The organism is Cupriavidus sp. IDO (assembly GCF_000812465.1).
Taxonomy (GTDB): Bacteria; Pseudomonadota; Gammaproteobacteria; order Burkholderiales; family Burkholderiaceae; genus Cupriavidus.
In genome coordinates, this window is sequence record NZ_JWMA01000021.1 from 1 (window position 1) to 49,491 (window position 49,491).

At 62.8% G+C, this 49,491-nt stretch carries 48 protein-coding genes and 5 pseudogenes; 40 read left to right on the top strand and 13 right to left on the bottom strand.

Annotated features, from left to right (window positions below):
* Positions 1-264 precede the first annotated feature (264 nt).
* Positions 265-417 (top strand): annotated as a pseudogene (locus RM96_RS36820) (ISKra4-like element ISBte1 family transposase); the annotation flags it as partial.
* Positions 418-430: 13 nt separating this feature from the next.
* Positions 431-625: pseudogene (locus tag RM96_RS39840) on the top strand (PLP-dependent aminotransferase family protein); the annotation flags it as partial.
* 64 nt (positions 626-689) lie between these two features.
* On the opposite strand, the gene RM96_RS07135 reads toward RM96_RS39840, so the two are convergent.
* Together RM96_RS07135 and RM96_RS07140 are read right to left on the bottom strand one after the other, a co-directional pair.
* Positions 690-1,568: an FAD synthetase family protein gene (locus RM96_RS07135; RefSeq protein WP_052279358.1), complete on the bottom strand. Its 879-nt coding sequence runs from the start codon at positions 1,566-1,568 to the stop codon at positions 690-692.
* Between the two features lie 91 nt (positions 1,569-1,659).
* The gene (locus RM96_RS07140; RefSeq protein ID WP_039009251.1) at positions 1,660-2,631 is read right to left on the bottom strand and encodes a LysR family transcriptional regulator; all 972 of its coding nucleotides are present in this window, start codon (positions 2,629-2,631) and stop codon (positions 1,660-1,662) included.
* Positions 2,632-2,781: 150 nt separating this feature from the next.
* On the opposite strand from RM96_RS07140, the gene RM96_RS07145 reads away from it, so the two are divergent.
* The 7 genes from RM96_RS07145 (at position 2,782) to RM96_RS07170 (ending at position 8,681) form a co-directional block, all read left to right on the top strand.
* Positions 2,782-3,330 (top strand): flavin reductase, encoded by a 549-nt coding sequence (locus tag RM96_RS07145; protein ID WP_039009253.1) that lies wholly within the window; start codon positions 2,782-2,784, stop codon positions 3,328-3,330.
* A gap of 101 nt (positions 3,331-3,431) precedes the next feature.
* Positions 3,432-4,985, top strand: a complete 1,554-nt coding sequence (gene tcpA, locus RM96_RS07150; protein WP_039009255.1) for a 3,5,6-trichloro-2-pyridinol monooxygenase TcpA — start codon at positions 3,432-3,434, stop codon at positions 4,983-4,985.
* 62 nt (positions 4,986-5,047) lie between these two features.
* Positions 5,048-5,638 carry a malonic semialdehyde reductase gene (locus RM96_RS07155; protein WP_039009257.1) on the top strand — a complete coding sequence of 197 codons (591 nt, stop codon included), beginning with the start codon at positions 5,048-5,050 and terminating at the stop codon, positions 5,636-5,638.
* 17 nt (positions 5,639-5,655) lie between these two features.
* Positions 5,656-6,486: an intradiol ring-cleavage dioxygenase gene (locus tag RM96_RS07160; RefSeq protein ID WP_039009259.1), complete on the top strand. Its 831-nt coding sequence runs from the start codon at positions 5,656-5,658 to the stop codon at positions 6,484-6,486.
* Positions 6,487-6,583: 97 nt separating this feature from the next.
* Complete coding sequence (locus RM96_RS40495; protein WP_274520152.1) at positions 6,584-7,300, top strand: SphA family protein; 717 nt, start codon at positions 6,584-6,586, stop codon at positions 7,298-7,300.
* A complete protein-coding gene (locus tag RM96_RS40500; RefSeq protein WP_274520153.1) occupies positions 7,215-7,577 on the top strand; it encodes a SphA family protein in 363 nt (120 codons plus the stop codon). The genes RM96_RS40495 and RM96_RS40500 overlap by 86 nt, the downstream gene beginning before the upstream one ends.
* Positions 7,578-7,613: 36 nt before the next feature.
* Positions 7,614-8,681, top strand: a complete 1,068-nt coding sequence (locus RM96_RS07170) for a maleylacetate reductase (RefSeq protein ID WP_039009260.1) — start codon at positions 7,614-7,616, stop codon at positions 8,679-8,681.
* A gap of 25 nt (positions 8,682-8,706) precedes the next feature.
* On the opposite strand, the gene RM96_RS39845 is transcribed toward RM96_RS07170, so the two are convergent.
* Positions 8,707-8,928, bottom strand: coding sequence for a hypothetical protein (locus RM96_RS39845; protein WP_238587134.1), 222 nt, complete (start codon positions 8,926-8,928; stop codon positions 8,707-8,709).
* Here RM96_RS39845 and RM96_RS39850 point away from each other — a divergent pair.
* Complete coding sequence (locus RM96_RS39850) at positions 8,880-9,014, top strand: DUF2798 domain-containing protein (RefSeq protein WP_238587133.1); 135 nt, start codon at positions 8,880-8,882, stop codon at positions 9,012-9,014. The genes RM96_RS39845 and RM96_RS39850 overlap by 49 nt on opposite strands.
* An 89-nt stretch (positions 9,015-9,103) precedes the next feature.
* Positions 9,104-9,406, top strand: a complete 303-nt coding sequence (locus RM96_RS07175) for a Dabb family protein (protein WP_039009262.1) — start codon at positions 9,104-9,106, stop codon at positions 9,404-9,406.
* A gap of 122 nt (positions 9,407-9,528) precedes the next feature.
* On the opposite strand, the gene RM96_RS40805 is transcribed toward RM96_RS07175, so the two are convergent.
* Positions 9,529-9,789, bottom strand: a complete 261-nt coding sequence (locus tag RM96_RS40805; RefSeq protein ID WP_052279359.1) for a hypothetical protein — start codon at positions 9,787-9,789, stop codon at positions 9,529-9,531.
* A gap of 27 nt (positions 9,790-9,816) precedes the next feature.
* Between RM96_RS40805 and RM96_RS07180 the strand changes: the two genes are divergently transcribed.
* Entirely contained in the window at positions 9,817-10,140 is a 324-nt protein-coding gene (locus tag RM96_RS07180; protein ID WP_193752407.1) for a M20/M25/M40 family metallo-hydrolase, read from the top strand.
* A gap of 10 nt (positions 10,141-10,150) precedes the next feature.
* Here the strand turns inward: RM96_RS07180 and RM96_RS07185 are convergent, their stop codons facing one another.
* Complete coding sequence (locus tag RM96_RS07185) at positions 10,151-10,732, bottom strand: hypothetical protein (protein ID WP_039009264.1); 582 nt, start codon at positions 10,730-10,732, stop codon at positions 10,151-10,153.
* Positions 10,733-10,835: 103 nt separating this feature from the next.
* Here RM96_RS07185 and RM96_RS07190 point away from each other — a divergent pair, with 103 nt between their 5' ends.
* Entirely contained in the window at positions 10,836-11,378 is a 543-nt protein-coding gene (locus RM96_RS07190; RefSeq protein WP_039009266.1) for a MarR family winged helix-turn-helix transcriptional regulator, read from the top strand.
* 25 nt (positions 11,379-11,403) lie between these two features.
* On the opposite strand, the gene RM96_RS07195 is transcribed toward RM96_RS07190, so the two are convergent.
* A complete protein-coding gene (locus RM96_RS07195; RefSeq protein WP_039009268.1) occupies positions 11,404-12,627 on the bottom strand; it encodes an IscS subfamily cysteine desulfurase in 1,224 nt (407 codons plus the stop codon).
* 369 nt (positions 12,628-12,996) lie between these two features.
* Between RM96_RS07195 and RM96_RS07200 the strand changes: the two genes are divergently transcribed.
* The 11 genes and pseudogenes from RM96_RS07200 to RM96_RS38495 all read left to right on the top strand — a co-directional run.
* Entirely contained in the window at positions 12,997-13,530 is a 534-nt protein-coding gene (locus RM96_RS07200; RefSeq protein WP_039009271.1) for a flavin reductase family protein, read from the top strand.
* 36 nt (positions 13,531-13,566) lie between these two features.
* On the top strand, positions 13,567-15,051 hold the full coding sequence (locus tag RM96_RS07205; protein ID WP_039009273.1) for a 4-hydroxyphenylacetate 3-hydroxylase family protein: 1,485 nt from the start codon (positions 13,567-13,569) through the stop codon (positions 15,049-15,051).
* Between the two features lie 45 nt (positions 15,052-15,096).
* Complete coding sequence (locus tag RM96_RS07210; RefSeq protein ID WP_039009275.1) at positions 15,097-15,477, top strand: cupin domain-containing protein; 381 nt, start codon at positions 15,097-15,099, stop codon at positions 15,475-15,477.
* A gap of 2 nt (positions 15,478-15,479) precedes the next feature.
* Complete coding sequence (locus RM96_RS07215; protein ID WP_039009277.1) at positions 15,480-16,823, top strand: amidase; 1,344 nt, start codon at positions 15,480-15,482, stop codon at positions 16,821-16,823.
* Positions 16,824-16,870: 47 nt separating this feature from the next.
* Positions 16,871-18,097, top strand: coding sequence for an ABC transporter substrate-binding protein (locus RM96_RS07220; protein WP_039009278.1), 1,227 nt, complete (start codon positions 16,871-16,873; stop codon positions 18,095-18,097).
* 67 nt (positions 18,098-18,164) lie between these two features.
* Positions 18,165-18,854 (top strand): DUF2848 domain-containing protein, encoded by a 690-nt coding sequence (locus tag RM96_RS07225; protein ID WP_039009281.1) that lies wholly within the window; start codon positions 18,165-18,167, stop codon positions 18,852-18,854.
* Positions 18,855-18,903: 49 nt separating this feature from the next.
* The gene (locus RM96_RS07230; RefSeq protein ID WP_039009283.1) at positions 18,904-19,677 is read left to right on the top strand and encodes an ABC transporter ATP-binding protein; all 774 of its coding nucleotides are present in this window, start codon (positions 18,904-18,906) and stop codon (positions 19,675-19,677) included.
* 17 nt (positions 19,678-19,694) lie between these two features.
* Entirely contained in the window at positions 19,695-20,420 is a 726-nt protein-coding gene (locus RM96_RS07235; RefSeq protein ID WP_039009284.1) for an ABC transporter ATP-binding protein, read from the top strand.
* A 9-nt stretch (positions 20,421-20,429) separates the two neighbouring features.
* Positions 20,430-21,314, top strand: a complete 885-nt coding sequence (locus RM96_RS07240; protein WP_039009286.1) for a branched-chain amino acid ABC transporter permease — start codon at positions 20,430-20,432, stop codon at positions 21,312-21,314.
* Positions 21,314-22,324 (top strand): branched-chain amino acid ABC transporter permease, encoded by a 1,011-nt coding sequence (locus RM96_RS07245; protein WP_039009288.1) that lies wholly within the window; start codon positions 21,314-21,316, stop codon positions 22,322-22,324. Before RM96_RS07240 ends, RM96_RS07245 begins: the two co-directional genes overlap by 1 nt.
* A gap of 413 nt (positions 22,325-22,737) precedes the next feature.
* Positions 22,738-23,133: pseudogene (locus RM96_RS38495) on the top strand (hypothetical protein); the annotation flags it as partial.
* Between the two features lie 130 nt (positions 23,134-23,263).
* Here RM96_RS38495 and RM96_RS07250 read toward each other — a convergent pair.
* Complete coding sequence (locus RM96_RS07250) at positions 23,264-24,121, bottom strand: LysR family transcriptional regulator (protein WP_238587126.1); 858 nt, start codon at positions 24,119-24,121, stop codon at positions 23,264-23,266.
* Between the two features lie 148 nt (positions 24,122-24,269).
* Between RM96_RS07250 and RM96_RS39285 the strand changes: the two genes are divergently transcribed.
* Positions 24,270-24,485 carry a DUF4148 domain-containing protein gene (locus tag RM96_RS39285; protein WP_039009290.1) on the top strand — a complete coding sequence of 72 codons (216 nt, stop codon included), beginning with the start codon at positions 24,270-24,272 and terminating at the stop codon, positions 24,483-24,485.
* A 101-nt stretch (positions 24,486-24,586) separates the two neighbouring features.
* On the opposite strand, the gene RM96_RS07260 is transcribed toward RM96_RS39285, so the two are convergent.
* Positions 24,587-25,795 carry an alpha/beta hydrolase family protein gene (locus RM96_RS07260; RefSeq protein ID WP_039009292.1) on the bottom strand — a complete coding sequence of 403 codons (1,209 nt, stop codon included), beginning with the start codon at positions 25,793-25,795 and terminating at the stop codon, positions 24,587-24,589.
* A gap of 263 nt (positions 25,796-26,058) precedes the next feature.
* Here RM96_RS07260 and RM96_RS07265 point away from each other — a divergent pair, with 263 nt between their 5' ends.
* From RM96_RS07265 to RM96_RS07290, 6 genes are all read left to right on the top strand, one after another.
* Positions 26,059-27,279: an ABC transporter substrate-binding protein gene (locus RM96_RS07265; protein WP_238587127.1), complete on the top strand. Its 1,221-nt coding sequence runs from the start codon at positions 26,059-26,061 to the stop codon at positions 27,277-27,279.
* Positions 27,279-28,157 (top strand): branched-chain amino acid ABC transporter permease, encoded by an 879-nt coding sequence (locus RM96_RS07270; RefSeq protein ID WP_238587128.1) that lies wholly within the window; start codon positions 27,279-27,281, stop codon positions 28,155-28,157. Before RM96_RS07265 ends, RM96_RS07270 begins: the two co-directional genes overlap by 1 nt.
* Positions 28,154-29,098 (top strand): branched-chain amino acid ABC transporter permease, encoded by a 945-nt coding sequence (locus tag RM96_RS07275; protein ID WP_039009296.1) that lies wholly within the window; start codon positions 28,154-28,156, stop codon positions 29,096-29,098. Before RM96_RS07270 ends, RM96_RS07275 begins: the two co-directional genes overlap by 4 nt.
* Positions 29,095-29,910, top strand: a complete 816-nt coding sequence (locus RM96_RS07280) for an ABC transporter ATP-binding protein (RefSeq protein ID WP_082016447.1) — start codon at positions 29,095-29,097, stop codon at positions 29,908-29,910. The genes RM96_RS07275 and RM96_RS07280 overlap by 4 nt, the downstream gene beginning before the upstream one ends.
* Positions 29,900-30,667 carry an ABC transporter ATP-binding protein gene (locus RM96_RS07285; RefSeq protein WP_052279362.1) on the top strand — a complete coding sequence of 256 codons (768 nt, stop codon included), beginning with the start codon at positions 29,900-29,902 and terminating at the stop codon, positions 30,665-30,667. Before RM96_RS07280 ends, RM96_RS07285 begins: the two co-directional genes overlap by 11 nt.
* Positions 30,668-30,737: 70 nt before the next feature.
* Positions 30,738-31,961 carry a porin gene (locus RM96_RS07290; RefSeq protein ID WP_039009298.1) on the top strand — a complete coding sequence of 408 codons (1,224 nt, stop codon included), beginning with the start codon at positions 30,738-30,740 and terminating at the stop codon, positions 31,959-31,961.
* Positions 31,962-32,049: 88 nt separating this feature from the next.
* Here RM96_RS07290 and RM96_RS07295 read toward each other — a convergent pair whose 3' ends face one another.
* Positions 32,050-32,526, bottom strand: a complete 477-nt coding sequence (locus RM96_RS07295) for an Lrp/AsnC family transcriptional regulator (protein ID WP_039009300.1) — start codon at positions 32,524-32,526, stop codon at positions 32,050-32,052.
* Positions 32,527-32,669: 143 nt separating this feature from the next.
* Here RM96_RS07295 and RM96_RS07300 point away from each other — a divergent pair, with 143 nt between their 5' ends.
* The 3 genes from RM96_RS07300 to RM96_RS07310 all read left to right on the top strand — a co-directional run bounded on the left by RM96_RS07300 (position 32,670) and on the right by RM96_RS07310 (position 38,288).
* Complete coding sequence (locus RM96_RS07300) at positions 32,670-36,194, top strand: indolepyruvate ferredoxin oxidoreductase family protein (protein ID WP_039009302.1); 3,525 nt, start codon at positions 32,670-32,672, stop codon at positions 36,192-36,194.
* Between the two features lie 67 nt (positions 36,195-36,261).
* The gene (locus RM96_RS07305) at positions 36,262-37,347 is read left to right on the top strand and encodes a Leu/Phe/Val dehydrogenase (RefSeq protein WP_082016448.1); all 1,086 of its coding nucleotides are present in this window, start codon (positions 36,262-36,264) and stop codon (positions 37,345-37,347) included.
* Positions 37,348-37,487: 140 nt separating this feature from the next.
* A complete protein-coding gene (locus RM96_RS07310; protein ID WP_039009304.1) occupies positions 37,488-38,288 on the top strand; it encodes a GntR family transcriptional regulator in 801 nt (266 codons plus the stop codon).
* 60 nt (positions 38,289-38,348) lie between these two features.
* Here the strand turns inward: RM96_RS07310 and RM96_RS07315 are convergent, their stop codons facing one another.
* The 3 genes from RM96_RS07315 to RM96_RS07325 are packed head-to-tail and all read right to left on the bottom strand — an operon-like array spanning position 38,349 to position 42,752.
* Positions 38,349-38,870, bottom strand: a complete 522-nt coding sequence (locus RM96_RS07315; protein ID WP_052279363.1) for a gamma carbonic anhydrase family protein — start codon at positions 38,868-38,870, stop codon at positions 38,349-38,351.
* A complete protein-coding gene (locus RM96_RS07320; RefSeq protein ID WP_039009306.1) occupies positions 38,870-40,666 on the bottom strand; it encodes a hydantoinase B/oxoprolinase family protein in 1,797 nt (598 codons plus the stop codon). Before RM96_RS07320 ends, RM96_RS07315 begins: the two co-directional genes overlap by 1 nt.
* A gap of 13 nt (positions 40,667-40,679) precedes the next feature.
* A complete protein-coding gene (locus tag RM96_RS07325) occupies positions 40,680-42,752 on the bottom strand; it encodes a hydantoinase/oxoprolinase family protein (protein WP_039009308.1) in 2,073 nt (690 codons plus the stop codon).
* 269 nt (positions 42,753-43,021) lie between these two features.
* On the opposite strand from RM96_RS07325, the gene RM96_RS07330 reads away from it, so the two are divergent.
* The 3 genes from RM96_RS07330 (at position 43,022) to RM96_RS07340 (ending at position 45,493) form a co-directional block, all read left to right on the top strand.
* Positions 43,022-43,789, top strand: a complete 768-nt coding sequence (locus RM96_RS07330; RefSeq protein ID WP_039009310.1) for an SDR family NAD(P)-dependent oxidoreductase — start codon at positions 43,022-43,024, stop codon at positions 43,787-43,789.
* A gap of 64 nt (positions 43,790-43,853) precedes the next feature.
* Positions 43,854-44,597 (top strand): SDR family oxidoreductase, encoded by a 744-nt coding sequence (locus tag RM96_RS07335; protein WP_238587130.1) that lies wholly within the window; start codon positions 43,854-43,856, stop codon positions 44,595-44,597.
* A gap of 2 nt (positions 44,598-44,599) precedes the next feature.
* Positions 44,600-45,493, top strand: coding sequence for a 3-keto-5-aminohexanoate cleavage protein (locus RM96_RS07340; RefSeq protein ID WP_039009314.1), 894 nt, complete (start codon positions 44,600-44,602; stop codon positions 45,491-45,493).
* Between the two features lie 91 nt (positions 45,494-45,584).
* Here the strand turns inward: RM96_RS07340 and hisN are convergent, their stop codons facing one another.
* Positions 45,585-46,376, bottom strand: a complete 792-nt coding sequence (gene hisN, locus RM96_RS07345; protein ID WP_039009315.1) for a histidinol-phosphatase — start codon at positions 46,374-46,376, stop codon at positions 45,585-45,587.
* Positions 46,377-46,837: 461 nt separating this feature from the next.
* On the opposite strand from hisN, the gene RM96_RS07355 reads away from it, so the two are divergent.
* The 3 genes and pseudogenes from RM96_RS07355 to RM96_RS07365 form a co-directional block, all read left to right on the top strand.
* Positions 46,838-48,118 (top strand): hypothetical protein, encoded by a 1,281-nt coding sequence (locus tag RM96_RS07355; RefSeq protein WP_039009318.1) that lies wholly within the window; start codon positions 46,838-46,840, stop codon positions 48,116-48,118.
* 182 nt (positions 48,119-48,300) lie between these two features.
* A pseudogene (locus RM96_RS07360) lies at positions 48,301-48,753 on the top strand (DNA-binding protein); the annotation flags it as partial.
* A 489-nt stretch (positions 48,754-49,242) separates the two neighbouring features.
* Positions 49,243-49,491, top strand: a pseudogene (locus RM96_RS07365) (D-2-hydroxyacid dehydrogenase family protein); the annotation flags it as partial.

The window sequence follows — 49,491 nt, forward strand, 5'->3', positions numbered from 1 at the left end:
CTCCTTGGATAACTCGTACTAGAACCTGTACAAGTATAGCAAATCTGCGCGCAGGAGGGTGGTTTGCGGACGCCCGTGAGTGTGCAGCCGCAGCTGGCCAGCAGTTCGTCTTAGCGCACGGCGTAGCGTAATGCGCCGGCTTCGCCGCAAGATGTGCAGACGGGCGTCAAGCGGGCATGATGATAATCATGGAGCACATCTATGTTACATAGCCGCGCCCCTTCGGCGAGCGTCCGCTCTCCCGAGATCCCGGAGCTCAGTCCGACCCGCGCGGTCGGCATTGACGGCGGCTACCTTCGGCGGGCCGGCCACCGGCGCCGCCAAGACGGTTGGTTTGAAGTGATCGTCGGGAAGTCCCTGCGGGATCAGGATGCCGGCCATAGTTTTGCCTACGTGCACAAGCTGGAGCGCCGACCCAATTTACGGAGGGGGCCCGGTCGATGACGTTGCCGTTGCCTCGCGCGCCCGCGACGCGGGGCTTGCAGTGCTGCCACTTTTGATCTGGTACGCGAACGGCCGCATGCGGCACACGCCACGCGGCCTGGTAATCGGCTTCGCGAACATCACGGATGCGGGGGAAGCGTCTCGCCTGGCGCAAACGTTGTACGCGTGCCTCGACGGTTGACGGGCGTGGCCATATGACCCGAAACCCTGGCCCGGCGACGTCGGCCTCCCGATTTTTGTTCGCTTTACATGAGAAGTTGCGAATCTTTGTCCGCCCACAGCCTCTCCGGTGCCGGGCTGAAGAAACGCACTGACACTGCGCTGCCGGGCTTCGGCGCGAACTGCGCGTCGCTGAACACGTGCGCCATGCCGGTGGCGCTCGCCAGATGCACTAGCGCCCGGCGCCAGCGCTGCGTGCCAATCTGGGCGCGGACTGCGCCGGCATATTGCCCCACAGGCGGCAGGCAGATGCCTTCCGGAAGACGAATCTCCGCTGCGCCGCCGGCGCTGGTGCGCGCGGGCGTCCTGCCCACCACCATGGCGCGGATCTCGTGCGGACGCGTCAGCAGTGCCGCGGCCGCGCGCACGTCGCCACTCTGGATCAGGCGGCGGGCCTCAGTGGATGAACAACGGACGCCGGTCCCGGCGACATCGGTGGCCCGCAGCCGCACCGCCTCGACGGCATAGCCGTGCTCCTTGCCAAGCTGGCCAAGGTAGTCGACGTCGCCCTGGCGTCCCCGTCCGCAGCGGAAATTCGCGCCAACCACCAGCCGACGCATGCCCAGGCGCGCCAGCAGCAATCCACGAACAAAGTCATCCGCACTGGCTTCGCTGAGGGCGCGATCGAATGGCAGCACCAGGCAGTGGTCGACGGTGCCGCTGTCGGCCAGCAGCGCGATACGGTCATCAACGGTGGAGATCATGCGGGGCGCACGTTGCGGCTGCAGGAACGCACGCGGATGGGGGTCGAAAGTCAGCAGTACGGTCGGCAGCCCGAGCAAACGCCCGGTGGCGCGTAACGCGGCCAGGACGGCGCGGTGCCCGCGGTGCACGCCGTCGAAGATGCCGATCGAAACGACGGATGCTGCCAGACTCGGCGGGTCGGCTTGTCTTGTCACCTGCATGATGGTCTCCTCCTCTTGTCATGAACCGCATGCTAGGAGGCAATGGCGCAGGACGCCAATCCCTTGCCTTCATGGCGACTATAACCAGCGCTCATCCCTCGATGTCCGCCCCCGAGGCCGCGCCCGCCGCGGCCTCGTGGCGTGCAAACAGTTTGTGCACCAGCGCGCGGATCCACTGGTTGCCGGGCTCGCGGTGCACGCGGTCATGCCAGTGCTGGGCGATGTCCATGCCGGGCAGCGCCAGCGGGGGCGCCACCACCGCCAGATCCAGGTCCTCGCACAGCGCGCGCGCCAGCGTCAGCGGCAGGATCGCCACGGCGTCAGAATGCCGGGCGATCAGGGCCGCGGTGGCAAAGCTCGGTACGCGGCAGACGATGTTGGTGTGCGGGACGGCGGCTTCGATGGCGCGCTCGACGCTGAGATGTTCGTGGCCCGTACCGACCGCGGAGACCAGCACATGTTTCTCGGCGACGAAGGCACCTGGCTCGACGAGCTGTGCCAGCCGCGGATGGTCCCTGCGCACGACGGCGCCGTAGGTTTCGTGCCATAGCAGTTGGCGGCGGATGCTCTGCGTCAGGCTGGGGAATGAGCCGATCGCTAGGTCAACAAGACCATTCTCCAGCCAGAGATCGAGATGCGTGGCATCTGCGTTGACCGCCTGGACCAGGATGCCCGGCGCTTCCTCCGCCAGCCGGCTCAGCAGCAGCGGCAGCATCTGCGAGGCGCCGGCATCGAGCAGGAAGAAGCTGAAGCTGCGCTGGGTGGTGCGTGGATCAAAGCTGACATGGTCCGAGCGCAATGCACGCACGCTCTGGAGGATAGCCCGCACCGGCTCGCCCAGCTCCAGGGCCTTGGGTGTCGGCTCCATGCGCAAGCCCACCCGGACGAACAGCGGATCGCCGAAATAGTGGCGAAGCCGCGCCAGCGTCTTGCTCAGCGCCGGCTGGGTCAGGTTGAGCACGCGCGCTGCCTTGGTGAGGCTGCGCTCGCTTAGCAGCACCTCGAGCACCAGCAGGTGATTCAGGCTGAGTTCGTCTTCATAACGCTGGGGAATAGTGTCCATGATGCGAGGTGATTAGCAAACGGGCCGGCTCGGCTGTAGTCTAGTTTCACACAGCTGACACAGATCAGAAAGCAGCTTTCCAGAGACGAACCTCTCTCCACGCGCTATCGCAGCGCGAGGACAAAGGACCCCCAAGAGGAGGAGATCGCCATGTCGTCCGCAGTTTCCGTCGCAGCCATCGAGAGCCCCATTGCAGATGCCGCCATCGACGCCACCAGCTTTCGCGACGCTTTGTCGCGTGCCGTCACCGCCGTGACCGTCATCGCTACCGACGGCGCTGGCGGCCGCGCTGGCCTCACATGCTCGGCAGTCTGTTCCGTCAGTGACTCGCCGCCGACTGTGCTGTTCTGCATCAACCGCCGCAGCGCTGCAAACAGCGTGATCAAGTCCAACGGCGTGGTCAGCATCAACTGGCTGCACGCCAGCCAGGCTGCAGTGTCTCAGCTCTTCGCCGGAGCCGGTGCGGTGCCGATGGCGCAGCGCTTCGACGGTGACAGCTGGGATGTGTTTCCCACCGGCGCGCCATACAGCAAATCCGCCATGGTTGCCCTTGACTGCAAGGTAGTCGATCAGATCGAGATCGGCACCCACAGCGTGTTCGTCGCGCAGGTGTGCGGCAGCGCCGGCGCCGAAAGCGGCGACACGCCGCTGGTCTACTGCCGGCGCAGCTACGCCACCACGCAGCCAGTCGCGGCCTGACGCGCGTCCCGGCAGCACCCGAGTCCCACATCCGTGTCCGTATGCCCTTCTCCAGGGCAGGGACCGTCACACCCCCGAAAACCCACCAAGGAGACCTCGCGATGATTCGCACTGGCAAGCAGTACCTGGAATCGCTCAACGACGGCCGCAACATATGGGTCGGCAATGAGAAGATCGACAACGTCGCGACGCACCCCAAGACACGCGACTACGCGCAGCGCCACGCCGATTTCTACGACCTGCACCATCGTCCCGACCTGCAGGACGTGCTGACCTTCGTCGACACTGACGGCGAACGCCGCACCATGCAATGGTTCGGCCACTTCGACAAGGAGCAGCTGCGCCGCAAGCGCAAGTACCACGAGACCATCATGCGCGAGATGGCCGGCGCTTCGTTCCCGCGCACGCCGGACGTCAATAACTACGTACTGCAGACCTACATCGACGATCCGTCGCCGTGGGAAACGCAGACGATCGGCGCCGAGGGCAAGGTCAAGGCCAAGAATATCGTCGACTTCGTGAACTTCGCCAAGAAGCACGACCTGAACTGCGCGCCGCAATTCGTCGACCCACAGATGGACCGCTCGAGCCCGGATGCCCAGCAGCGCTCGCCCGGGCTGCGCGTCATCGAAAAGAACGACAAAGGCATCATCGTGTCAGGTGTCAAGGCGATCGGCACGGGTGTCGCCTTTGCGGACTGGATCCACATCGGCGTGTTCTTCCGTCCGGGGATTCCGGGCGACCAGATCATCTTTGCCGCCACGCCGGTCAACACCCCGGGCGTGACCATCGTCTGCCGTGAGAGCGTGGTCAAGGACGATCCCATCGAACACCCGCTGGCCTCGCAGGGCGACGAACTGGACGGCATGACGGTGTTCGAGAACGTCTTCATTCCATGGTCGCACGTGTTCCACCTGGGCAATCCCGAGCACGCCAAGCTCTACCCGCAGCGTGTGTTCGACTGGCTGCACTATCACGCCCTCATCCGCCAGTCGGTGCGCGCCGAACTGATGGCCGGCCTGGCGATACTGATCACCGAGCATATCGGCACCAACAAGATCCCCGCCGTGCAGACTCGCGTGGCAAAGCTGATCGGCTTCCACCAGGCCATGTTGGCGCATATCGTCGCCAGCGAAGAGCTGGGCTTCCATACGCCGGGAGGCGCCTACAAGCCGAACATCCTGATTTACGACTTCGGCCGTGCGCTCTACCTTGAGAACTTCTCGGAAATGATCTATGAGCTGGTCGACCTCTCCGGGCGCAGCGCGCTGATCTTCGCCAGCGAGGACCAGTGGAACGACAAGGCCCTCAACGGCTGGTTCGAGCGCATGAATAACGGCCCGGTCGGCAAGGCGCACGATCGCGTGAAGATCGGCCGGGTAATCCGCGATCTGTTCCTGACCGACTGGGGCAACCGTCTGTTCGTCTTCGAGAACTTCAACGGCACCCCGCTGCAGGCCATCCGCATGCTGACCATGCAGCGCGCCGAGTTCTCGGGCGCGGGCCCCTACGGCACCCTGGCCCGCAAGGTCTGCGGCATCGAGCTCGGCGATGGCCACGAGAGCGAATACAAGGCCACCGCCGGCTACGCCCAGGCGCTCGATTCGGCGCGCCACCAGGAAAAACTCGCCCTGAGCGGCACGATGACTGTGTGATCGCCTGAACTTCCGGCTAGCCCCAGCCGGCCGGAACAACTGAACCATCGAAGGAGTGCAAGATGCAAACTAATGAACTGCTCGACAAGATCTTCCGCGGCGCGCGCAGCCAGAACGGCTGGCTGCCCACGCCGGTGCCCGACAGCAAGCTGCGGGAACTGTATGACCTGATGAAGTTCGGCCCGACCTCGGTCAACTGTTCGCCGGCCCGGCTGGTGTTCGTGCGCACCGAGGAGGGCAGGGCCAGACTGCGTCCGGCACTGGCGCCTGGCAACGTCGACAAGACCATGGCCGCACCGGTGGTCGCTATCGTCGGCTACGACACCCGATTCTACGAGCATCTGCCGGAGCTGTTTCCGCACAACCCGTCGGTCAAGGCGTGGTTCGAGGGCGACGAAAAGGTGGATTTCGCCAACACCACTGCGTTTCGCAATGGCACGCTGCAAGGCGGCTATCTCATTGCCGCGGCGCGCGCGGTGGGTCTGGACTGCGGCCCCATGTCCGGTTTCAACAACCAGGCCGTTGACCAGGCTTTCTTCACCGGCACCAGCATCCGCTCGAACTTTATCTGCGGCCTTGGCCATGGCGACCCCGAAAAAGTGTTCGCCCGCAGTCCACGCCTGTCGTTCGACCAGGCCTGCAAACTCGCCTAGCGGCCAGGAGTCTAGCCATGCAAGAGTACGACCAGCATAACCTGACCCAGGCCGTCATTGCGCGCCTGGCTGATACGCCCAATGTACGCACCAGGGAGATCATGACCAGCCTGGTGCGACACCTGCACGACTTCGCACGCGAGGTAAAGCTGACAGAGGACGAATGGAAGCAGGGTATCGAGTACCTGACCGCCACCGGGAAGATGTGCGACGACAAGCGCCAGGAGTTCATCCTGCTCAGCGATGTGATGGGCCTGTCGATGCTGACGGTGGCGATGAACCACGAAAAGCCGGAAGGCTGTACCGAGTCCACTGTGTTCGGGCCCTTCCACGTCGAGGGCGCGCCGCACTATGAGCACGGAGCGGATCTGGCAAACGGAGCCAGGGGCGAGCCTTGCATGGTCCATGGACGGATTGCAGGCGTGGACGGGCGGCCGGTTGCCGATGCCGTCGTGGAAACCTGGCAGGCGGATGCGGACGGCCACTATGACGTGCAGTACGAAGGACTTGAAGTGGCGCAGGGCCGCGGCGTGCTGAAGTCGGGCGATGATGGCCGCTTTCACTTCCGCACCGTCGTGGCGCAGGCCTATCCGATTCCTGACGACGGCCCCGTCGGCGAGCTGCTTCGCGCCACAGGCCGCCATCCATGGCGGCCCGCGCACCTGCACTTCATGATCAAGGCGCCGGGCTACGAGACGCTCGTGACACACGTCTTCAGGCGCGGCGACAGGTATCTCGACTCCGACGCCGTGTTCGGCGTGCGCAAGTCCCTGATCGGCGACTGGGTGCGCCAACCCGATGACACCTACCGGCTCGACTTCGACTTCGTGCTGAATCCGGTCAACTAGCACCGGAATCCGGCCCGCCGCCCTCACGGGTGGCGCGGCTGCAGCCACGCACCGCGCCAGCCGGCCCGGTGTTTCACGCGGTCTTTCGGAGTAGCAAATGGGATCGATAGATGGCGCCAAGGTCCGGCGGGCACGCGCATCGCTGCCAGTCCGGTTCGGGCGGCTCGCGCTCGTCGCCGCATGCGCGGCGGGCAACGTACCGGCGCGCGCCACCGAGGGCGGCGGCAACTCCTACCCCATCGGGGTCGACAACCTGTATTCCGGCCTGATGCTGCCCGAGGGCGCCAACTGGCTGCTGTTCTACCAGCACTACGATGCGGGCAGCTCCAAGGACAATACCGGCCACGACAACCCCAAGCTGGCCAGTTTCCACCTGCGCCTTGATGCGCTGGCGCCGCGGCTGTCGTATGTCTGGCCCGGCGTCAGGGTGTTCGGAGCCAACCTGGAAACGCGCGTGGTGGTGCCCATTGTCTCGGCGAATCTCGACATGTCGGTTGCCAGGCCAGCACCTTTGCCGCCGCTCGACAAAGGCGGCAACAAGACCGGCTTGGCCGATATGACCCTGGCGCCGGTGTTCCTCGGCTGGCACAGCGGCGCATTTCACCAGATGGCGGGCGTCGAATTCCACCTCAAGACCGGCGCCTACGATGCCCATGACCCGGTCAATATCGGTCGCAACTACTACCAGATTGCGCCGAGCTACGCCTTCACCTGGTTCCCGACGCGCGATGTCGACATCAGCGCCAAGTTCCGGTACGGCTTCAACACGCAGCTTCAACACGCGCAACGATGCCACCAGCTATCAGTCGGGTGACGAAGCCACCATCGAATTCAGTGCCGGCTACCACGTCACGCCGAGGCTGACGCTTGGCCTGAACGGCTATTACTACGTCCAGACCACTGACGACACACAGAACGGCGTGCGCGTCAACGGCAACGGCAACCGTGGCCGCGTCACGGCGCTTGGGCCCGATATCTGCTTCCAGCTCACCGACAAGGTGAGCTTCGCGCTCAAGGGTCAGTTCGAGTTCGGCGCGCGCAATCGCCCGGAAGGCAACCGGATCTGGGCCATGGCCCGCATATCGCTCTGACTGGCGATTCATTCCGACAACATTGGAGACCATACGATGAACGCATTCCAGTACTCCACCCGGGCCCAGCGCATCGTCTTCGGCGCCGGCACAATCCGGCAGGTCGGCAAGGAAATCGATACGCTGGGTGTGTCCGGCGTCCTGGTGCTCTGTACACCCGAGCAGCGCCCGCTGGCCAAGCACGTGGTGGACCTGCTCGGCGCTCGCGCAATTGGTATCTTCGACCGTGCCGTGATGCACGTGCCGGTCGAGACCGCGCGCGCGGCCTGTACGATGGCATTCGAGCTGGGCGCCGACAGCGTGGTGGCGATCGGGGGCGGCTCGACCACGGGGCTCGCCAAGGCCATCGCCCTCGAGATGAGCCTGCCGGTGCTGGCGATTCCTACCACCTATGCCGGCTCGGAGATGACAGCGATCTACGGCCTCACCGATGCGGGCCTGAAGCGCACAGGCACTGACGTGAAAGTGCTGCCGCGCACCGTCATCTACGACCCTGAACTCACTTACTCGCTGCCGGTCGCGGTCAGCGTCACCAGTGGCATCAACGCGCTGGCGCACGCCGCCGAGGGCTTGTACGCGCATGACCACAGCCCGATTTCGGACCTGATGGCGAAGGAAGGGATACGGACCATCGCGGCGGCTCTGCCGGCGCTCGTCACCGAACGGGACACGGCCGGGTCGCACGAGGCGCGTGCGCAAGCGCTGTACGGAGCGTGGTTGTGTGGCGCCGTGCTCGGCAGCGTGGGTGTGGCGTTGCATCACAAGCTCTGCCACACGCTCGGCGGCAGCTTCAACCTGCCGCATGCCGAAACGCACACCATCATCCTGCCGCACGCGCTTGCCTACAACGCGAAGGCGGCGCCGGGCGCCATGGCCGTCATCGCGCAGGCGCTGGGCGCAGCCAATGCGGCACAAGGTGCTTTCGATCTGGCACGTACGACTGGTGCCCCGCTTGGCTTGCATCAAATCGGCATGCGGGAGGATGAACTCGACAAGGCGTGCGAGATCGCCTTGCGGAACCAGTACCCGAATCCGCGCCCACTCGAAGCCGGGGCGATCCGCGAACTATTGCAGAACGCCTGGGAGGGTCGCCGACCGGTCTGACGTGGGCGGCATTCGGAATTCTGGCTTACCGGTCGGCGGCGCGCAGACGTGATGGCGGATTTGCCTTGTTATGGGCAATTATGGTGATGACAAGCGAGAAGGTAAAAGATGTGGAAAATCCCAAAGGAATACAACCATTTGACGTTCGCAGCGATACAGGCTGGCGTAACGTGTGCGGTGGCATCAGCAATCGCAAGCGTGCAGTTTGTTGCGGAGGGAACGTTTGTTTCTCACTGGCTGCGCGCATATCTTTTTTCCTGGGTTGCAATGTTGCCCGTCGTCATCGCCGTGGCGCCGTTCATTCGCTGGCTCGCAAACCGAATCACGGGTTGAACGCCAGCCGTGCCCTTCGCCGAGGGTAAAAGGGCGCCAAAACTCGAGATGAACCATTGCGATGCAATAGACAAATAGGTTTGGCACCGATGATCAAACATATTGTGATGTGGAAGGTGAGAGGTTCGAGTCCGGAAGAAAAGAGTGAGAGTGTGTGTCGCGTACATGCAGCGTTCGACGGACTGATTGGCGTTATCCCGGGTCTTGTGACTCTTGAGGTTGGCGCCGACGTCAGTCGCATCGACTATGCGTGCGATGTGGTGCTCTACACGGAGTTCGAATCCAGAGACGCACTAGACTCTTACTCAACCCATCCTGCTCACCTCAGGATTAAGCGTGAGTTGGCCGCCGTCAGGATCGCCCGTCACCAGGTTGACTATGTCATTGACTAGGTCACGTTCATCAGAAAAATCGGTGGTGATAGGCTGGTTTTCCGCACGCTTGGAGGAAGGCCTTGCAGTACGGGGCCGGCCCTCGCTGAGCGCCAGAGTGCCTTTGTTTGGGGGGCATTGCGTCAGTCGGCCCGCGGTTGCCGTACTGCGAAATCGGTGACGAACGCTACTGCCATGGCCACGGCGCCGCACGTGAAGATCAGCCTGTAGTTCTCATGGGATTGCGCAAACAGGTACGCATAGCCGTAGCCGCCCGGCGCTTGGCTGCAGACCATTGCCAGCCGCCGAACCGATCCCACCGACTCGGTCGTGGTCAGCATCACGCAGATCCACGGCGGCGATACCTGGAACGTGCTGCCTGAGTCGGTGGTGCTGCGCAGCACTTGGTGCGCGACCGCACGCAGACTGAGATGAGGCAGATCTGCGAGCGCGTGGGCGCAACCCACGGCGCACGGATCGCGATCGACTACCGCCCCGGCTACCCAAGCGTGGTCAATACCCCCGCCGAGACCGACGCCGCCATCGCCGCCGCCGCGCAACTGGTGGGCGCCGACAACGTGAAGACCGATATCGAGCCGGCCATGGGCCCGGAAGACTTCGCCTTCATGCTGGCGCTGGCGACAGCGCGGAAGACCCGCCGCTGCGCAATCCCTACTACGACTTCAACGACAAGATCCTGCCACTGGGCGCGGCGTACTGGGTCGCTGGTCGCGCAGCAATTGCCGGCCAAATGATCCGCGCCCGTCAGGGCATGCGGGCCGCTTGCGCGAACACATTCAGGAACCCCTGTGCGGGCTGCGCGCCGGTGTGCGCTTTGACGGCCGCAGCCAGCACCGGTGCGGGCAGCCACGGATAGGGCAGCGCCGTCTGCAGGGCCGCCAGCGTGACCGCGCCGGGATCGGCGATCGTGTCCATGCGTTCGATATGGATATGCAGGCTGGCGATACGGTACGTGCCGTCATCGCCCGCGTCAAAGCCCCAGCGGTAATAGCCCTTGCCGACGCGCAAGGCGTTGGACGCCGTTTCCCGCATTACCACCAGCCAGGGGATCGTCATGGCGTTGCCGTCCAGCGCGGCAGCGGCGTCGCCGATGTAGTAGGTTCGGCAGCGGTCGAACGTCTTCGCAAACTCGCTGACCAGCGTGGAGGCAATGGCATCCGCGCCTTCGGCCTTTTGCGGAAAGCTGATGGTGTCGGTATCGATCGAAAAGGTCAGCGACGCATCCAGGGCAAAGGCTTCATGGATCAGCGCCGGACGGTTGTTGTCCTTGGCCTCGACGTATTGGGCCAGCCGTGCTTTGGCGGTGGCAAGCGGGATCGTGTTCATGCTGGACTCAAGAGTATGGATTAAGGGAGGGGCGGGGTGTTGCAGGGAGTTTGATAGAATTTGGCACAAAGCTTGCATCAAAAGCTAAGTGGACATTCCGCCGATGGCAACGACTCCTGCAAACAAGAACCTGACCGTTACGCACCCGGCCTGCCTGGTCGACGGCTCGGACCGTGAGTTCCGGCACCTGGTGAATGGCCTGCTGCCGTTTGCCGCGCGCCTGCTGTCCGTGCGCGACGGCTTTGGTAGCCTGATCGGCCTGACCGGGGTCCAGTACTCGCTGATCCGCTCGATCCTGCACCTGTCGCAGCAAGGCGAGGTAACGGTCAACCAGCTCGCGGACCACCTGCACCTGAGCGGCCCCTTCATCACCATCGAGACCGGCAAGCTCAAAAAGCTGGGACTGATCGACAAGAAGGCCCATCCCGACGACAAGCGCAAGATGCGGCTCACCATTACTGCCGCCGGGACCCGCCTGCTCAATGAGCTGCTGCCAGTGCAGCAGCAGATCAACGACGTGCTGTTCGACGGCGTGTCCCGTACCGAATTCAAGGTGCTGTGCTCGGTGGTGGACCGGCTGGTCGCCAACGGCGACCGCGCTGCGCTGGATCTCGAACACCTGCAGGCGCGCCGGCAGAAGGGCTAGTGCGCGCGGCCGGCGTGCGCCGGCATCAGTGCGCGGCCCACTGCACCGTGCCGACATCGATGCCCTCCTGGTGCATCTCCCATAGCGGGCTCAGCTCGCGCAGGCGGATCACCGTGTCGCTGACCTGGCGGATGACCTCGTCCACCTCCGCCTCGGTGGTGTAGCGCCCCAGCGTGAAGCGGATCGAGCTATGCGCCAGCTCGTCGCTGCGGCCCAGCGCCCGCAGCACAAACGAGGGCTCCAGCGAGGCCGAGGTGCAGGCCGAGCCCGACGACACCGCCACATCCTTGATGCCCATGATCAGCGACTCGCCTTCGACATAGTTGAAGCTGATGTTCAGGTTGTGCGGAATACGGTGGGCCACGCTGCCGTTGACGTACACCTCGTCAAGTCCCGAGAGCCCCGCCAACAGGCGGTCGCGCAACGCGCCCACGCGGCGCGCCTCTTCCGCAAGTTCCAGCCTTGCCAGCCTGAAGGCTTCGCCCATGCCCACGATCTGGTGCGTCGGCAGGGTGCCCGAGCGCATGCCGCGCTCATGCCCGCCGCCATGGATCTGCGCCTCGATGCGGATGCGCGGCTTGCGCCGCACGTAGAGCGCGCCGATGCCCTTCGGGCCATAGGCCTTGTGCGCCGTCACGGTGAGCAGGTCGATCTTGAGGGCTTGCAGGTCGATGGCGATCCTGCCGGCGGCCTGCACCGCATCGCAATGGAACACCACCCCCGCCGCGCGGCAGAGCTCGCCGATCTGCGCGACCGGCTGGATCACGCCGATCTCGTTATTTACCATCATCACCGACACCAGGATGGTGTCTGGCCGCATGGCTGCGCGTAGCGCGTCAAGGTCGACCAGGCCATCGGTGCCAACGTCGAGATAGGTCACCTTGAAGCCCTGCCGCTCCAGTTCGCGGCAGGTGTCGAGCACGGCCTTGTGCTCGGTCTTGACGGTGATGATGTGGTTGCCCTTGCCGCGATAGAAATGCGCCGCGCCCTTGATCGCCAGGTTGTTGCCTTCGGTGGCGCCAGAGGTCCAGATGATCTCGCGCGGGTCCGCATTCAGCAACGCCGCCACATGCGTGCGCGCAGCCTCGACCGCGTCTTCCGCCTGCCAGCCGTAGTAGTGGCTGCGCGATGCGGGATTGCCGAATTGCTGGTGCAGGTAGGGAACCATTTTCTCGACGACCTGGGTGTCGACCGGTGTCGTCGCGCTGTAGTCCATGTAGATCGGAAGGGTCTTCGGCTCGGATTGCATAGCGCTCATTCCTGGAAGCGGATGTGGGGACGACCGTGGGCAAAGCGTACCCGCTGGTCAAGGAAAGTGGAGCGGAGTCTAGCACCGGGCGGCGGCGGCTCGCGGCGGTGCCATGCTGCCGGTAGGGTTGCTTGATGCGCGGACAGCTGCAATTCCGGCCGCCAGGCGCTACCTGCCCACTAGCGTGAAACCCTTGTCCCACAAGGGTTTCACGCCTTTCTCGAGCTGTCGCCGCTCCGCTTCAGTTTCACCCTCTAGGGTTTCCACCAACTTGAATGGCGTTGTTTTCTAGCATTCAATAAAACCTAAGTTACAAAGGTAAATAAACAATGTAACCGGTTTGGTGAGAACACTTGCGTAGGAGTCGTGATGGCTGAGTCCTCTGTCGGTCAGGGCGTCAAGGTGGACGCCGAAGCGCAACGCCGCTTCAGGAATGCGTTGGCGATGTTTGCAACAGGCGTCGCCGTGATTACCGCGCCGCGCGAAGAAGGGGTGCCGGTCGGCATCACGGTGGCGTCCTTCAACTCGGTATCGCTGGACCCGCCGCTGGTGCTGTTCTCGGTGGACCGCCGCTGCCTGAGCCTGGGCGACCTGCGCACCGCGCGGTGCTATGCGGTCAATGTGCTGGCCGAAGCGCAGCAGGATATCTCGAACCGCTTCGCCAGGGCGAACTCCGGCAAGTGGGAAGGCATCGACTTCGGTGACGGCGAAGGGGACAGCCATGTGCTGCTGCCGGACGCGCTCGCCACCTTCGAGTGCGAACCCTATGCCCAGCATGACGGCGGCGATCACGTGATCTTTATTGGGCGGGTGGTCCGCCACCAGGCCCGCCAGGACGGCCGGCCGCTCATCTTCTTTGGCGGCAATTACCGGGCATTGGAAGACAGCCCGACCGCCGCTTGAATCCACAAGAACGGACAGTCATCACAGGAGAACGACATGATCAAGACCGGTAACCAGCACATCGCGATGCTGCGCGATGGCCGCGAGGTGTACCTGGACGGCAAGCGGGTGACGGACGTCACCAGCCACCCGGCCTTCCGCAACTCGATTCGTAGCTACGCCAATCTTTATGACTTCCAGGCGCAGCCCGGCAATGTCGACAAGATGACCTTCCAGCCGGCGGGTACCGACCGGCGCGTCAGCCGGATCTGGGAGCTGCCGACCAGCTACAACGAACTGGTCGAGCGCCGCCAGATGCTGGAAGCCTGGACCGAGCTGCACTACGGCTTCATGGGCCGATCGCCCGACCACGTGGCCTCTTGCATCTCGGGCATGTACATGGGCATCGATGTCTTTGAGCAGGCCGATCCGGCACGCGCCGGCGCGCTGCGCGACTACTACCGCTATGCCCGCGACAACGACCTGTTCCTCACCTATGTGATCGTCAACCCGCAGGCCAACCAGTCCAAGTCCGCGCACGAGCAGGAAGACAAGTACCTGGCGGTGGGCATCGTCGACCAGGACGCGGAAGGCATCACCGTGCGTGGCGCCAAGATGCTGGCCACCAGCGGCATCATGGCCAACGAAGTCTTCTGCAGCTGCATCCAGCCGCTGCGCGAGGGCGACGAGATGTATGCGCTGTCCTTCGCGGTGCCGATGAACACCAAGGGGCTGAAGGTGATGTCGCGCAAGTCGTACGAAGCCAATGCCACCTCGGTGTTCGACAACCCGCTGGCCAGCCGCTTTGACGAGAACGACGCGGTGCTCTATTTCGACGACGTCAAGGTGCCGTGGGAGCGCATCTTCGTCGCGGGCGACGTGGGCTTGTGCGCCAGGCAATTCCACGCCACGCCGGCGCACGTCTACCAGAACTACCAGTGCCAGGTGCGGCTGATGGTGAAGCTGCGCTTCCTGGTGGGCCTGGCGCACCGCATCACCGAGATCAACGGCACTAACAGCTTCCCGCAGGTCAGGGAAATGCTGGGCCAGCTGGCCGCCGAAGCGGGCATGGTCGAGGCCTGGGTCTACGGCATGGAAGCCAAGGGCCAGGTCGGCAAGCACGGCTACTTCGTGCCGGACCGCAGCATGCTGTACGGCTCGCAGGTGGTGACCCAGCAGCTTTACGGCAAGGTGCTGGCCACGCTGCGCGAGCTGGCCGGCGGCGGCATGATCATGCTGCCGTCGAGCATCGAGGATTTCGCCAATCCGTCGCTCGCCGGGATCATTGCCAAGACGCAGAAGTCGCCGGTGTGCTGCCCGGAAGAGCGTGTCAAGTTCTTCAAGCTCGCCTGGGACGCGGTCGGCTCCGAGTTTGCGTCGCGCCACAACCAGTACGAGATGTTCTACGCCGGCGCCACCTTCGTTACCAAGGGCCATGCCTATCGCACCTACGACTGGCAGAACGCATCCGGCCTGGTCGACAACATGCTCGGCAGCTATTCCCTCGAAAGCGAACTGGCCAAGCTGCCGCAGGCCGCCTGACTATCCGCACCTTTCCCAATTCCCGCCTCGAACACGGAGATCGACATGGCAATCACCAAACTTCACGACGAGTTCCACACCCTGGACCTGGAGTCCGGCTGGGAGGTCCCCCACGGCTATCCGTCGGGTATCCAGCAGAAGATCCTGTCCGGCTCGCTGGACGAGAACGGCCGCAGCGGCAGCCGTACGCGCCTGCTGCGCTTCCAGCCCGGCGTGTTCACCACCTCGCCCTTCGTGCATGAGTACTGGGAAGAGGTCTACCTGCTCAGCGGCGACCTGACCGTCGGCAACGACGCCAATGGCAAGGGCGGCGAGGCCTTCGTCCCCAACACCTACGCCTGCCGCCCGCCCGGCGCCTTCCATGGCCCCTTCAAGTCGAACGGCGGCTGCATGCTGCTGGAGATCCACTACTACGACCCGGCCTGATCATGGAAGCGACCATCGCAACCGTGCAGCGCCAGCTTGCCGCGGGCAGCGCCAACGCGCTGTCCCTGCTGGCGTCATGCGTCGAACGTATCTGCAATCCCGGCGGCGAGGGCGCGCGCGTATTCCCGCATGGCGTGAGCATGGCGGCGCGCAAGCAGGCCCAGGCCAGCGACATGCTGCGCGAGCAGGGCGTGGCCGGCCCGCTGGCCGGCGTGCCGGTGTCCGTCAAGGACCTGTTCGACGTGCAGGGCGACGTGACCCGCGCCGGCGCCCGCGTGCTGCCGGAGCGTGCGGCCAGTGCCGACGCGCCGGCCATCGCGCGCTTGCGTGCGGCGGGGGCGGTGTTTGTCGGGCGCACCAATATGACCGAGTTCGCTTACTCGGGCGTCGGCATTAATCCGCACTATGGCACGCCACGCAATCCCTACGACCGGCAGGCGGGCCGCATTCCCGGTGGCTCGTCGTCGGGGGCCGCGGTGTCGGTGACTGACGGCATGGCCCTGGCGGCGATCGGCTCGGACACCGGCGGTTCGTGCCGGATTCCGGCGGCGTTGTGCGGCATCGCTGGCTTCAAGCCCACGGCGCGCCGCGTGCCGCTGCAGGGCACGGTGCCGCTGTCGCCCAGCTATGACTCGGTGGGCTGCCTGGCTAACACCGTGGCGTGCTGCGCCGCCATTGATGCCGTGATGGCAGGTGAGGCGCCGCCCGCGGGACCGGCGCCGCTGGCCGGGCTGCGCCTGGCGGTGCCCACCGGCCTGGTGCTGGAAGGCATGTCGGACGAGGTGGCTGAGGTCTTCAGCCGCACGCTGCGCCGGCTGTCGGCGGCGGGTGCGCTGCTGCAGGACGTGAGTTTCGACAGCTGGGACCAGCTGGCCGGCATCGGCGCGAACGGCGGCCTGGTCGCCGCGGAAGCCAGTGCCTGGCACGGCAGCCTGCTGGCTGAACAGGCCGATCGCTATGACCCGCGCGTGCTGTCGCGCATTCGACTGGCTGACGGGCAGCGTGCCGCCGACTACCTGCGCATGCTGCAGCGCAGGGGCGAGTTGTGCCGGCAGGCCGATACCGAGCTGGCGGGATTCGATGCCGTGGTCCTGCCCACCGTGCCGGTCGTGGCGCCGCGCATCGTGGACCTGGACGGCGACGAAGCCTTCTTCAGCACCAACCGGCTGCTGCTGCGCAACCCGGCCATCGCCAACATGCTCGACCTGTGCGCGCTGTCGGTGCCGTGCCATCGCCTGGGCGACGCGCCGGTGGGACTGATGCTGTTCGGGCGCCACCTGTCCGACCGCAGGCTGCTGGCCATCGGCATGGGCATTGAGTCGGCATTGCGGCACGAACGGGGCTGAACCCCGGCAACAGTACAGAAGTACCCATAACTACAGTGGAGACAACAATGCCTGATATCCGTACCGGCGCCGCCTTACTGGCTTGCGCCACCCTGTTCGCGGCGACTGCTTCCGCAGCCGACCCGGCCCCCATCAGCGACGGCGTGGTCAAGATCGGTGTGCTGACCGACATGTCGTCGATCTTTTCCGACATCGGCGGCAAGGGCTCGGTGGTGGCCGCGCAGATGGCCGTGGACGATTTCGGCGGCAAGGTGCTGGGCGCCCCCATCCAGGTGGTCAGCGCCGACCACCAGAACAAGACCGACGTCGCCGCCACGCTGGCGCGCGGCTGGATCGACAACCAGAAGGTCGACGTGATCCAGGACGCGCTGCCGTCTTCGGTCGCGCTGGCCGTGTCCAACCTGGGCAAGCTCAAGCACAAGATCGTCATCGCCAGCGGTGCCGGCACCACGCGCCTGAGCAATGAAGACTGCTCGCCCTACACCATCCAGTACTCGTACGACACGTATGCCTTCGCGGCCAACACGGTCAAGGCGCTGGCCCGGCGCGGCGACAACAGCTGGTACTTCCTGACGGTGGACTACGCGCTGGGCGCGTCGCTGGAGAAGGACGGCACCGAGGCGCTGTCCAGTGTCGGAGGCACCCTGAAGGGCAAGGCCAGGCATCCGATCAACTCCGCTGACCTGTCGTCCTACCTGCTGCAGGGGCAGGCTTCGGGCGCGAAGGTGATCGGGCTGGCCAACGCAGGCGCCGACACGGTCAATGCGATCAAGACCGCCGCGGACTTCGGCATCAACACCGCGGGCAAGCAGAAGCTGGCCGGGCTGCACATGTTCATCAGCGACATCCACAGCCTGGGGCTGCAAGCCGCGCAGGGCATGACGCTGACGACATCGTTCTACTGGGACCGCGACGACGCCACGCGCGCTTGGTCGCAACGCTTCTTCGAGAAGACCGGGCGCATGCCGACCCTGGTGCATGCCGGCGTGTACTCGTCAACCACGCATTATCTGAAAGCGATCCAGGCCGCGCGCACCGACGACAGCGATGCCGTGCTGGTGCGCATGCGCGAGACCCCGGTCAACGACTTCTTCGCCAAAAACGGCACGATCCGCGCCGACGGCCTGATGGTGCACGACATGTACCTGGTCGAAGTGAAGCGGCCACAGGAGTCCAAGCGCCCCTGGGACTACTACAAGATCAAGACCGTGATCCCCGCGAGCGAAGCGTTCCGCCCGCTCAGCGCAAGCACTTGTCCGCTGGTCAGGAAGTAGGCCGATACCCCTCACCGAGGCCGGCATGCCAGCCGGCGCTCCACCTCATTGCAGAGAGCAAGCGATCATGAAGACCCTTACCTTTGATATCTACACCCGCCATGGCAAGTCGCAACGCACCGTTACCATCCACCAGCTCGTCGTGGCGGGCTGGACCGGCCGAGACGTCGAAGCCATGGAAGCCCACATCCGTGAACTGGAAGAACTGGGCGTGAAGCGCCCGCCCTATACGCCGGTGTTCTATCGCGTCGCTGCGCAACGCCTGGGGCCAGCCCCGGAAATCCAGGTCAGCGGCGAGGCCAGCAGCGGCGAAGCCGAGTTCCTTCTGGTCAGGGACGGCGATGAAATCCTGGTGGGCATTGCCTCGGACCATACCGACCGCGAAGCCGAGACCTACGGCATCACGGTGTCCAAGCAGATGTGCGAGAAGCCCTGTGCTTCGGCCCTGTGGCGCCTTTCTGAGGTGGAAGGCCACTGGGACCAGCTGGTGCTGCGCTCCTACGCCACCATCGACGGCGAACGCGTGCTGTATCAGCAGGGTCTGGTGACCGCCATGCGCTCCCCGGCGGACCTGCTTGAGCGCTTCAGCGGCCATGGCGGCCACTTTGGCGAAGGCTCCGCCATGCTGTGCGGCACGCTGCCCGCCATCGGCGGCATCCGCCCGGCCGAGCGCTTCGAGATCGAGCTGGAAGACCCGGTGCTGGGGCGCACGCTGCGCCACGCGTACGCGGTCGCGGCCCTGCCCGTCGCGGGCTGAGCATGCCGCGCTATCCCAACCGAAAAGGCAGCGCCACGGAGTCACGGCCATGCACCACGACCTGATACTAGAGACCCGCAACCTCGGCAAGGCCTTCCGTGGCTTTACCGCGGTGAGCGACGTCAACCTGCGGGTGCGCCGCGGGTCGATCCATGCCTTGATCGGCCCCAACGGCGCCGGCAAGACGACTTGCTTCAACCTGCTCACCAAGTTCCTGGGGCCGACCACTGGCACCATCCTTTTCAACGGCATCGACATCACCCGCGAGAAGCCCGCGCAGGTCGCGCGGCGCGGCGTGATCCGCTCGTTCCAGATCTCGGCGGTGTTCCCGCACATGACGGTGATGGAGAACGTGCGCATCGGGCTGCAGCGGCAACTGGGCACGACGTACCAGTTCTGGCGCAACGAGCGCTCGCTCGAGGTGATCAACGATCGCGCCATGGTACTGCTCGAACAGGTCGGCTTGACCGAGTTCGCGCACACGCTGACGGTGAACCTGCCGTACGGCCGCAAGCGCGCGCTGGAGATCGCCACTACGCTGGCGATGGAGCCCGAGCTGATGCTGCTCGACGAACCCACCCAGGGCATGGGCCACGAGGACGTGGACCGCGTCACGCAACTAATCAAGAAGGTCTCGGCGGGCCGCACCATCCTGATGGTGGAACACAACATGAGCGTGGTGTCGTCGATTGCGGACAAGATCACCGTGCTGCAGCGTGGCGCGATCCTGGCCGAAGGCCCGTATGCGGAAGTGTCGAAGGACCCGCGCGTGATGGAGGCCTACATGGGCACCGCCGATGCCGAGCTGCAAGGCGCGCACTGAACCGGGAGACCAAAGATATGACGACATCCGATACTCCCGCCCTGGAAATCAAGGACCTGCACGCCTGGTACGGCGAATCGCACATCCTGCACGGCGTGGACCTGACCGTGAACTGCGGCGAAGTGGTCACGCTGCTGGGCCGCAACGGCGCCGGCCGCACCACCACACTGCGCGCGATCATGGGCATGACTGCGGCGCGCAAGGGCTCGATCAAGGTCAAAGGCCAGGAGACCATCAGCCTGCCGACGCACAAGATTGCGCACCACGGCATCGGCTATTGCCCCGAAGAGCGGGCGATCTTCTCCAGCCTTTCATGCGAAGAGAATCTGATGCTGCCGCCGGTGCTCAAGGGCGCAGACACCAGCAAGAGCATGAGCGAGGCCGAACTCTATGAGATGTTCCCCAACCTGAAGGAGCGCCGCCAGAGCCAGGGCACGCGCCTGTCGGGCGGCGAGCAGCAGATGCTGGCGGTCGGGCGCATCCTGCGCACGGGTGCCAACCTGCTGCTGCTCGATGAAATCTCGGAAGGGTTGGCACCGGTGATCGTGCAGGCGCTTGCACGCATGATCCTTCTGCTCAAGCAGAAGGGGTACACGGTGGTGATGGTGGAGCAGAATTTCCGCTTCGCCGCGCCGCTGGCGGACCGCTTCTACGTGATGGAGCACGGCAGCATCGTCGAACGCTTCGCGGCCAGTGAGCTGCGGACCAGGATGCCGGTGCTGCATGAATTGCTGGGCGTATGAGGAGCACCCATGACCCTGTTTGAAATCCCGTTCCCGGCGCTGTTGTCGCAGTTGCTGCTGGGGTTAGTCAACGGCGCCTTCTACGCCATGCTGAGCCTGGGCCTGGCGGTCATCTTCGGGCTGTTGAACGTCATCAACTTCGCGCACGGTGCGCTCTTCATGCTGGGCGCGGTGCTGGGGTGGGCCGGCATGACCTATGCGGGGCTCAGCTACTGGGCGATACTGCTGCTGTCACCGCTGGTGGTGGCCGCGCTGGGCGTGGGGATCGAGAGGACCATGCTGCGCTGGATCTACAAGCTCGACCACATCTATGGCCTGCTGCTGACGCTGGGCATCACGCTGGTGGTCGAAGGCATCTTCCGCTCGGTCTATGGCGTGTCCGGACTGCCTTATTCCCCGCCCGAAGCGCTGCAGGGTGCCTCCGACCTTGGCTTCATGCGCTTGCCCAATTACCGCATGTGGGTGGTTGGGGCATCGCTGACGGTCTGCCTGTCGACCTGGTACGTGATCGAGAAGACCAAGGTGGGCGCCTACCTGCGCGCCGGTACCGAGAACCCCAAGGTGGTCGAGGCCTTCGGCGTCAACGTGCCGCTGATGGTGACGCTGACCTACGGCTTCGGCGTGGCGCTGGCTGCGTTTGCCGGGGTGCTGGCGGCGCCGGTCATGCAGGTATCGCCGCTGATGGGGCAGAACCTGATTATCGTCGTGTTCGCGGTGGTAGTGATCGGCGGCATGGGCTCGATCATGGGCTCGATCCTGACCGGCCTCGGGCTGGGCGTGATCGAAGGGCTGACCAAGGTGTTGTACCCGGAAGCATCGTCCACCGTTGTCTTCGTCATCATGGTGGTGGTGCTGTTGTTGCGCCCGGCAGGGCTGTTCGGAAAGGAGAAGTGATGAGCGAACAATCTATCGCCGCGATCGGCGTGCGGCAGCAGCAGGTGGCGGGGCGCCTGCAGGTTCTGTACTGCGTGGTGCTGGCGTGCCTGCTGGCCGCGCCGCTGGCCGGTGCGTATCCGCTGTTCGTGCTCAAGGTGCTGTGCTTCGCGCTGTTTGCGTGCGCCTTCAACCTGCTGATCGGGTACACCGGGCTGCTCTCGTTCGGCCATGCGGCCTTCTTCGGCGGTGCCGGCTACGCGGCCGGCCATGCGATGAAGGTCTGGGGCGTGACGCCCGAGATTGGCCTGATCCTGGGCACCGCCACGGGCGCGCTGATCGGCTACGTGGTGGGCTCGTTGGCCATCCGCCGCCAGGGTATCTACCTCTCGATGATCACGCTGGCGCTGGCGCAGATGCTGTTCTTCATCTGCCTGCAGGCGCCGTTCACCGGCGGCGAGGACGGCCTGCAGGGCATTCCGCGCGGCAAGCTGTTCGGCCTGATGTCGCTGTCGAACGACATGACGCTGTACTACGTGGCGCTGGCCATCATCGTCGCGGCCTTCGCGCTGATCGTGCGTACCGTGCATTCGCCGTTCGGCCAGATCCTCAAGGCGATCAAGGAGAACGAGCCGCGCACCATCTCGCTGGGTTACGACGTGGACCGCTTCAAGCTGATGGCCTTCGTGCTGTCGGCCGCCCTGTCCGGCCTGGCCGGTTCGATCAAGGCACTGGTGCTGGGCTTCGAGACACTGACCGATGTGCACTGGTCGATGTCCGGCATGGTCATCCTGATGACGCTGCTGGGCGGGCTCGGCACGATCACCGGCCCGATCGTAGGCGCCTTCGTGGTGGTGGCGCTGGAGAACAAGCTCGGCGAACTGGGCAGCTACCTGGGGACCGCGACGGGCATCGAGTGGTTCAATGGACTCGGGGAATCAGTGTCAATGGTGACCGGCATCATCTTCATCGTGTGCGTGCTGACCTTCCGCAAGGGCATTGTGGGCAGTCTGGGACGACGCCCTGGATGAGGCGAAACCACCCTTCCACGCCACGGATCTTTTTCCCTTCTCCCGCTTGCGGGAGAGGGGCCGGGGGAGAAGGCATCCCTCACTCAACGCGGCCTACAAGATGGGGCCGGAAGCCCGCACGCGGCTCGCGCGGGCGATCGGGGAACTGGTGTTGCGGGCGCAGGCCGAGGGTGTGGCTGCCGAACCGAGCGCCCCACAGCCAGGAGGCCGGTCGCGGTCGTCCAGGATCGTCCTTTTCCTGCGGATTTATATGGTTATGAGTCAGCCCCGAGCCCTTTGCTGGTGTGGGTTGCAGCCCATTCACCTGGCCCTATTGCGGCCATCCGAGCACTTGTCGTACAGTTTTGTCCCGGACGACACCCCGAAAAGTGTAGATGTCGGCATTTGCGTATCGCTACGTTGGCAGGTAAGAGTTGCCTGCCCGCTTTACCGAATTTGACCTGAGGCAGTTTGTTCAGCTCACCAGTGCTGACATCGCGGCAATACGGGAGCGGTTTCGGGCCGACAGGTACGCCGCGGTCGGCCTACAGCTCGTTTGGCCGTTGGACCGGTTTGCTGCCGTTCCGCGCAATCTCCTTCGGTACCTGTGTGAAGTGCATTTTCCGCCTATGATGCGCAAATGCTCGCGGCGGTCAACCGCGCAGTGTCGGCGGCCACGCTGCAGCACTGCACGAAATCCGTCCGCAGTCCGCGGGCTGACGGATCTGCAACACCTCGAGTGGATCAAGGCGCCTTCCAATTCACCAGCCTGGGCTGTCCTCGACGAGGTCATCGTTCTTTTGGCGCGGAATCTGGCGATAGCCGAATGGCGAGCCGCCTGCAGCAAAGCTACCTGGACCAGCGGCTATCGGCACCGAGCGTTCTTACAAGTCAGTGATTGGCATCGCTCTTGGCCAAGCCGCCAAATTTCGCACCAAGAAATGACCACGTGGAGGCATGTCAGGTTTCAAGCGCGGACAGCGCCGCCTCTATAAACCTACTGACTTTGGCCGATATGTATTGGCGGGTGGGGTAGGCAAGCCAAAGGCACATTTCCGGAAGCGGCGCTGCGCTCAATACTTGAATGAGGCGTCCTTGGAGTAGATCGTCCTTTACCATGAAGTCCGGCAACAGAGCTATCCCGCAATTCTCGAGCGCGAGCATTCTTAGCATGGCACTGCTGGTACTGGTATCGAGGCGGCAACTCGGTAATGCACGCACCTTTTCGGTAAAGCGGCGCAGACACAAGACTCTATGATCAATGAGATCGTGCCACTGGGTTGGAACTGGCCTGGATCCAAGATAGGTGGGGGTGCAACATGCGATGAACCGCCCGAAGGGCACACACCTACTGACGATGGATTCGCTGGTGAGCATTGTGTCCAGCGCGATGGCCATATCGTAGCCTTCTTCTACCAAGTCGATGTGGCGGTCGACGATCGAGATGTCGAGTGATACCTCCGGAAAGTGGTAAGTAAAGTCTGAGAAGACCCTCGGCAAAATGGTGAGCGCGAGGGTGGAAGGCAGCGCGACCCTGAGCACGCCACTGGGGCGGATGTGGTCTTTTACTGCAACTTCATCAGCCTGCGCTACAGCATCGAGGATCACCTGGCAACGTTGGGCGTAGTCTAGTCCAATGTCTGTCGGCGTGACGCTACGTGTACTGCGTTGCAGCAGGCGAGACCGGAGCCGGCTCTCCAGGCTGGCAACCGCGCGGGTCGCCGTGGCAGGCGAGATGTCAAGTGCGCGAGCAGCGGCCGCGAACGAAGCATTCTCCACTACCTGCACAAAGATGCGCATGCTGAAAAGTCGATCCAATTTCTGTGTCCAAGGATTGTTTCAGGGCGTGAAACGCCATATGGGCGTTCCCAATCTGGTCGCATTGCGGTCGGGTCGCTACTGTTGTGAGTATCGAAACTGCGTATTTGACTGCCAGCGACTGCTGGCGGTTAGGAAAGGAGTGAACATGAAGAATCGAACCGGCTTGCTGGGCACACTTATGCTCGTTGTCCCGGTCATATTCCCCGCCGTTGCTGCGGAGAGTCAGCCGACATGCGGTGCTACCCAGGTCGTGACCCGGGCGCAAGTGCAGCGGGAACTGGCTGAGGCAGTGTCGCAGGGGCGCGTCGTAACGGAGAACAACTACCCAGAGATCTTCCTGAAGCCTGCCGCTGTCCGGTGAGCGGATGTGGCATAGAGGGCGGCGGGATGATTCACCAAGGCTCACCGGGCATCCGCTTGTGCGGATGCCCCGGGTCAGTCCATGCTCGCCCGTGCGAAGAATCAGGGATGCCACCAGGGCGGCTCACCGCTGCCCTCGAGATATTCCCCTTGCTTCGTAATAAAGGTGCGAAGTTCGTGCTTCGGAGCGAACCCATTCGCCAGCGCGTGTCCGAGCCAGTCCAGTGAGGCTGTCAGCCATTCATCGGACTGTGGACCGATCGGGTGGAACTCATACTGGTAAATCCACAGTTCCTTGGGGCCGCGCAGCTTTTCATACACACCAATGCTGGAGTCCAGCGTTGTCAGTTCGTCATTCTCGCCAGTGATGATTAGATACGGAATGTCGACCTTGGGGGCGATCTCTTCGAGCGTCATGGCCTTCGATAGCGCCTGAATTTCCTCCGTATTGGTAATGCCGGTCATAAACATCAGGTTTGCCATGAAACTGGGCTGTGCCTGATTGAGCAGCACGTACTTGTCGCCCAGGTTCGACATATTGGCGGCGATGGCACGAATGCGCGGTTCGACTGCGGCAGCACGAGTTGCCCACCAGGATCCCATGCTGGATCCCATGATCACGATTCGCTCGGGGTCAATAGCCGGGTGTGCGGACAGCCAATCGATCACCGCAGTAATGGCTCGATCATAGTTATCGAGCGACATTTTCAGGCCCCTGGTCAGGCTCTCGCCCTGACCTGGACCGTCGAGCGCAAAGGCTGCCCAACCGCGGGGGAGGATCCGCTGCTCCATCAGCTTATGCCAGTCCTCCTTAAACATATCCATGCCTGGCAGCATGATCACGCAGGGTAGTTTCTCGGCGTTGGGGGGCATTTCCAGAATCCCATGCAGGTGGTGACCCTCGAAAGGCAGGGCAACCCGCTCGATAGGGTGGTCGGCGAACGCGATCACCTTTTCAAAGGACTCAACCACCTTCTCGAGGTATCGCATCCGGCGAGGGTCGTCGCCGAGGATCGAGTAATGCGTGCGTGCGTATAGCAGCGTGGCGCGCTCATATAGCCGACGCGCCGTCCGGCTGAAGCCGCGTTCCTCCCAATGCCGGGCACGATGCTCAATCTCCCTGGCGGCCGCGCTCCACGCGGAAGGGAGCATCGAGCCCGCCTTGACCGGCCCGAATACCCGCTTCAGGTCAGTCGAGTCGTAGCCAATCTGCTCGAAGATCGCGCCGGCGTCCGGGTGAAGGACATCCAGTCCACCGACAGCGAGGAACGCGTCGAGCACCCAACGCTGGCCTTTTCGCATTGCATCCATTGGTTTCTCCTGTGAGTTTGGGCAGAATATAGATTGATATCAGTGATCACGCAATAGAAAGTTGTCGCCTCATAAAGATGCTCTATAAGACACTAAATGGCGGCGACATACCGAAAATTTGCCCAAAGTTGCATGGTTTTGCTGTTCGCCTCGTATACCCTAGTTGATATCTGTGATCACTAAAACGATAGTATCAACACGCAGGCCGTGCTTGGTGCCTGACCGCCAAAAGGGGAGAACAGATGTCACGTCAAAGGCTTCGGATGGTGCTGGCCGCGTTGGTCGCCAGCGTGTTCAACGGGTCGCTGATGGCGGCGCAACCCGCGCCACTGCGCGTGGGGTTGCTGACCGTCAAGACAGGTGTTGCCGCGGGGATCGGGCAACAGATGCAGGACGGTTTCGAATACCTGCTGCAAGAGCGGGGCGGAAAGCTCGCCGGCCGCGAGGTCGAGCTTGTGGTGGCCGATACTGCGGCGTCGCCGGCAGTCGCGAAGGCGAAGTTCCTGCAACTGACTGAGCGCGATCGTGTGGATGTTGTGGTCGGCCCGCTAGCTGCCTTCGAGGCCGTTGCCATTCGCGACGATATCGCGCGGGCGAAGGTCCCAGTCATTCTCAGTTCCGCCGCGGCGGAAGACCTGACCCAGCGCAAGGCGGACCCCTGGATGGTGCGAAGCTCGTCGACTTCAGCGCAGGCCATGCATCCGTTTGGCGAGTACGCCGCCAATACCCTCAAGTACCGGCGCATCGCGGTCGTTGCGGAGGACCTCTCCTTCTCCCATGAAACGGTAGCTGGATTCCAGCGGACCTTCGAGGAGGCCGGCGGGAAGATTGTCCAAAAGCTGTGGGCGCCATTCAACGCCACGGATTTCGCGACCGTGATCGCGCAGATTCGCCCGAACGTTGACGCGGTTCTGATCAATTTCTCTGGCGGCAATGCAGCGCGCTTCCTGAAGCAGTACCGCGACTACGGGCTCAAGCAGAAGATTCCCTTGCTGGCGGGGATGAATACGGTCGATGAATCCCTGCTTGAGAAGATGGGCGACGAGGCCCTCGGCATCGTCTCCGCCGGTTGGTATAGCGGTGCCATCGCCACGCCCGCCAACGACCGCTATGTCGCGGGTTTTCGCAAGCAGTACCACATCGCGCCAGGCTTCTATGCAACCGGTGGCTACAGCGCAGGGCTGATTCTCGAGCAGGCACTGCAAACGGGTGGCCCAACCACGCTGTCGGGCCGAGCCCTTGCCGACGCGATGCATGCGGTTCGCATATCGCAAAGCCCTCGCGGTCCGCTAACGCTGGATCGCCTCGGGAACCCAGTGGTGACCGTCTACATCCGCAAGGTTGCGCGGGTCGACGGCAAGCTGGTCAACACGGTCGTCCGTGAATACCCGGGTGTCACCCAGTTCTGGACGTATGACCCGTCTGCGTTCCTGGCCAGTCCTGTCTATTCGCGGGACTACCCACCATCACGCAACCTCGACTGATGCGGCAAGGATTCATCATGTCTACGTTTCTGATCCAGACGCTCAATGGGCTGACCTTCGCTTCAGTGCTGTTTCTGATGGCGGCGGGCTTCACGCTGATCTTCGGTCTGATGAGCATCCCCAACATGGCACACGGAGCGCTGTTCATGCTGGGGGGCTACCTTTGTGTCACGTTAGTCGATGCAGGACTGCCGTTCGCGCTTGCCGCGCTGGGTTGCGCCATCGTCGTCGGCATTCTCGGCATCATGCTGGAGCGCGCGATCTTGCAGCGGATTGCGCATAACGAGCTGGCGCAGGTGCTGGCAACTCTCGGGATGGCATTCGTCATTGCCGACAGCTGCAAGACCGTCTGGGGCGGCATGCCGCTGGAGGTCGCGGTGCCGCCACGCTTCACGGGTGTGGTGTCCCTTGGCGAGCTGACCTTTCCCATATATCGACTGTTCGTCATGGCACTTGCCGTGGTGACCGCGGTGGCTCTGGACCTTTCGCTGTCCCGGACGCTGATCGGCGCCCGATTGCGCGCGGCCGTTGAGGATCGGGCCATGGCCCGTGCCGTCGGAATTCGCGTCGACCGACTCTTCATGACGATCTTCTTCGCCGGCGCGGCACTCGTTGGCATTGGCGGCGCGATTGGCGCACCAATCCTGTCGGTATTTCCTGGGCTCGATATGGAGGTACTTCCGCTGGTGCTGATCGTCGTCGTGCTGGGGGGCACGGGGAGTATTCCCGGCGCAATGCTCGGAAGCCTAATCACAGGCCTGGTCCATAGCTTCGGGCAGTCGCTTGTGCCGGAGATGTCATACGTGCTTTTGTTCGTGCCGATGATCGTCGTGCTGGCGTATCGGCCCCAGGGATTGTTCGGGAGGGTTGCAGCATGAAGATCCTTACTTCGTTCGCCGGCCCTTGCCTTGCTGGTGCACTGGTCCTGATGCTGCCGCTGGCGAGCGATTCGCCTTTCTACCTGGACATGGCGGTCCACATCATGCTCGCCGCCTTGGTTGCAACCAGTCTTAATCTGCTTCTTGGGCTGGGAGGATTGCTGTCGTTCGCACAATCGGCGCTAGCGGGGGCGGCCGCCTATGGGGTAGCCATCGCCGGCCAGCACACTGGGCTGGGGCCCTGGATGCTCGCATCCATTGCAGTGGGCGCCGCCGTAGCACTCTCGGTAGTTGTCGGGATTCTTGCGCTGCGAACCAGTGGACTTAGTATCGGCATGATCACGCTGGCCATTGCCCAGGTGCTGTGGGGTGTAGCCATGCACTGGGGCAGCGTGACGGGTGGTGAGAATGGCATGACTGGAATTGCCAGGCCCGCGCTGCCGTGGGTGGATACGGGCAATCCCATCGTTTGGTTTGAGTTTGTGGCGGTCTGCTTTCTCGCGATGCTATGCCTGGTACAAAGGTTCATGCACTCGCAACTCGGCCGCTGTCTGGACGGCACGAGATCGCAGCCGCGCCGGATGTCGGCCCTGGGTTTTGATGTCTGGCGTATTCGACTGCTCACCTTCGCGTTTGCCGGACTGGTAGCCGCGATTGCAGGTGTGCTGCTTGCTTTTCACCAGCAATTCATCAGTCCCCACGCGCTATCGCTTGGCGAAACCGCAGAAAGCTTGCTGATGGTCATAGTCGGCGGCCCTGCGACGCTGCTCGGACCTGTGGTCGGTGCAGGGATCGTTGTCGGCTTTCGCGTACTGGTAAGCGGCTATATCGAGAGCTGGCCAACGTTCCTGGGCCTGCTGCTCATTGCTGTGGTGCTGTTTGTTCCCGCAGGGATCGTGCCCGGTCTGGCTTCTCTCCTTCGTAGCAGGAGCATTCGATGATCCACTCCACAGTCCTATCGGTGGGCACGCATGCCGCCGCTTCGGGGGTCTCTGTCGACGGCAGCTCGACTGCGATCGGCCTTGTTGACCTGTCTATCTCGTTCGGTGCCCTGCGCGTCGTGGATGGTGTAAATCTGACGATACGGCGGGGGGAGCGCAGGCTCCTCCTAGGGCCGAATGGCGCCGGAAAGACAACCTTGCTGAATCTGATCGCGGGCGACCTGCGTGCCACGCGCGGCCGTATCTCGCTGCTTGGACAAGATGTCACAGCCAAGCCTACGCATGCCCGGGCGCGCATGGGCGTGGGGAGGACCTATCAGATACTCACGCCCTTTCGCGACAAGACGCTGTTGAAAAACGTGCTGATGTCGCTGACTGGGGGACCGACCACACGTTCGGCCGCCCGCTTGAGTCCTTGGAAGCGTTTCGGCGGCTCAGCGCTCGAGGCTGAGGCCCGTGCCGTGCTAGCTCGTGTGGACCTCGAGGTCCGCGCCGAGACGCCCGTGCACGCCTGCTCGTACGGAGAACTGCGGCGGCTGGAGATTGCTATGGCCCTGGCACAGCAGCCCAGCATCCTGCTCCTGGACGAGCCGCTGGCAGGGCTGTCGGGAGCTGAGCGCGTGGGCGTTGCCAAACTGCTGTCGCACCTGCCGAAGGCTCTGACGATTGTGATGGTCGAGCACGACATGGATGTGGCACTTGCCTTTGCCGAGTCCATAACGGTGTTGCAGAGCGGCCGCGTCGTCGTTGATGGGGACAAGCGCTCTGTCCTGGCCGACCCGCGCACGCAGGAGATATACCTTGGCCACTAATACCATTCCCGCACTTGCGCTGTCCGGCGTCACCTCGGGCTACGACACAAGTGAAATCCTGCAGGACGTTTCGCTGACCGTTCGCCCTGGTACCGTGCTTGCGCTGCTGGGCCGAAACGGCGCGGGCAAGACAACCTGCATCCATACGGTCATGGGCATGGTCCCAGCGTATCGAGGAGCCATTCAGTTGTTCGGCGAGAACATCGTCACGTTGCCGGTTGACAGCATTGTCCGACGCGGCGTGGCACTGGTTCCGCAAGGGCGTCGCCTTTTCTCGCCCCTGTCGGTACGCGAAAACCTGACCGTTGCCAGGACCGCCGACGCTGCCCATGCAGGTCCGCCCTGGACTATCGCGCAGATTGTGGAGATGTTTCCACGACTAGGGGAACGAATCCATCAGCGTGCCGGAACGCTTTCCGGTGGCGAACAGCAGATGCTGGCAATCGGCCGGGCGCTGATGAGCCGCCCGCGCGTGCTGCTGATGGATGAGCCCACGGAAGGGCTTTCTCCCCAAATGATTGCTGAAGTCTCGGCGATTGTTGCGCGGCTGCGGGAGGCTGGCCTGTCGATCCTGCTCGTCGAGCAGAACAGCAAGATTGCACTTTCGGTCGCTGACGATGTGGCGGTTCTCGTCAGTGGACGCGTCGCATATACGGATTGCGCGACGGAACTGGCTGGCCAGCCGGTACTGATAGAGCGCTTCCTGGGCGTCGCGTCGGCAGAAGCACCGGGCGCTGGCCTGATGAGTTACGCATAGCGACAACGCGTTCCCGAGGCTGGCAAGGGGAGCCGGCATTGCATTGGAATGCTTTTTTTGGAGGAGACACATGAAGTGGAATCAGGAAGTGGCAGTCGTGCAGTCAATGCGAGGCGTGGCCTATCGACAGCGGCGCAGGCAGGGAGTCAGGCGAATCGGGATAGCGCTGGCTGCTATCGGTATGGGCTTTGGTGGATCCGCCCGCGCAAGCCTGAACCTATATGGCGTGCTCGACGTCGGTTTGAACTATCGATCGGTGGCCGGCGTGGATCCGTCCACGGGGCGCGCAGCTGGTGCGCTGGCACTCGCCTCCGGGAATGAGTTGACCAGTCGTTGGGGTCTCATCGGCCTTGAAGACATTGGCGAGGGGTACAAGATTGCGTTCAAGCTGGAGAGTGGCTTCGCGGCGGATACCGGCGTGGCCAATGCGTCTGTTCCATTTCCTCACGATAATGGATCGCTGTTCGACCGTGGGGCAACCATCGGCGTAGTTGCGCCGTGGGGGACAGTGCGCTTGGGGCGCAATTGGTCGTCATTCTTCGATGGCATCTCGGCCGGTGATGCTACGGGGTACATGAACTTCGGGTCGCTCGCGAACGCGACCTTCCAGAATTCCTCGAATATCAAACCGAGCGAAGGGTTTCCCGGCATTGCCTCAGGTACAAACAGCGCTGTCAATGGTGGCCTGATGTACACGTGGGTCAACAAGTCGATCAAGTACATGCTGCCGGATGAGTTCTATGGATTCAGCGGTGGCATCACCTATGGCTTTGGTGGTACCCCGGGCAGCTTCTCGAACAAGTCTACGTTGACGGCCAACCTGAACTGGACCGATGGAAGACTGGGCTTCGCGTCGGGATATTTCGATGGCAAGGATCCAACGGGGCAGACCAACGATCCCTGGATGCGCGCCTATACCATTGGCGTTACCTATACCTGGAGAGCGCTTAAGACTGGGGTGAACTTTGCCAAATTCAAGAATCCGACCACCGGAGCGGACCAGAATTACTACTACGTCGGAGCTGCCTATCAAGCGACACCTGCGTGGCGCCTGACTGCCGACTGGCTGCACCTCCAGGACAAGCAGGTCAGCGAGGCCGGCGCAGACCTCTACAAGATCGGGGCTGGCTACGCGTTCTCGAAGCGCACCACCTTGTATGTCGACGTGGCGTACTCAAATAACAAGCCCAAGGGAATGTTGGGTGCGGGGAGTAACACGAGCATCCTCGCCAGCCCTGCGACGATCGGCCACAATCAGCTGGCGGTGGGCGCTGGTATCCGCACGCTGTTTTAGTACCACCACAGTCTGGCCGACCCTTCCATGGCATGGCCAGCTGCCCCTTGCATCGGCTGCGCCGGAGGAATTCCTCCGGCGCAAGTCATCAGGAGCCGCTGGGCTCCCGGACCGGCAGCGCTGTCTTGTACACCACCCGGCGCAGCGCTAACGAGGTACTGATGTCACTGACACCTTCAATGGTCGTCAGTTGCGTCATGACGAATCGCTCGATACCCGCAATATCCGCTGCCACGACACGGAGCATGTAGTCGAAGCTGCCGGTCATCAAATTGCACTCCATCACCTCATCGAGCTTCGCGATGGCCGCTTCAAAGCGCGCCAGCCTGGCTTCCGTCTTCTTTTCGATCGCCACTTGCACATATGCGCTGACGGGAAAGCCTGCTTTCTCCTGATTCAGCAGCGTGACATAGCCTTCGATGATTCCCTCTTCTTCCAGCAGCCGGATACGCCGATAGAAGGGGGACGGCGAGAGACCAACTCGCTCCGCCAGTTCATTGGCCCGAACCCGCGCGTCGCGCTGAAGTTGGGCAAGGATACGCACATCGGTACGGTCAAAACGCATTTGGCACACCTGGAGGTATTTCGAAACAAAGATCAGCGGAACGTGCTAATTGGAGTCAAATCTTTGAGTCAGTTTGGCACATATCAAAGGCGATGAATACCTAGAATTTCTCGCACAAGCAATCAGAAGCACGGAGGCAAAGCATGAACCAGCGCGCAAACGAAAACCACTTTCTTACCGATGAAAGCTACCGACTGGAGGATCGCTATCTGCGCGCTTCCGGGCGGGTGTTCCTCACGGGGACACAGGCGCTGGTGCGCATCCTGCTCGAACAAGCCCGTGCCGACCGCGTTGCCCGGTTGCGCACGGGTGGTCTGGTTTCTGGCTATCGTGGATCACCGCTTGGCGGTCTGGATCAAGAGTTGTGGCGACAGCGAAAGATGCTCGCCGAGCATGATATTCGCTTCGAACCCGGATTGAACGAGGATCTGGGGGCAACGATGCTGTGGGGAGCACAGCAGATTGATGCCTTTCCAGGGAAGCGAGTCGAGGGCGTGTTCTCGATGTGGTACGGCAAGGGGCCGGGCGTTGACCGGACCGGCGACGTATTCCGCAATGCCAATATCCTCGGTACGTCGCGCCACGGCGGCGTGCTGGCGGTGGCGGGGGATGACCACGCGGCGCAGTCTTCGATGTTCCCGCATCAGACCGACCACGTGTTCGAAGGGGCGATGATGCCCATTCTGTTTCCGTCTTCCGTGGAGGAGTACGTCGAGTTCGGCCTGTTTGGCTATGCACTCTCACGCTTTTCCGGATTGTGGGTCGCATTCAAGGCAATTACCGAGACCGTGGAGAGTGGCAGGTCGATGACGCTGCCTGGCGCGGGCTTGCACGGCGGCTTTGCCGTTCCGACCGATATCGAGATTCCCGAGCGAGGTTTCGGTCTCGATACGGCTATACGGTGGCCGCAGCAGCGTGCCGAATTGGAGCGGCGCCTGATCGAGGAACGGTTGCCCGCGGCGCTTGCCTTTGCCCGTGCCAATCCGATTGATCGCACGCTGGTACGGCCGGCAAGCGCCAGGGTCGGGATCATCACCGTGGGCAAGGCTCACCTCGATGTGATGGCGGCGCTGCGGCGCCTCGATCTGGATACGATCGCGCTGGAATCCCTCGGTATCGGCGTCTATAAGGTCGGCATGTCCTGGCCGCTGGAAGGGCAAGGGGTGGAGCGCTTTTGCGCGGGCATGCAGGCGCTCATCGTAGTAGAAGAAAAGCGCAGTATGGTCGAGCAGCAGATCCAGGCGTTGCTGTACAACCACCGGCCGGAAGACCGTCCCGCCGTGTACGGCAAGCATGGACCTGACGGTGAAACATGGTTGCCTGCAACGATGGAGTTTTCTCCCGAGCAGGTGGCGGGCGTCCTTGGCCGGTTCTTCGGCGCTCAGGGCGTTGTTGTTGCAGAGGCGCGTGGGACGCAGCGTGCCGGCGCTGAAGCGGGCGCCGGTTCACGGATGATTCCAATTCATGCGGCGGAGCCGGTCCTGTCGCGCAAGCCGTTCTTCTGTTCCGGCTGCCCGCATAACAGCTCCACGCGCCTGCCAGACGGTTCGTATGCTGCGGCCGGCATCGGATGCCACATCATGGCGCTGGGGCAGCGCGAGCGAACCGCTACCTTCTGTCAGATGGGTGGCGAGGGCGTGCAGTGGGTCGGTCTTTCGAGCTTCTCCACCATGCCACATCTGTTCGTTAACCTGGGCGACGGGACCTACCAGCATTCGGGCAGCCTGGCAATTCGGCAGGCCGTGGCGGCTCGGACCGCCGTGACCTACAAGATCCTCTTCAATGATGCGGTCGCGATGACCGGCGGGCAGCCGACCGAAGGGGGCCTGACAGTATCGAAGGTCGCCGCGCAGCTCGTGGCCGAAGGAGTGAGAGAGATCGTGGTGGTCTCGGAGGAACCCGCGCGGTATCGCTCGACGGGCGAGATGCCCGCCAGTGTGGCTGTGGTGGACCGCAGCGAACTTGATACCGTTCAGATGCGTCTGCGTGAATACCGCGGCGTCTCAGCCATCATCTATGACCAGACGTGTGCCGCCGAGAAGCGACGCCGGCGCAAGCGCGGTTCGCTGGCAACGCCCAAGCGGCACATCGCTATCCATCCTGTCGTGTGCGAGGGCTGTGGAGACTGCTCGGCACGCTCCGGTTGTATTGCCGTCGAGCCGCTGGAGACGGAGCTTGGCCGCAAGCGCGCTGTCAACCAGTCGGCCTGCAACAAGGACATGACCTGCGTGCAAGGTTACTGCCCCAGCTTTGTGACCATCGAGGGGGAGCGGCAAAGCGCGGTGCAATCGGGCACGCTGCAGCGTCTGGAAGCCGAGTGGCAGCTTACTTTGCCGCCGCCCGCAACAACGTCGCCCGAATTGCTGCAGCACTGTGGGGTACTTGTGGCAGGGATCGGCGGGACCGGGATCGTCACCGTCGGCGCGATCCTCGCCATGGCGGCTCATCTGGAAGGCCGTGGCGCCTCGTCGCTCGATTTCACCGGTCTGGCCCAGAAGAATGGGGCGGTTGTCAGCCACATTCAGCTGGCCCAGTCGCCTGACCACATTGCCACGGCACGCATCGAGCCGAAGAGCGCCAACCTTTTGCTTGGCTGCGATGCTGTGGTGGCGGCCTCTCCAGACGTGCTGGCAAGGCTTCGTCCAGGCTCGGCGCATGCTGTGGTGGAAACCGCAATGACACCGACCGCGGATTTTGTCGGCGATGGCGATATGCAGATTTCACTGCCGGCCCACCGGCATGCAATTGAACGTGTCGTTGGTGAGGGCATGGCGGAATTCCATGGCTGGAGCGCTGCGGCGCAGACGATTTTCGGCGACACCTTCGCGGCTAACCTGATGTTGGTAGGCCATGCCTTCCAGCGCGGTTGGCTGCCGGTTTCGGAGATCGCGATCCTGCGTGCCATTGAACTCAATGGCGCTGCTGTCGAGGCCAACCGGCGGGCATTCCTGTGGGGCCGGATTCTGGCCCACGACCCGATGGCATTGCACAAGGCAGGGCAAGCCGCCGCTGCGGCGAGCGAGCCGTTCACCATCGGGGGATTCGTCAGCGCACGCGCACAAGACCTTGGTGCCTACCAGAATGCCGCATATGGCCGGCGCTACGCCGTCCTGGTGGACCGTGTCGCCCGTGCGGAAGGTCGCATCTCGGGCGCGCCGGGCGTGTTGACGGAAGCTGTCGCACGCAACTACTTCAAGGTCCTCGCCTACAAAGATGAGTATGAAGTGGCGCGCCTTCACATCGACCCTCTGGCGTCGCGAGCCCTGATGCAGGGCTTTGCACCCGGAGCGAAGCGTGTCTTTCATATGGCTCCTCCGATACTGGCGCGAGCGGGCAGTCCCGGTGGAATGCGTCGCAAGATTGCCTTGAAGGGCTGGTTCATCGTGCCGCTGATGCATGTGCTGCGGCACGGCAAGGTACTGCGTGGAACGGCGCTCGATCCTTTCGGTCTGCAGGCCGATCGTCAGCTGGAGCGTCGGCTGATTATCGAATTCGAGCGCGATGTCGATGCGGTTCTCGAACGACTGTCATTGAAGACCATGGATGACGCTGTCGCGCTGGTTCGGTTGTACGAGAAGGTCCGGGGATTTGGGCACATCAAAATGCGTCATTTCGAAGAGGCGAGGCCGGAGTTCGAACGACTTCGCGAGAAGATTCGGGCGCAGTGACAGATGACGCAATCATGCGTGGCGGCTTCGGTCGGCACTATTTCTATGGCACTTACCACTTTTCCCAATGAACGCATACGGAGTTTCAGGCGCGGATGATCATTCCGTGAGCCTTTTTGGCCTGGGCGGCACCACGCCCCATGAGCGCGTCACGTTGGTCACGGATGAGAAGTCCGGACTACGGGCCATCATTGCCATCCATAGCACGGCGCGCGGTCCGGCCTTCGGAGGATGCCGCTACTGGAGCTATGGGTCGGACCTTGCAGCCATGGAAGATGCCTTGCGCCTGTCGCGGGGAATGAGCTTGAAGAACGCGATGGCGGATCTTCCGTTTGGCGGAGGGAAGGCCGTCATCATGCGCGGAGATCGGCAGCATGAGCGCAAGGCCATGTACCAGGCCTTCGGCCGGGCGGTGCAAGCCCTGGCCGGCAGCTATATCACTGGGGAAGATGTCGGCACATCGGTGGCGGATATGCTTTCGGTGCGCGAAGTCACGCCTTATGCGGCGGGTATTCCGCGCGCAAACGGCTTCGGTGGCAATCCTTCTCCAAAGACGGCCCTGGGGGTATTTGCCGCCATCGAACGTGGCGCGTTGCATGTGTTCGGCGCTCGGCAGCTGAAGGGCCTCCGCGTCGCGGTGCAGGGTCTTGGCGCAGTAGGCTGGGCGCTGGCCGAGCGCCTTGACCGCGCGGGCTGCAAGCTGGTGGTTGCCGATATTGAAGCCACCCGCACCGCCGCGGCAAGTCGTGCATTCGACGCCACCGTCGTTGCGGTGGACGATATCGCCGCGCAGGATGTCGACATCCTGGCACCCTGCGCGTTGGGCGCGACGCTGGATCGGCACAGCATTCCTGCCCTGCGTGCGCGTTTGGTAGCAGGGGCGGCCAACAACCAGTTGGCCACGGATGCCGATGGCGACGCCTTGCATCAGCGTGGCATCGCCTATCTGCCCGACTATCTCGTGAACGCGGGCGGAATTATCAGCTGCGTCCGTGAATACGAGGGCGGCTTTGCTGAATCGGATGTGGATGCTGAGGTGCTGCGCATCGCCGATCGGGTAGAGTCGTTGTTCGTTCGCGCCCGCGATACGGCCGAGCCCCTGTCGCGTGCAGCCGACCGTTGGGCGCTGGAGAAACTCGCTGGCGTATCCTGAGCCATTGCTCCTGTGGCAATTCGACAGTCGAATGTTGGATCGCCTATAATTGTGATCACAGATAAGCCCTAAAAGCGCATTCGACACGAACGATGCCGTTTTTGGGGCGCTTCTACTATCAGAGATCACAGGAGCATCCAATGGGCGGGCTGGGCGAACAGGGGCGCCAGGACAAGGACGGGTTCGACGACGACGGTCCGGCGGTTTCCCGGCTGACCAACGTTGCGCTTCGCGAACGCGCTTATACCGAACTGGCCAACGCATTGCGAGCAGGGCGTTTTTCTCCGGGGAGCCCGGTAACCATTCGCGGTCTTGCCGCCTTGCTCGGCACCAGCACAATGCCGGTCCGCGAAGCCGTAAGCCGCCTGGTGACCGAGGGCGCCCTGGAACTGCTGCCGAATCGGACGCTGCGTGTCCCAGATGTGTCGATGGAGCGCCTGGACGATCTCATCGACACGCGTGCCACGCTCGAGGGGCGCGCTGCGTGGCTGGCCGCCGAGCGCATGACGCAGGCAGACTTCTCCCTGATCAAAGCTGCGGCGGAAGACTACAGTCATGCTGTGGACGCTGGCGATGTGCCGGCCGCGGTCGCGGCAAACGAGCAACTGCACTTTACGATCTACCGGGCCTCGCGTTCGGAGTTGCTGGTCTCGATCATTGAAATGCTCTGGCTGCAGAGCGGGCCCTACATTGCGGCTGTCATGAAGCAGATGCAGTCGACCCGCGAGATCCTGCATGACCGGGGCATCATGCACCACTTCAATATTCTGGCCGCGCTTGCAAAGCGCGATCCGCAAGCATCCAGCGACGCGGTGCAGTCCGATATCCTCGATGCGGCCAAGTGGTACAAGACGCAGATCTTCGCTGCGGACGGTACGCCGATCCTGGTGCCTGCCGCAGAGCGAAAGCGCCGGGGCAGGGCCCCGGCGACGACGGAGTAATACGCTGGCATCATCCACAGGCATGGCGAGGGCCAAGTTGCCTGCCAGCCCTCGCGGGTCCTAAGAGGCCTGTTCCGCTTCCTGCAGGTAGGCCAGGCCAAGCTTAACGTATTCATCGGCTGCCCAAGCCAGCTCGGCGACTTCCTCATCGGTCAACGTTCGCACGACCCGGCCTGGCATACCCATGACAAGGCTTCGCGGCGGGATGACTTTTCCGGGAGGAATCAGCGCACCGGCCCCGATCAGGGACTGTTTGCCGATCTGCGCCCCGTCCAGCACCGTGGCCCCGATTCCGATCAGGGCCCCATCCGCGACGCTGCATCCGTGCAGGCGAGCCTGATGGCCGACGCTTACGCCATCGCCAATAATGACGGGGTGCCCTGGGTCGGCATGCACGACAACGCCGTCCTGGAGGTTGGTCCGGGCGCCGATGGTAATTGGTTCCACGTCGGCACGCAGTACTGCGGAGAACCATATGGAACTGTTCTCTCCCAGTGTCACGGCGCCCACGACAGTCGCATTGTCGGCAAGGAAGCAGGACTTGCCGATCGACGGTATCGATTTGCAAAAACGTACCCGCATCACGCCGCCTTTCGTGTCGAGACTTCGTTACGCAATCTCGCGGTCGCTGTACTATCCAGTGCGCCATCGTGGCTCACTACCACGGCATAGACGTCACGCGCACGCTCGATGCTTAAGTAACCCTCAGTCACGTCCTTTCGAACCAGCTCGGGGTCTCGGGTATGCGGGTCGCCGTAGCCTCCGCCACCACAGGAATAGGACAGGATGGTCTCGCCGTCGCGCAGTGTGATGACGCCGCCGGCCGGCAGGGCTTCGAGGCTGCCGGATCCCAGGCGTCGCCGCTGCCCGGAGTTAGCACCGGCGAGACCGCCACGGACGCCCTTGGGGCCGTTAACAGAGCCATCGCTGACGTAGCCTATATCCATTTCGCAACCGCGCGGGCCGAACTCGACAAACATGCTTCGCGCACCGTTGTGGCGTCCGGCTCCTTCGCTGTCGGGTACAAAGCTCCGAGAGCGAACAAACAGAGGGTGGCGCATTTCATCGAGTTCGACGCTGTCCTGGAAGCACAGGCCCGCGTTACCAACGTGTCCGATCGTCTGCCATGCGTCGGCCGTCGGCCCCGCAGCGCCGCCGGTGAAGCCAAGGAACAGCTGGTTGATGAAACGGTGACCCGTACTGGGGTCAATGCCCGAAATCACACCGATTGCCGGTGGGATCACGGCGCCGCATTCCGCCAGTCCGGCGCCATCTGCCATCTCGGCCACAGCGGTCTGCACGGCATTGGCGACGCGGTCGGCCATATTCGTGGTGGCGACGGAACATGAGGTGGGATGCAGGGGGATGCCAACCACGCAGCCTTCGCGCAAACGAATATCGATACGGCGGAAGGACCCTGAGTTTTTGGGCACGGTGTGCTCGATACTGTTGAAGACGCCGACCATCGCAGCCGTCCGTGCGCACGCTTCGCTGAGATTGAGGCCACACGGCAGGCAATCCGGGTTGTCACGCAGATCCACCGTCACCTTGCCATTGGCGGCATCCACATCGATCTCAGCGCGGATCGTTACGCCTTCCTCCGACATGCCGGGGAATAGTGCGTCATGGGTGCTGGTGCCCGTCCCGCGCCCGGGAGTCAGGGACTGAATAGCGCTAATCATGCGCTGCTCGGAGTAATCCAGGTAGTCGACTGCATACTGCTCCAGTCGGTCCCATCCGAGTTCTTCACCCAACGCCAGCAGCTCGCGCTCTCCAATGCGGGCGGCACCGACCATCGCGAGATAGTCGCCCCACCATTGTTCGGGCACGCGGATGCGCATTTTGCACATGCGCACAATATCGTCGATATTGCCATAGTCCTGCTGCACTTTGACTGCAGGGAAGATTAGAGCTCCCTCATGGTAGATGTCGCGGGCGCCTCCCATATACGTGGTTGGCTCCGAGTTGCCGCAGTCCGCCTGGTGCGCCTTGGCCACCACCGTGAAGCGGTGAGTGCCCTGGTCGTCGATCACCGGCACCAGGATTGTGTGGTCGGCCGGGTGAGAGCAGCCGTGATAGGGCGAATTGTGGAGGAACGCATCGCCACGGCGCAGCTCCGGGTGGAACTGCTTCATTGTCGCGCTCATCATGTCCGGACCGCTCAGCACATGGATGGGAAGACTTTCGGCGGCTGCGAGCAGTTGGCAATCCGCCGTGACGATGCAGCAGGAGAAGTCCCGTGCGATATTGAGCACGCCTGACCGACCACTGCGAAGCAATGTATTGGCCATCTTGCGGGCGACGCCTTCAAGCCGGTTGGTAATCAATGCGAGCTGGACGCCATCCGTGGCGGGACGCTCGATCGTGTCTCGTTGCATGAGTGGCTCCTGATTAATCGCGGCCGGGAAGAATAGAAAGACTGCCGCTCGCCCGGCGCGTGGCGCTCGCCCCGGGGTTCAGCACGACAGTGGTAAAGGACGACTCGATGATTGCTGGTCCTTGGACGGTTTCCGAGGAATCGAGTGCTTCGAAGCGGACCACCGCAGTGTCGACATAGCCCGCGCCCTCGAAATAGGCTTTGCGAACGGGGTTTGCGATCGGGCGCGCGATCGAGTTGGCAAGCGTGCCGCCCTCCTGTGCGCGGATGCGGCAGGCAACCGTCGCTCGCCAGCCCACGATCTCGATGGGTGAGCCCGCATCGCGGATCGCAAAGACTTCCTCGTGGGCGCGGTGAAAGCCTTCGACGAGCGCGGCAGTATCCGCTTCTGTATAGATTCCATCTGGAGGCAGCTGCACCTCGAGTTCCCATACCTGCTCCGGATAGCGTGCCTCTGCCCAGAGAGTTACAGTCTGAGCCAGGGAGCCCTTGCCGGGGCCATCGATAAATTCCTGGCAACGCTCGGTGAGGTCGTTCAGGACCTCCCGCACGCCCGCGAAGTCAAAGGCATCGCTTCGCGTGAAGAAGGTTGCGTGGTAATGAGATGTCAGGTCGGACATCATGGCGCCGGCAGCGCTCATGGTGGCGCCGACTTGCGGAATGACCAGGCGCGGCGAACTCAGGCGACGCGCAATCAGTACGGAATTCAGTCCGGCTGCGCCACCGCCGCCGATGAGGACGGCCTCGCTTGGGTCGATACCCTGGTTTATGGTGATGTCGCAGATGGCCTGCACCATGTTCTCGGTGGCAATGCTGATGATCGAGGCGGCGGCTGCTTCCACGGACATGCCCAGCGGAGTAGCGATGTGGTCCTGAATTGCCTCACGCGCAGCGCTCGCGTCCAGTTTCATGGTGCCGCCGAGGAAGAAATCCGGGTCGATATAGCCCAACGCGAGCGAGGCATCCGTGACTGTCGGCAACGTTCCGCCCCGGCGATAGCAGACGGGGCCCGGCACGGCGCCGGCACTGTTGGGGCCAACGTGCAGCATGCCGCCACTGTCTACCCAGGCGATGGAGCCGCCGCCTGCGCCCACGCTTTTCACGTCCACCGAAGGGAAGCCCGTCATGACGCCGCGGTAGGGCGCGCCGATCCAGGTTTCCTGGGACCACGGCACGCGGCCGCGGCGCACCAGGCTGACATCGTAGGTCGTGCCGCCGGTGTCGGCCACGATTGCCGTCCCGGTGTCTTCGTCGGCCCGCGCGAAGTAGCGGCCGGAAACGGGGGCCATCGAAGGGCCGGAATTGATGAGATGAATGGGCGCGTCCGCGACGTGGTCCGCATCCATGACGCCGCCCTGCGAGGTGACCACTACGACGCGTCCCGGGAAGCCCGCTGACTTAAGCCGGTCCACCAGTGTATGCATGTAGGCGCGCATCATCGGCTTCAGGGAAGCATCGATGCAGCTGGACGAGGCCCGACGGAACTCTCGCGGAATCGGGTTGAGTCGGTGCGACAGCGTGAAGGGCACGCCGGGAAGGTGGGTTTGAATGAGCTCCGCGACCCGGTGCTCGTGTGCGGGATTTACGATCGACCAAAGCAGGCATACCGCAATGGCTTCGATCCCTGCGCGTCGCATCTCATTAAGGGATCGGATGAGGGCGGCCTCGTCCAGTGGCTCCAGTTCTGTGCCGTCAGCCAGGATGCGGCCAGGGACTTCCCAGGTGAGCGCCCTTGGCACAAACGGATCGGGGTACGCCACCGTGAAGTTGAACGGCTCCAGGCGCCCCCCCTCCCGCAAGGTAAGGATATCGCGGTGGCCAGACGGCACGATCAAGGCCGTTCGCGCCGTGTTGCCCGTGATGATGGCGTTGATCGCGTGAGTGGTCCCATAGATGAACATCTCGCCGCGCGACAACATGGTGTCGCGCGCAAGCCCAAGGCCGTCGGCGGCAACCTGGAGGGCATCCAGGACTCCGCTGATAGGGTCCGACGGCGTCGTCGGGGACTTGAACATATGCAAGTTGCCGGCCTCATCCTCAACGATGAGGTCGGTGAAGGTACCGCCTGTGTCTACTGCAAAACGCATGAACTGTCTCCTGTGAGCCAACCCGGTGGGGCGTCGCGTCATGACGCCACCAGCCAGGTCAGTATATTTATCGATGTTTGTGATCACAAGAACATTGGTGGCTAAACGGAAAAAATAAGGGTAAACCACTATAAAACGGCCAGATTACAAGGTATGAGTCGGTGCGCCGAGAAATAATGTTTGATTTGTGATCACTAAACAGCTACCTTTGCTCCTAAGCAAGACCCGGCCCGAAAGGCTCGACGAATTCAGAACAGAGGAGCAGGAAAATGCACGACACAACGAAAGTCGCCATCGTTACCGGCGGTTCACAAGGGATTGGCGAAGCCGCCGCAAGGAAGCTGGCGGCCGAGGGCTTCCGCGTCGCCGTAGTTGCCAGCGCGGACCGGGCGAAGGCTGGCAAGGTTGCGCAAGCCATCAATGTCAAAGGGGGCGATGCGGCGGGTTTTGCCTGCGACGTCCGTAATCCCGACGCGGCCCGCCGGCTTATCGCCGAGGTTCACGATGCGTTCGGCCGTATCGACGTCCTGGTGAATGCCGCCGGAATCTTCAAGCCGACACCGGCAGGCAGCTCCGACGCCACGCATGTCAACCAGATGATTGACACGAACCTGAAGGGCACATGGAACACGATTGACGCGGTGGTGCCTGTGTTGAAGGCCAACGGTGGGGGGCGAATCGTCAATGTGGCGTCGGTCGCTGGGCTGACCGGGTTTGGCTCCTATGCGATCTATTGCGCGACGAAGGCCGGCATCATCCTTGCGACGCGTGCCTTGGCCTGCGAACTGGGCCGTGAAAACATCAAAGTCAATTGCGTGGCACCAGGCAATACGGCCACCGCCATGAACGACGACATTCGCAATGAGGCTGCCATGCAGGGGCTGCGCGATTTCATGGCGGCGCGTACGCCCAGCACGCGAACGTTCTCCGAGCCCGAGGACATCGCAGGCGCCATCGCGTTCCTCGCCTCCGACGCCGCGCGCGCCATGCATGGCAGTTGCCTGTTGATGGACGAGGGCATATCCGCCGGGCTGTGAAGGCGTGACCGGGTGTTCAAATCAACGATGACAAGGCATTTCCGAGATGAAAGAAAGAGTCCTGGTGACGGGCGGTGCCGATAGTGTCGGCCGCGTTATCGCAGAGCATTTCCGCGCTAGAGGCGCGCTGGTGCATATCTGTGACGTACGCGCCGATGCGCTGGCCGAGACCCTGCGCGCCAACCCCGGCATGACCGGAACGGTCGCCAATGTGGGCAAGCCCGATGACGTTGCGAGAGTAGTGCGGGAGGCCGAGCGCCAATTTGGCGACATCTCGGTCCTCGTGAACAACGTCGGCATCGCTGGCCCGCGAGCTGCAATCGAAGATATCTCCGACGAGGCATGGTGCGAGACACTCGACGTCAATGTTGGCGCGATGTTCCAGTTCATGAAGCGTGTCGTCCCCGCCATGAAGCGGCACCGTCATGGCGCAATCATCAATTTCTCGACCGGGTCCACGCGCACCCGGCTGCCAATGCGCACGCCTTATGTGGTATCAAAAGCCGCAGTCGAGTCGCTTACCTTGAATGCAGCCCGCGAGCTGGGTCCGTTCAATGTTCGTTGCAACGCGATCCTGCCGGGCATGATCGACAACGACAGGATGCGGCGAATCGTCGCCAACATCGCACAGGAATCGGGGCGCGCTGCCGAAGAAGTGGAATCGGACTACCTGAAGTACATATCGTTGCGCAGCAAGGTTCAGCCAGAAGACCTTGCGCAGACCGTTCTCTTTCTCGCGTCGGATGCCGCGGCGAAGATTACCGGCGAGCTACTGGCCGTTAGTGGAAACGTCGAATGGGAGATCTGACAATGTCACGCAAAGTTATCCTTACCTGTGCCGTAACGGGAAACGCTCCATTTAATCCCAAGCATCCTTCGATGCCGATTACACCGGCACAGATTGCTGATGCCTGCGTGGAGGCGGCGAAGGCCGGTGCTTCTGTCGCGCACATTCACGTGCGCGACCCCAAGACGGGCGGAGGCAGTCGCGATCCGATGCTATTCAAGGAGGTGGTCGACCGGGTACGCTCTTCGGGTACGGATATCGTGCTGAATCTAACCTGTGGCCTGGGCGCGTTCCTGCTGCCGGATCCCGAAGACGAGTCGAGGGCGCTACCCGAAAGTGACGTCATCCCCGTTGCTGAGCGGGTCAAGCATCTCGAAGATTGTTTGCCGGAGATTGCCTCACTCGATATTACGACTGGAAACCAAGTGGAAGGCAAACTCGAGTTTGTCTACCTGAATACCACTCGAACCCTGCGTGCGATGGCTCGGCGTTTCCAGGAACTCGGTGTCAAGCCGGAGTTGGAGGTGTTCAGTCCCGGAGACATTCTGTTCGGCAAGTCGCTAATCGAGGAGGGCCTGATTGACGGAGTGCCGCTCTTCCAGATGGTGCTGGGCGTCCTGTGGGGGGCGCCCGCGAGCACAGAGACAATGCTTTATCAACGCAACCTCATTCCACCGAATGCCCAGTGGGCCGCCTTCGGTATTGGACGAGACCAAATGCCAATGATGGCGCAGGCAGCCTTGCTGGGCGGTAACGTGCGTGTTGGCCTAGAGGACAATCTGTACCTGAGCCGTGGCGTCTTTGCCACCAACGGCCAGCTTGTCGAGCGTGCTCGCAATGTGATTGAGCACCTGGGCATGTCCGTGGCCACGCCGGCTGAAGCCCGTGACATCATGGGCTTGTCTCGACCCGCCTAGCGAGCCAAGGGGTCGGGGGTCGTACAACTACCCCTGTGCCCCAAGCGTCATGCCATTCCCTGCGTGCAGCGCGAATGGCATCGCATATCACTCATCCTTGCGCATTCAGTAGCCGCAGAATCTCCTCATGCACGCGAGCGTCGCCGCAAGCGACCACCGCACCGCCATCCTGAGGATCGCCGCCCGTCCAACTTGTCATGACGCCGCCGGCACCCTTGATGATTGGGATCAGCGCCTGCACGTCATAAGGCTGTAGTCCCGCCTCGACCACGGCGTCGACCTGGCCCGCGGCAACCATGCAATATCCGTAACAATCCCCGCCGTATCGCTGCATTCGGGCGGAACGTGCCACACGCTGGAAAGCGTCCCATTGTTCGCCCGCTTCAAACATGTCGGGAGTCGTGCAGAGCAGCTTGGCGTCTGAGAGAGCTTTGCAAGGCTGGACCCTTAATAGGTTGCCATTGAGCCAGGCTTGGTTGCCGTCACCGGAGAAGCGCTCGCGCGTGAACGGCTGATCCATGACCCCGAGTACCGAGTGCTGGCCATCATTGAGCGCAATCAGCGTTCCCCAAAGTGGCAGTCCTGTAATAAATGCACGCGTCCCGTCAATGGGATCCAGTACCCACGTGAAGGGCTCGGTCCCGACAATTCGCTGCTCCTCTTCGCCGAGAATGCCATGGCTGGGATAGGTACTCCGGATCAGCTCGCGCATGGCCCGCTCGGCTTCCCGGTCGGCCACGGTAACGGGATCAAAGCGTGTGGCACCTTTGTCCACCACATCGATCACTGCACGAAAATAGGCGAGCGTGACAGCGCTTGCTGCATCGGCCATGCGACCGGCAAAGGTGAGAAATTCGGCTTGCTGATCTGCGTGCAGTGGCATAGTGAATTAAAGCATGCATCATAGAGAAGTCGTACTCGCTATTGTAGCCCTTGGTGTCAGGCCGGAACATGCTCAGGCATCGTTGCGCTGTGTCCGCGACTTGCCTGCTGCCGACCTGGATCAGATTTGACCGACGCTGCGCCCCAGGCCGACCTCACCGACTCCGCGGGCGCTTTCCCAAAACATGAGCGCTGTACCCGGAGGCCTGTGGCCTTCTATTCTGGGGCCAGCCCCGATGAAGCCAAACTCCTTGGCAAGCTCGCAACTAGAGGGAGTGGAGAGGAGAAACACGCACGGGCCCCCTGAAGACGCTGGAACCGTTGCCATCTTGCGAAGAATGGCACCCTCAGCCAGTATCGGCTTTTGCACCGCGGCTACATGCCTCTTCTCGGGCTTGGCCAGCGCCAAAACCGTCTCCTATACTCGGTTTGGCACCGTGAATCCTCCCGAGTCTCATAGCCGTGCGGAACATCTTTGATCAGTACACCCAGCCGGAGAATCGGCTCACGCATGCGCTGGCGTGCTGCCTCGAGGCCGAGCGCAGCTTGCTGGTTTCGTTCGTCAAATGGGCGACCGGCGAAGACGCGCCTCGCACGGAATTGCGCATCGTCGAACAGAGCCTCCCCGGTGAGCCGGAGCCGGAAGAGTCCGAGCAGGAAAGAACCGATGATGTTCGCCGCGGCCTGCCCGATGCGTGGATGTTCAACGACGACGGCTGGGCACTACTCATCGAGTCCAAGGTGGCCCTAAACATCGATACCGATCAACTGCAGCGGCATCTTCAGACCGCTAACCGCCAGGGCTTCGAGTCGCCGCGCCAGGTAGTGCTGTCGCCGCGTAGCGAAACGCCGAAATTGCCGGGACGGACCACGGCGCGCACGTGGAGCGACTTGTACCACTGGGCCAAGGACTCGACAACTAGTGAGTGGGCCCGTCGACTTAGCCGTTACATGGAAGTGGCGGAGCGGAAGATGCTCTCGGATGAGTATCTAAAAGGGGGATACACCTTGACGATTTTCACGGGCATCTCTTTTGACGCCGAAAATCCGTACTCCTACCTCGAGGGCAAGCGATTGCTTCTGCTTGCAATGCAGAAATTGCGCGAGAGCAGGGCGTTGCAGGACGAGTTGGGGGTCAACGTGGGGCGACCAGGGCGCCCCGCCATCACCGGCAGCAAGGGCAGCCATGTCTGGGATGTGCTCCAATTTTCCGCGGCAGGTAAGCGGGAATTTTCGGAGTTTCCGCACCTTACGCTCGGCATAGAGCGGGAGCAAGTGAGAGCCCAACTCACGCTTCCCAACGGCATTGATGGCCAACTCCGCCGTAGGTTGGCGATTCTGGGTTTCTCAGGACTACAGGCTGCGCTCAGTGAGTTCATTCAGCGCGCAGCGCCATTGCTGATGCGCGACCCAGGTGCCACGCCGTACGTCCTGGTTCTTCAGCGTCGGTATCCGTCACAGCGTGCTGAACCGTTTGTGGATGCGCGAGTCGAGTTTGATCCGAGAACGGCCGTCGATGCTGGTGACGAGGACACGGTCAAATTGCAGGAAGAGTGGCTGGAAGCAACAGTTGCTGCATTCTCCAAACGACAGGCGAATCTGAATCTGTCATTTGGAATCGCGTTCAAGTATGGCAAGAGCAAGTCCCTCGGGCAGGCGTCATTCATATCGGCGGTCGAGGATGCCTGGCTCGCGACCAAGCCCATTTTGGTCGCCTTGGGACTCGCTGGCGAAATTGAGTAGGGCTGAGGAGGCGAAAAGACGTCGATCAAGCGCGCGCAGATGATCGCGAGCATTGCTGGTGCGGACAGCGGCGATGTCGGTCCTGTCGTTCAGCGAACTGCAATCCTGGCGCGGGCGATGGCCGCGCAGCAAAAAGCCCGAGGGCGGTCCTTGAATAAGCCATGCACATGCGGCCGGTCCTCCTCTACCGCCCAGTGCGCAAGGGCAGCAGGGGTACTCCGGCCGAGGTGCTGCAGGCGTTCTGGCAGGAGCTACGCGGTCGCACGTGCGTGACCATCGACCATCCCGGCCGGCCCTTTAGCCGCGGAGCGGCAGGCGCACGCCGCGACCCAGGCCGGCTCGACGCGGGCCGGACGGAGCTGGAGGCGGCCCGGCGCCAGCTGGACGCTCTGCGCACCCAAGTCTCGACGGAGCTGGAGCGGGCGCGCGAGGCGGTGACGCTCGCGCAGGAGCGCGCCGAAGCCAGCGAGCGGCGCAGCTTGCGCGAACTGGACCAGGAGCGCACCGCGCGCCAGAAGAGTGAGCGCGCGGCTGAAGACCTGCGCGGCGAACTGGTGGCGGCACGCAGCGAGGCGCGCGATGCGGCGGTGGCGCAGGCGGAAGGCCGCGCTAAGCTCGAAGCGCAGGCCGCGGCGCTGGCCGATCGGCTCGCGGTGGCCGGAGCCTTTTTGTATAGCGCGATCTTGTGTGAGTGCGAGCGCTTTTGCTGCAGCAGGTCCATTCCAACCATCATCAGCTTGTTTTGAACTGCCACTGTGTCCAGCATGCCCACGAGTGGCTTGACGGCATGTCATAGGGAGTCATCTCCTCCGAGCAAGCCGTCATTTAACATAACGCCAGATCTCAGAAAAAGCTATTGGGCCTTCGTTGTGGGCAGGGGCAGGTGACCCAGGGCCGGTGTGGGGCCGGACTCCCCTCACTCAACTGTCGCCGAGCGGTTGGCGGGAATGAGGACAAAATCGAAATGGGCGGCGGCATACAGTGCATTGCACGCCCAGACTTCAGCGACTTCCACGGTGTACCAGATACTGAACACGCTTGGCCTGCAGGCCAAGGTTCCGAATGCAGGCTATCTGCTGTCCGGAGTATTCTGAATCGAACAAACCAGACTGATTGGAGATGCCATGACGACGAGCTCTGCGAAGAAGAAGATTGCCATCCTGGACGACTACCAGGGCGCTGCCCTCACGGTGGCCGACTGGTCGCCCCTGAAGGAGAGGGCGGAGATTGTTGTCTTTGGCGACCACGTCGACGATGAAGGCAACATCGTCGAGCGACTGCGCGATTTCGATGTGGTATGCGCGATGCGCGAGCGCACGCCCTTCCGGCGCCCCTTGATGGAGCAGCTTCCGAAGCTGAGGCTGATTGCCTCC

Excerpts from the sequence above, each read along its gene's own strand:
- RM96_RS07315 (WP_052279363.1), bottom strand. The coding sequence starts at position 38,870 with ATGCGGGTACGTTTTTGCAAATCGATACCGTCGATCGGCAAGTCCTGC.
- RM96_RS07140 (WP_039009251.1), bottom strand. The coding sequence starts at position 2,631 with ATGGACACTATTCCCCAGCGTTATGAAGACGAACTCAGCCTGAATCAC.
- RM96_RS07280 (WP_082016447.1), top strand. The coding sequence starts at position 29,095 with ATGATCCACTCCACAGTCCTATCGGTGGGCACGCATGCCGCCGCTTCG.
- RM96_RS07300 (WP_039009302.1), top strand. The coding sequence starts at position 32,670 with ATGAACCAGCGCGCAAACGAAAACCACTTTCTTACCGATGAAAGCTAC.
- RM96_RS07170 (WP_039009260.1), top strand. The coding sequence starts at position 7,614 with ATGAACGCATTCCAGTACTCCACCCGGGCCCAGCGCATCGTCTTCGGC.
- RM96_RS07340 (WP_039009314.1), top strand. The coding sequence starts at position 44,600 with ATGTCACGCAAAGTTATCCTTACCTGTGCCGTAACGGGAAACGCTCCA.
- RM96_RS39285 (WP_039009290.1), top strand. The coding sequence starts at position 24,270 with ATGAAGAATCGAACCGGCTTGCTGGGCACACTTATGCTCGTTGTCCCG.
- RM96_RS07260 (WP_039009292.1), bottom strand. The coding sequence starts at position 25,795 with ATGGATGCAATGCGAAAAGGCCAGCGTTGGGTGCTCGACGCGTTCCTC.
- RM96_RS07270 (WP_238587128.1), top strand. The coding sequence starts at position 27,279 with ATGCGGCAAGGATTCATCATGTCTACGTTTCTGATCCAGACGCTCAAT.
- RM96_RS07235 (WP_039009284.1), top strand. The coding sequence starts at position 19,695 with ATGACGACATCCGATACTCCCGCCCTGGAAATCAAGGACCTGCACGCC.
- RM96_RS07195 (WP_039009268.1), bottom strand. The coding sequence starts at position 12,627 with ATGCAATCCGAGCCGAAGACCCTTCCGATCTACATGGACTACAGCGCG.
- RM96_RS07225 (WP_039009281.1), top strand. The coding sequence starts at position 18,165 with ATGAAGACCCTTACCTTTGATATCTACACCCGCCATGGCAAGTCGCAA.
- RM96_RS07185 (WP_039009264.1), bottom strand. The coding sequence starts at position 10,732 with ATGAACACGATCCCGCTTGCCACCGCCAAAGCACGGCTGGCCCAATAC.
- tcpA (WP_039009255.1), top strand. The coding sequence starts at position 3,432 with ATGATTCGCACTGGCAAGCAGTACCTGGAATCGCTCAACGACGGCCGC.
- RM96_RS07265 (WP_238587127.1), top strand. The coding sequence starts at position 26,059 with ATGGTGCTGGCCGCGTTGGTCGCCAGCGTGTTCAACGGGTCGCTGATG.
- RM96_RS07190 (WP_039009266.1), top strand. The coding sequence starts at position 10,836 with ATGGCAACGACTCCTGCAAACAAGAACCTGACCGTTACGCACCCGGCC.
- RM96_RS07160 (WP_039009259.1), top strand. The coding sequence starts at position 5,656 with ATGCAAGAGTACGACCAGCATAACCTGACCCAGGCCGTCATTGCGCGC.
- RM96_RS39845 (WP_238587134.1), bottom strand. The coding sequence starts at position 8,928 with ATGCGCGCAGCCAGTGAGAAACAAACGTTCCCTCCGCAACAAACTGCA.
- RM96_RS07320 (WP_039009306.1), bottom strand. The coding sequence starts at position 40,666 with ATGCAACGAGACACGATCGAGCGTCCCGCCACGGATGGCGTCCAGCTC.
- RM96_RS07210 (WP_039009275.1), top strand. The coding sequence starts at position 15,097 with ATGGCAATCACCAAACTTCACGACGAGTTCCACACCCTGGACCTGGAG.
- RM96_RS07200 (WP_039009271.1), top strand. The coding sequence starts at position 12,997 with ATGGCTGAGTCCTCTGTCGGTCAGGGCGTCAAGGTGGACGCCGAAGCG.
- RM96_RS07220 (WP_039009278.1), top strand. The coding sequence starts at position 16,871 with ATGCCTGATATCCGTACCGGCGCCGCCTTACTGGCTTGCGCCACCCTG.
- RM96_RS07215 (WP_039009277.1), top strand. The coding sequence starts at position 15,480 with ATGGAAGCGACCATCGCAACCGTGCAGCGCCAGCTTGCCGCGGGCAGC.
- RM96_RS07275 (WP_039009296.1), top strand. The coding sequence starts at position 28,154 with ATGAAGATCCTTACTTCGTTCGCCGGCCCTTGCCTTGCTGGTGCACTG.
- hisN (WP_039009315.1), bottom strand. The coding sequence starts at position 46,376 with ATGCCACTGCACGCAGATCAGCAAGCCGAATTTCTCACCTTTGCCGGT.
- RM96_RS07180 (WP_193752407.1), top strand. The coding sequence starts at position 9,817 with ATGAGGCAGATCTGCGAGCGCGTGGGCGCAACCCACGGCGCACGGATC.
- RM96_RS07175 (WP_039009262.1), top strand. The coding sequence starts at position 9,104 with ATGATCAAACATATTGTGATGTGGAAGGTGAGAGGTTCGAGTCCGGAA.
- RM96_RS07305 (WP_082016448.1), top strand. The coding sequence starts at position 36,262 with ATGAACGCATACGGAGTTTCAGGCGCGGATGATCATTCCGTGAGCCTT.
- RM96_RS07290 (WP_039009298.1), top strand. The coding sequence starts at position 30,738 with ATGAAGTGGAATCAGGAAGTGGCAGTCGTGCAGTCAATGCGAGGCGTG.
- RM96_RS40495 (WP_274520152.1), top strand. The coding sequence starts at position 6,584 with ATGGGATCGATAGATGGCGCCAAGGTCCGGCGGGCACGCGCATCGCTG.
- RM96_RS07155 (WP_039009257.1), top strand. The coding sequence starts at position 5,048 with ATGCAAACTAATGAACTGCTCGACAAGATCTTCCGCGGCGCGCGCAGC.
- RM96_RS07310 (WP_039009304.1), top strand. The coding sequence starts at position 37,488 with ATGGGCGGGCTGGGCGAACAGGGGCGCCAGGACAAGGACGGGTTCGAC.
- RM96_RS07325 (WP_039009308.1), bottom strand. The coding sequence starts at position 42,752 with ATGCGTTTTGCAGTAGACACAGGCGGTACCTTCACCGACCTCATCGTT.
- RM96_RS07145 (WP_039009253.1), top strand. The coding sequence starts at position 2,782 with ATGTCGTCCGCAGTTTCCGTCGCAGCCATCGAGAGCCCCATTGCAGAT.
- RM96_RS07135 (WP_052279358.1), bottom strand. The coding sequence starts at position 1,568 with ATGCAGGTGACAAGACAAGCCGACCCGCCGAGTCTGGCAGCATCCGTC.
- RM96_RS07230 (WP_039009283.1), top strand. The coding sequence starts at position 18,904 with ATGCACCACGACCTGATACTAGAGACCCGCAACCTCGGCAAGGCCTTC.
- RM96_RS07295 (WP_039009300.1), bottom strand. The coding sequence starts at position 32,526 with ATGCGTTTTGACCGTACCGATGTGCGTATCCTTGCCCAACTTCAGCGC.
- RM96_RS07330 (WP_039009310.1), top strand. The coding sequence starts at position 43,022 with ATGCACGACACAACGAAAGTCGCCATCGTTACCGGCGGTTCACAAGGG.
- RM96_RS40500 (WP_274520153.1), top strand. The coding sequence starts at position 7,215 with ATGTCGACATCAGCGCCAAGTTCCGGTACGGCTTCAACACGCAGCTTC.
- RM96_RS07205 (WP_039009273.1), top strand. The coding sequence starts at position 13,567 with ATGATCAAGACCGGTAACCAGCACATCGCGATGCTGCGCGATGGCCGC.
- RM96_RS07245 (WP_039009288.1), top strand. The coding sequence starts at position 21,314 with ATGAGCGAACAATCTATCGCCGCGATCGGCGTGCGGCAGCAGCAGGTG.
- RM96_RS07240 (WP_039009286.1), top strand. The coding sequence starts at position 20,430 with ATGACCCTGTTTGAAATCCCGTTCCCGGCGCTGTTGTCGCAGTTGCTG.